Below are 55,771 nucleotides of genomic sequence, written 5' to 3'. Positions count from 1 at the left end.
TTAAACTTTCATTTCATGCAATTGCTACAGGCTGTGATTAGGTGGTAAGGCTTCTGAGAGGTCACTAATTACAACCTGATTACTGTTATAGCTGTTTCGAGTAGAGTCAACAACCTCCACTACTTTTAATCTAGTAGATAAACCCATTTCCTTGAGCAGACGATTGATGTGACGAACACCTACTTCAATACCCAATTCTTTTGCTAGATGCTTGCTTAACCATTGTGCTGTCCAACGCCGAAATGAATAGCCAAAAGCTCTTGGACTGTGGCTCATTAGTTCCTTCAATCGCTCTCGATACTGGTCATCAACTATCTTTGGTCTACCAAGAGGAAAGGCGTTCCAATTGTGAGCCTCACCTGATTTAACTACCAAAATCCAGTGTCGGACTGTCACCCGTGAACAGTTTAGTAATTGACAGATTTGATTCTGCGTTTTACGTTCGTCTGCCAACAGCATAATTTGAATACGCTGACGGTATTTTTTAGTTAAGTCTTCTTGCTCTAAAATTTTTTGTAGCCCTTTTCGTTCAAAGGGAGTTAGATACTGTTGCTTAATAGAGAAATTTTCAGAGTTGAACCGATTGCTTTGATCCATATCTCTACTATGTTTTATATTCTAATATTTTATTTGGGGACAAAATGATAGCAATATGAGAGTAGTATCAATTATTTTAAAATAATTTTGATAATATTTTGCGATCGCCTACCACAGACATCGTGAAGGAAGATCGCAACTACTGTTCCGATCTCCAAGTCCGTAGTTTTGTTAGTGTAGGTTTAGCAGGTGTGGACAAAGTTAGTCGATATTCGATCATTCGTACATAAGAACCATTACCTTCACGAGTAACGATCAGAAACGCTGTTTTATTACGTGGATCTTTGGTGATTTTTTCAATGAAATGAAACTGTATTGGTTTTAACTCACTTAAAGGTCGTGGTTGCTTGAATCCTGGTTGAGAAATACAAAAAATTGCAGATCCATCTTGATACTTACCTGAGTAAAACCAATAAGTTTGTCCTTTAGTTTGAAACTTTGATTTGTGGAAAACAGCAAATAACTCGGATTGACTTAACTGCTGATTTTGTTTGCAGTTATCATCAACGTATATTTCTTGAGCATTACCGGGAATAGTGGAGAATAAACTCAGTATTAAACTGAGAGTAAGTCCAGTTGTGAGAGTTGTTTTAGAAGTGAAGTTATAAATCATAAGTATCCAAAAATAATGTTAAGCAATTTATTTGCATCTATTACGCCTGTAAAATTCTTCAGTAAACATATCTTTTGTATTGGTATAAATTTCATCATATTTTACATCTCCTTAAAGATAGGAATACATAATTGCTTATAATACTCTGTTGGAAGTCCAAATTTAGAATAAAAAGTCTCCTCACTACCTTGACATATGTGTTTATGATTAATATTTTCCTTGAAATTTTTATATTCCCAGGAATAATAATTTTCTGCTGATGGATTGGTTATCGCCATTAGTAAAACAGCCGGAAAGATTATAGTTAACCATTGCCGCTTAAATGTTTTCATCATTGATTTTATTAGTTATTCTATTTAGCAAATATCAGCGTTGTCGAAGTGGATAAGGAAAATAATTTTACATGGACTAATATTTCAGTTGCTTTAGTTCAATACCATCTTCAGTCATAACTTTTAATGGCAATGAAGTACCGTGTTCTTGTCGGTGCATTTGAATGAACTGTATACCAGCACCAGTAGACTTAACTAACACAATATAGTGATTATTTACCCACTTTATATTTTTTATTTGATAAGAAAACAACCATATTCCTGCCATTCTTTTAGACATTAAATTTTTTGAATAAGTTTTACATCTTGTTGATAACAACTTAAGTTTAGGAAGACTCCAAAGCCCAGATAAATTATTAATATCGTATGTACCACTACCTCCAGGATATTCAGCAAATACAAAAACATCACGTTTCCAATGGTCTCCTCCTAGCTGCTTCCTAGTTTCTAAATCGTATCTAGTATTGTTTTGAATATATTTTCTTTGTTCTGCTTCACTAGGACGCTTCCAAGTTTTTGATTCAGCACATTTATCAAATGAAACTGGAATTCCTGGCATTGAAGATCGTGCAAAAGATGAAACAGAATTAGTGACGAGTAGCCCTAATATTAAGCTGAGACTAAATAGAGATTGTGTTTTCATTATTATTACTCATTTACTAAAGTATTACCGATTAAATAAATCATACTTGTAATAATTAAGGTATGATTTTGAACTAAGGGCGTAATTCAAAAGCTTTATTGTTTTTGTTAAATAAAGCTCGTCCAGTCATATTTGATACTTTAGTCATTTTAACTCCATCTTCAGGATTTTCTGGGTAGCTTTTACCGTTAAATTTCAATACATAGTAGCCATGATTATTGACACTTAAACTATTAGCAAATTGAGGAATAATTAAATCTGACCAACCTTTAGTTTTATAATTGCTAATAATAATTGGTGGGTGATTAAGTCCTATTGTAGTTATCAATTTATAATTTTTGCCAGACTGTTTATAAATTAATGTAGTGCATCCACCTGAACCACAGAAAAATTGTCCAACTAAATGAACTATTAATTCCGGCTTTTTATCACCATCTAAATTGATACGATTGTAGCTATATGAAGCTGGTGAAGATAGCTGTGGGTAGACTTCAGTATATCCAGAATTATCTCTAAAAATTGCCTTCTCAAGTTGGCGATCGCGTACATTTTCTGAAGTAATTTCTTGAGTTTTATCTATTTGTTTCAAACTGCCGACTAAACTGATTTCTCCCATTTTCCCATTTTGAGCTTGAACCGAGAAAGTCAATAGGCTTAAAGCAGCAATAGTACTGCTAAAAATAATCGGCGATCGCCTAAAAAGATTACATGAGTATTGCGTCTTTTTTAACTTATAATTTTGCATTTTAGTTTACTCTCTTTTAAGTTATGCTTAATTTAAATTATCGATTTTAGGAGTTCTTCTGATTTCCATAAACTATTTATTTCACAGGCACAAATTTCCAAGCTGTAAAAGCATTTCCTACATCTAAGTCATTGGTTAAAGAAGTAATACCACCACATTGTCTACATTTAGCTGTATCTGAATGGGGAATGATGAATTTGTTGCCAATTTTGATAGAAATTCCGATTTCAGTTCCTTCCTCGTATGCTTTTTCTATTTGAAAGTAGGTACTTAAACGTTCATCCAAATTTGTTTCCCCAGGATGAGCAGAATTTTGATATTCTTGGACAGCATCACTACAGTTTTTCACAACAAAGCTATCGTATCCATTACCACCATCGCTAGTTAGACATACATTAGAATTATTCGCTGGATGAATGCGAACACCTTTGCCTCTGACCAATTCCAGTTTCCATTGTGTACTAACATCTTTTTTCGTATCTCTTTCCATTAAAACTTTACCGATGTAGCCATATTCATTTTTTCTAATTGGATTATGGGTAAGACAATGATGTTCTGAGACAACACAGATTTTTATTGCACCAGTTGTCTTTGCATCTGTGATTGAAGCTGTTATTGCAAGAATTGCTATAGCCGAAGCTACACTATTCTTAATTATTGATAGTTTCATCTCAATCTATCCACCTAACTATAGTTTTAACCTATTAATTAAACCTAACTTGACTCTTATGAATAACACCACTACGACCGCAAGCAGATGTAAAAAGCCAACCATCTGGTGTAGTTCCCCCATAGAGTTCAATAGCTCTGAGTTTTTTAATAGTGCAGAGAATTTCGCCATTTGGAGACTTTCTTATATATGATGGAGGGTCAAATACAACCCCAATCGCAATTCCTGGATTAAAGCTGGGTGAAGTGCAAACAATTTGCACCATATCTTGTGTGGCTCTAGAAAGTGGACTGTGAACTGTGCGATCGCTTAAACTAGTCCACGTTCGAGATTCACAGTTTGCCTGAGATTCTATGCGTTGTTTAGCGAGATAGTAGCCAAAATTGACAGTGCGATCGCTTACCCTAGAAATAGAACACATATCTATATAAATCCTCTCTCCATTTACTGCGTTCCCTGCATAATAATTACATACAGTACCTTCAGGAGAAGGGTTACTCATAGCAATTGAAGATGTCATTGTTATAAGGCTTGTAGCTGTAAGTGTTGAGATAATTTGTTTTTTCATCGTTCTAATCCTCATTCCGAAGTACCATAATAAATACATGATTCATACAGGAAATTAGCTAAAATCTCAATCTTTAGTTGCGGTTCAAATCAACATAGCCAGCAGGACATTGCATATCGTCTCCTGATAGCTGTGGTTGCGGCGGCATTTCACGAGTTGGCTGAATACTTTCACAGAGCTTGGCGAGGGTATTAGTCTCAGTTCTAGCAGATTTTACAAAAACTATACCTGTGTAACTCTTAAGCCCTTCTTTTTTTGCTAATCCTACATTCTGGATAACACGCTTTTCATCAATTGCAACGATGCTGTAAGCGTAGTTTTCTGTATTGGATTTGATGCCTAATCCCAACTTCTCTAAGTCTGAGGTGAACTGGTTGTTTTCCAAAAAGAATGCTTGCTGTGCGCGATTCATTGAACCGACATATGTTTTTGCCTCTGACTGTTTCGGTCTGTTTAATACCTCTTGCTCATCCGCAATGGTAATCCCTAAAGGCAGTGAAGCGACATCAGATACCTTCTGATACAATTCTTCTGAATTCGATACCTTTGGAGATATTCGTAACTGATTATCTGATGTAAATTCAAAAGTTCCGTTAAAAACCTGATTACCACGAATTGAGGTAGTTAATTGATTTGGTTGCGTCTGATCATTTACTTGATAGTGGAACTCAACGGCTTGATTAGAATTGGACGCTATAACAAACGACTTTCCTTCAGGGGTAAAAATGAGTACGTTTGATTCTTTATCTCGCCACTGACCAACTAGGCGTTTGATAGTGGGATTGTCTGAACCAGTATTTGAGGCACTCAACGTAGAAGAATTACTAGGAGATTTTGATGCAACTAAATTCCAAAGTCCAAAACCTGCAAGTACAAGTATTAGTGTAGAACCAGAACCAATCAAAGCCCATTGCCAAGGCACAAGGTTAATCTTTGTTTGTGGGGAAGTCATAATGGTATCCCAAGGAATTTATTTCAAGTTTGAGAGGGTGCATTTTTTGTAACTTATTAGTCAATAATTTTGATTGACTCTTAATTAATCTGGAAGATAGTCAGTTTTTTTGCCCCAACAAATAGTTTTTTTCCGTTATCTATAAATGCTAGAAAAGGCGAACTTAATTCTTGATAAAATATTTCCTTTCCAGAACGTATATCAACAACGCCCATACCGTTAGTAGAAAGATAACCATTCATGTCATCAACTACCAAGTTACCAAAAGCAACTAAGTTATTATCTGGGCTGATAGCAAGAGAGACAACGCCGCCATGATCAATGGAGATATTTCTACGTATCCGGGAATCGTAATATTGTTCTTTACGAATTTTCGCTTGTTTAAGTAGCTTTGCTGATGCTAAATCCCACAAAAAAATTGTTCTTCCACTTTCCGCCGTCACTCCGTTTCTATAATAATTAGAAGTCACGATTTTTGTACTATCTGAACTCAGCGCAAAAATATCTGCTTTAATTGCATAAAGAAGACGTTCTGATTCAACATCCCAAACATACACCAGATCTGAATGAGAAAATGCGTGATCACGTGAGCCTATTCTTCCTACTAAAAATCTTCCATTTTGACTTATTGAAAGTTTTTTAATATAAATTTCCTTTCTATCGTCATTACGAATATTAGATAAAGGTATAAAACTATTAGGCACACCAGTAGTTAAGTTTTCTGGTGCATAAACCTCAATCCCTTTATCATTTATAGAGTAAATTTTCTTGCTACTTGGATGTATAGCATCTATACGCCTAACCTTACTTGTATTAGATTTTAATAAACCGGCAGAAGGTATCCATAGAGAATATTCAGCATTCTGATTATAGTACCCAGGTGTTAATGAAATCCACTCATTTTTCGGCTCAAATTTGATACCTCCGTAAGAAGATGAGATTGCAATGCTACTAATTATTTTCAATTCTGATGCATCAATAAGATTTGCAAAATTCTCAGGAGTAGAACCTTCGGTGCTACCTCCACAAGCTACTAATGTTTTATCAAGGCTAACATCTCCAAATTCACATGGAATATCTAGAGTCTTAGCACGGAAAATTTTCACTGCTTCTGCTGGCTTTTGCAAAGTCATCACTCCAAAACCAACAAACAAACAACCTGCAACTAATCTTACAATTCTTCTCATTTGTTCCTCGCAAATAGACTAAGTATCATGAATATAAGTTATTAATTTTTACTAAAATAGGAAGGCATTAATAAAATTAACAGAAGCACAACTACTACCTCCTCTTGCACAAGAAACTTCTATTGCAAGATTTTTTTTACCAGTTAAATCTAGATTTTGTACAGTTATTTGTCCAGACTTTAAAGTTTGAGAAGCAACTTGTTCACCATCTAGATAAAAATTAACTTTTGTCTGGGAGCCTTTTGCTATAAGTGAATAAGCATTATCAGCGTCATCTTTAATACCAAACATTGTGCTAAATTTTGAGAAGCTTGGTAAATCCTTAGACTGTATTCTACAGATAACAAGTAATCTATCAGAAGAATAGCCTACTGCTAAAGAAAAAATAGAATCCAAAAGTTGTCTACCAATAGTAACTTCTTCAGTATGAATAGATAGCTTATTTTCTGACATTAAAGCTGGTTCCTTAATACAATGTGCAGTTGGTAAAGGAACCTTATATTCAACTTTAGCAAAAGCAGTAAATGGAATTAAAGTTAGGATTGTACTAAAAAGAGTGAACATTAGATAATAATATCTACTCCTGCTAGATTTAGATTGGTATGTTGACTCAAAATTCATAGGTATTTCTCCTTGACTATTTTTCTAATGATTGTTTGAAGATGTAGCTGTATGAATTCACAGATAATATTTCAACTGTTTAGTTGTCATAACTGAGAATCATAAAAATGATGCTTCCACAAATTCAACTGCTGGACAGTAATCAAAATTGTAGAGTTGTTGTGTACAGGTAACTTCTATTGAAAGATTATTATTGTTAGTCACATTCAGCTTTTGAGTAGCAAGTTGTCCAATTTCTAATACCTGAGACTCAATAGCTTGACCATCTAAAAAGAAGGTTACTTTAGTTCTTTTAGCTGCCTCATAATTAGCATCATCTTTAATACCAAATTTGACCCTAAATTCTGTAGAGTGTGATTGTTTTTTGACTGGTATTTTACAAACAATATAGGCTTTATATTCGCTGAAGTTTTTTACACCTAATGAGAATATAGAGTCAAATAGTTGATTGCCAATAGTTACTTCTCTGATTTCGGGGGAAAATTCGTGAGCCGGCCCGTATCCAGATTTTTGTAGACACCGCGTTTCTGATAAAGGTATCTGCTCTTCTGCTTGGACGGATGTAACGAAAATTATAGGTGAAAGCACTGCCATGAAAACAGAAAGTGTTTTGTGAAAAAATTTATTTTTTGTTGAATGTTGCATATTAATCCTCTATTTATAGATTTCAAGTTGATGTTATTAACTGAAATGAACAAAAACTCTATTGCTGATAGCAGCTAATAAATTCTCTAATTACCCAGCCCCACACTCTATATTTACCGTTGTAATAGCCGCCTATTCTAGCCCAAGCACGATTTTGGCTATCATGGGCTATTTCGAGAATATCAACTTGTCTGCCATTTTTGAGAGTATTTATTACCTGACCATTTGGTTGATCGCGCACATTTAGTGGAGTTCCAGTTGGATCTGTTACTTGACAACCTGTTTCCGCCTTCACGGGTGATAATGTGACAATTCCAAGTAATCCTGTAGTAAATAGCAGGAAGAATATTTTTCGGAAAAGGGAGATTTTCATATTTTAGTTAAATTGGTGAATTATGTAAAAGTAGTAAACTAACGCCTATTTGGTAGAGAAGTAGTACAACCAGCTTGCTGTAATTTTTCTTTCGTTTCTGCACTAAAATACCAATTGTTGGGTGGCGCTATAGATGCCAAGTCTAACTCTCTTTTTTGAGAGGTAATCGTGTCGTAAACTCCAGATAACCCTTTCACAAAAGAAAGTTTGTCATTCTCTGTATTAATAATTTTCCCAAAAACTCTACCAATCTCTACATATTGAGAATTTTCTGTAATTCCGACAACGCAAACTTTGTTAGGTGTATAAGAAGGTAAAATTGAAACGGTTAATACAGAAATAGAATTTTCTGTTGAGAAAGCACCATTTTCCCAATATCCCAAGAAAGGTATTGCACTACTATGGATTTTAGACCAGGCTTGTTGAAAAGATTTTAACTCGTTACTTTGCCTTCGGGAATAATCTCCCAATCTAGTAAGAAGTTGGTTAGCAATTTGGCGAGGAACTCCCTTTTTGACTAAGCAACTAACTTCACCACAATAATCAAATTTACGAGGATTACCGTCAATAATTTTCCAGCGACCATTTTGACGCTTTAAAGTTACTCTTCCACTATTTTGTCCCAGAAGATACTGTAGGGTGGCATAGTTATCAATAACTACAACACTGTTAACTGGCCCATAACCACGTCGTACCAAGTTGAGAATAGCAGAAGTATCGTCACGTTGAGATTGTGTAAAAGCTTGTGAGAAGTTAGTAAGTAGAAGTGCTAAACTCAAACCCAAGCAAGATATAAATCTTATTCTCATAATTTATTGCCTAATTTATAAATACTTTCCAGTTTCCTATTTAACAGTCTTATTTTGGACGTGAAAAAACGCAACCCTGTGATTTAAAACTCTGAGCAATTGTATATCTCTGGTTCGCATCTATTACACGGTCTTTTATCCACTCTACAGGTGTTTTAAGTGGTTCTGGATTAGCTAGCGGGGAATTGATGTTTAGCTGAGGTTTATTATCTATAACAACAGCTATGCCTAAATAATTGCCTTCTTTAATATATATAGCATCACCGCGAGTATGTATTTGTCTGTTAGATACAGTACCTACAGTAAAATTAAAACTTTCTAGTCCTTCTCCTGTGGAAATAATGCATACTCGATCTTTCACATTTGATGGATAAATACTCTCAATCTGTTCGTATCCTATCCAACTACCGAGGAAAGGTGTAATGTTTGGATTTACTTTTAACCATGCTTTTACAAATGATTGAATTTCCTGTTTTTGTGCAGAAGTCCGACGGTCTTGAATATATCCACGACGAACCTTGTCCTGCTGAAATTGGTTAATTAATTGAATAAAGTCGCTTTTGAGTTTCTGCATTTCTCCATTGCTAGGATATCGATCAAAAGATGCCAAAGTAGGTAAATATCCAGCGATTATAACTACTAGGCTTGTACCAACGCTAAGTATGACTTTATTTTTATGTAATAGTCTTATGTGTTTCATGATTTCTCAATTTTTCAACCCAATTGTTCTTTAGTCTTTCTTCTCAATAACTGGCAATAAAGGCTAGGGCTGTATTATCTGGATTTTTAAGTCAAATACCTATCCAGTCAGCTAATTTTTTTAACCAACTCTTCTTACCCTGCTATTTCTTCCGACATATTTCCTCACAATAAAAATGATTAAAATGCTTATATTGAGATGATATTGGCTTGACTATATATCATCTATAAGTTTTAACCTTCTTTGTCTTTTGTATCTCCAGTCTGTCTATTAAGACGGTGCTGTAAATATCGTTTTTTTAAACTAAGTCCAGCAATTATAATCCCAAAAAAGGACGAGGCTAGCTTTAAAAAACAAATACTCATGCATTTATAAAAAAGTATTATGATAAAAGCTAAACAGAATACAAATGGAGTTGCAAATTGTCTGACTAATTGTTCAAATCCTAAAACAATAGCATTAATAATACCAAAAGTCCCATCAATTAAGATTTCTTCTAGTTTTGACATACTTTGACGATAACCTAGCATCATCATTGGTGTCTTTGCCGTTATTGCTAAAGCATTGATTAGTTGTCGCAATATTAAAAAGAAGGTGTTAGCAGGTACAATTATGCATTTTGCAAAAATATCAACTATTCGTTGGTTTACTTGGACTTGAGTTATAAAAATTTCTGCAATTAATGTCTCCAGTTGCTGTTGCTTATTTACTAGAGTAACAATTTGTTGATTAATTTTTTCAATTGATGATGTCATCAGCATAATTAATATTTGGATATTTCTTGAAGATCATTCTGATTTTTATCGAAATTTTATTGGATATACATCCTCAAATCTCTTATACAATTGAGATATGTAATACTCTTTCAGGTCTTAGCTATACCAAGACCTGGCAGAGTATTTAAAGTTCACCAGATAATCCTGGTAAGCTTAAGGGTCAAAATGCTTGTCTCGACTTGATCCACAAATATTTACTATGCTGCTTGATGCATAAATTCAGATTTATAAAAATCAGTCGTAAGTTCCATTACTACTAATTTTTCCTTTATATATACATTCTCCATCAACATAAATCTCTCCACTGAATTCGGGACCATAATCGTCAAAGTCAATATATGCATTGCCACTGGAGTCTGAGTGAGTTGATCTGACTCCACCTGTGCCAAAGAATCCTGTACTGGCGCTGATATAAGTCTTGACACCCGATTCACCAACACGAATTTTAATCATGAACTAATTACTCCTACTCAAGGATTTGATTGGTTTCTACTTATTTAATTGGGACTAACCCTAAGCAAGTATGAGGGTCGTATGATTTTTTCTCAAAGAATTTTAGAATCCTCGCTAAATCAAGCTTCATAACCTGTTTTTTGGATAAATCTAATATATCTATTGGGAATACTCTCAAGCCAATATGAGGGTAGTATGAATTTCTCAAAAATTATTTTGGTAAGAGTTTGCGATCGCTCATCACACACAAAGCTTGTAACTACTAGAAAAAATCACTATAAATGCCCTCCATACATGGAGCCATAATTGAGAATTAGCCCCCTAATTATCTAATTGGGAATAACCTCAATAAAATATGAGGGTAGTGAGATTTTTTGGAGAAATCTTTTTTTATCTTTTATAAATCCCGTACAAACTCATAAATTGATTTTAATTTATATCTTTTTAATTTATACTTCATGATTTTATGATTGTTCAATTTTTATTTATTGTTAAGTGTTTATTCTGTTTCAAAATTTTGGATTTAGAAACTACTGTTAGTTTATGAGTAAAAGACATTCATTTTCTCACCGTTTTAACTCAATAAATTGCAGTTTCTTACTTAAATTTCAAATCATTGATTGGAGATATTTTGTTATGTTTTCCAACAGACCGAAGATTAAGCCAGTTCCATTGATAAAGGCGCTCTGTTTTCTACTACCTTTGTCCTTTATACTGACTGCAAATAAAGCAACCCTTGCAGCTGATTGGATGTATGCTCGTGATGCTGCGGGTGATGCGCTGGATACAAGTGATGGAAGTGCTTTTGATATTTTTGGTATTGGTATTAAAGATGATGGTAATGATGTTTGGATTGGCATCAACGCAAATATGAGTCGAGATGGCTACAATATGTCCAGAGTCTGCAATGGTAAACAATGTTACAATATATCTAACGGCAACATTGGTTGGGGTGACTTATTTTTCGATTTCTCTGGTAATAGTCAATTCGGTACTTCTAATGATAACCGGCAATTGTTCGGTATTCGATTTGCACCTGGCAATGATTCCAAAGTGGGACTCGGTGTTTACAAGAATGTTTTTGGTGTTGGGGTTGAAACCCAGAATGCAGGTTATCGAAATTTCGGTCGTTATTACAACACCTTATCAGCGAAGCAAAAGCGAACAGCTAATGTTGGAGATTTAGCTTGGAATGATACCTATTGGGGTGGCGATCCGCGCTATTCAGGAGGACGCTATACCTATTCTTTGAATACAGAATCAGTACCCAATGTAATTGCTTCTGGCGATCGCTTGGGTGATGTAGCTTTGTTAGATAGTAATTCATTATATGCAGCAGGGTTTGGCCAAGGTCTTTTCCAAGGTTCTCAATTATTTGGCTTTAAGTTTTCTCGATCTCTTTTACCAAGTGGTAATTTTATCGCCAGTTTATTTGAAGAATGCTTAAACGATTCGATCGCACTTCGCGGTCATTTGGACGCGCCACCACCACCAAAAATCATACAACCACCAGTAACACCACCAGTAATACTGCCACCACAACCACCTACATCACCTATTAGAGATGTACCGGAACCATCTGGCGTAATTGGCTTGCTAATATTTGCCTTGCTTGGAAAAAAGCGTACTTTACAAGTAAAACGAGATTTATAAGTAAGTAAATCAATCAAAACTATTGTGGGGTAGGCAATAAGCCTACCTTATTATTTTTAGCTTCCATTCAAAATAATATTACTCATTGATGAATTGAAACACTTACAGCATCAACAAATTGTTCTGGTGCTACCCACTCTTTGTCTAATTGTTTGAGTAAATTTATCCAGGCTCCTTGAATTTCAGCATCACCTGGATATTTAAAATGCAATTGTGCCAAATCATTGACTGCATCGTACCAAAGATTATTTTTAGTATAAAAAATATATTTATATAACTTATCTACTTGATGATGCAAAAGATTACTATTAATAACTTTGTATTGTATCCATCCATCAACAACCGCATCAGGTTCATCGCTATTACTCCCCTGACAATTTAACATCAAGTACCAACGGTAATTCTGATTTGGTTGCAGCAAATTTTTTGACGCTGAAGGCAGAGTAATTTTTATCAGTCCTGTTGTGGTAGCTAATTTAACTGTAGTTTGATAAATAGTTGTGTGTTCCTGCGCGTCAAGTAGTATAAATTCGGCGTGTCGTATATCGTTCTGGCTGTAAGGTACATAAAACCAAAAGCTGGGATACGGAGAGGCTGTAAAATCATTGCCATTGTTGGCGTTAAGTGCTGTCAGTGGTTTATTAGTTTGCTTACACGTTGCTTCTGGGCGCGTTGTACCGGGTGTGGAATTTCCTTTCGGCGTACCTGTCGTAGGTGGTGGTGGTGGTGGTGAAGTTGCGGATAAATTTGGTTGTTCGAGTGCTTGTGTACCCAACATCAAAATCCCACTACAGATAACCCTGACAAAAATCCCAACCTCTTTCATGTCTGTTGTTTGTTGTAAACGGCATTACCTAACCAAATAACACCCCAAGGGGCGACCAAGGCGATGATTCCTGGAATCAGTGGTATCCACCCACCCAAAGAGAAAATACTCCAGCAGATTCCGTATAAGATAGCACTGCATATACCAAGTGCCAAGCCTCGGTGAAGTGAGATTTTGACACGCCAAACCACAATACTTCCCGTCAATGACCAGCAAAATATCCATAGGGTTTCACTCCATTTTGGTAGCCACCATAATAGTGGTCTGTGGTCTTCGACGGTACTGAGTAATTGACTCACGACATGGGCGTGGATTTGAAGCGATCGCATTTCACCGTAGGGTGTCTGATGGGGGTCTTTGATGCTTGCTGCAACTACACCAATCAGAATGACTCTATTTTTCACCCAAGCGGGGTTAAAGCGATCGCGATCGCCATTTAAAATATCTCTCAGGGTGACTTGTTGAGCAATATGAAGGGGATCTAGAGTATGGCGATAATTAATTAGCAGTTGGTTTCCTCGTGCATCTAAGTTTTGATACCCCCCACTAGATTTTTCCAGCCGCTTAATGACAAATGCGCCGAATTTCCAATCATCTTTGAAAGTTGCTATTGGAATTTTTTTAGCATTGAGATATTGATATGCTAATTGCCAGCCAAAGGAATATTTTGCAGTACAGGGAGAAGCTTCAGATATAGGATTTTCACTGCGAGATAAAAGATAGCGACGGACTATTTTATCTTGGTTGTTAGTTTGCTGTTGGTCGTCGTATAAGTTCACAAAACCTACTGAAATTTCTGGACTTTGAGATGGAGGTGCAATGCTTTGTTCAGGACTGTTATTCAACGCACACACAGCCATCAAATTGTGATTTTTATAGAAATTATTAATAAGTGTTTGGTGACTAACTGCATCATTAATTGGTACAGGTGAATCACGGACAATGCTTAAGCCAATAGCTGCGGGTTGATACTGCTGCAATTTGTCCAAAAGCCGATTTATTACAGCATCTGGGAGAGGATAACCATAGGTGCGGATATCCTTCTCATCTGCGCCAACTATTAATAGACGACTGTCTTCTGGTTCTGGCGATCGCATCTGCATTAGATGGTCAAATGCTTTCATTTCCCAAGATTGTAATATCCCAAAACCTCGAATTATTGTCACCAAGCTAGTGATAATAAAACTAACAATTAAAGTGGTTTTATAATTAGTTTTAAACTTATTTAATGAAGGTACATATTTATTTAATTCCTGATTATCACCTCTTAAGTTTTCCCATAGAGGTGAGATTTCTGCTGGATTTTGACAAATTACTGGCAACCAACTAGCAGCCGGAAACTCACTTTCTAAACCCTGCAACTTTTCCCTAGCCTGTCGCACTGATAAATAAAATGATTGACCTTGAGCAAAGTTTATTAAAAAGTGCTTCAAAAACTCCTGTGCTACTTTATCCGGCACTTTTTCGCGCATGACAATAATTTGGGGAATATGTAAATCATCTAGTTTTTGTGCTAATCTTAAGCCATCGCAAGAGTTAAAAATTGCTATTTGCAACCCATTATCTAAAGCTTTTTTGAGAGCATTATTCAAATAATTAATATTTAAATTTTCATTTTTATTTATATGTATATAACCCGTGTTATTTTCATGGTTACTGTAACTATGTCCGGCAAAATATAGAATATTCCATCCTTGAACATCCCAAAGTAGTGTATCTAATTCTGAATGTTTTGGTTCAACCAAAAATACTGTTTTAGCAGAGGGTAAACTCTCTAATATCCTTCTATCTGTGTCAATATCAATTCCTTGACTATCACCTAAAATCGCTAATATTTTTACTTTTCGCGTATGATTTTTTAGCCGAGTTTTTGTTTCAAATTCGATGGAACTTAAACCAACTTCTGCTTTGGAATAATCACTAAAAAAACGCCAAAGATGCCAAGGCAGTTTCCTGAGCAATATGTCTTCACTTTGAATAATGAAGCGGATTTCATCATCAATGCTCAACTGCATCCGTAATTGCCGATCAATGTGGCGAAACTCTTCAGCATCTAACCAAATATCGATTTGTTTTTGTAACTCATAAGATACTTTATAAAAGTCTACATCAGAAAAGTGAGTCACATCAGCATCATCAATTTTGATATCTTCATCCCTTGGCTGAGATTGGCGTAAACCTACATTTATATAGCGAGATTCGTAGATTAATTCATATAATAATTGCCAACGACGATATAGGTCAATAAGAGTTGGATTAGCTGGTAAATTACCTTGAAATTGCTTCCATTGTGAATTACCTCCTTTTTGTATACGTTCTGAAACTGATTTCTCGGAGAATAGCTGAACAGTCACAAAAGGAAAACCTGAGTCTAAGTTCCCTTTTCCCAGGTTTAAGATAACTAACTTACTCATTGCTGTGTAAATGCAATTGGTTCAATTAGAAATTCTTCAGTCAGACTGAACTCATCAATAGCCACCTGAATTTTAAAGATTTTTCCTGGTGAGCAAATAAATCGTTTCAATTGAATAAAGTTATCTTGAATCCGCGATTGAATTTCCTGAAGAATTGATTCTGATTGAGAAATTAAAGCTAGTTTGATATTAGGCGGTAAGTAAGTTTGTCCTTTAGCTGGATGCAGTTGTACGCGCACAGCTACTTTTCCATCAGCTTCTGGTGTCAAACCAACCAAAAGTGCCACTGATCGATGACTCAATTGCATTCCCAAATCAATTAGTTTGATGCCGTCTACAGATATCCCTTTAGCTGCTACTTCATAGTGTCTAAAAGTATAAACTAATTTTCCAGATTCTTGATTAAATAATGTGTTTAGAGATTGCCAACCATTATCAAAGGTGTTTTGTAACCATTGACTCAAGTTGTTTCCTTTGGCTATATTTTTAGTCACAAATCTGCCTATCCGTCTGTGATATAATTGTTGTCGCCATTCATCATTCTCCAGCAGTGCTGCCCACTGTGCAAATGGTATATCAACTCGCAAACGCGGAGAATAAATAGATGCATCTCCTAATAGTTCTAATAAATTTTCAGCCTCAATATTAGATAAAAATGGCAATTCTGGGACTTCTGCACGCATTTGTATTCCCAGTGTCACCTGCATTACTGTGAGATTTGTGATTAAATGGTCTGTTGGTAATATATAAGTGCGATCGCATGGTTCGTACTTGCTCAACTGTTTGACTTGACGGTGTGTTGTAAATCCCTGTACTGTCAATGTACATTCGTCTGCATTTGCTTCTAAATCAACCTGTACGGCTAAGTAATAGTCACCTACAAAGGCGGGGATATCTATCCACTCTTGAGGAACTCGCAGTGATTCTGAATCTATGTTTTCGTAGGGAATAAGTATAATTCGCCGCGAACCAATCTCGATTGCAGCACCATTTACTACTTCTAAAATGCTGCGTAAGCCATCTTCACTAGGATAGATTGAAGGTTTGGATAAGGCTTCATCAGAGAGTTGGTCATTTAGCCAGCCTAAAAATGTATACAAACAAACACGATTCAAATAAGCACTATATTGCGCGATTTTATGGGAATGCCGTTGTGCGTCTTTCCAGGCTTGCTGTTGTATGGAGGTAGGTATTTGGAAAAATAATTGGTTATTCAAAGCTAATCTAGTTTGTTTATTATTGTATTTATCGTACAACAAAGGCATATATTTTTTTTACAATTCTTATGTTAATATCAAATCTTTAAAATGTAGTTTAAAGTTACATTTTTCGAGATGTTTATATTGTTTATTTAGCCAGATACTTAAAACTTTTTTAATCATTATATCAAGCTCTTTGAGTAATGCAGTTTCTAATTCATAATTTGTTTGATAGAGTAATTCGTTGACTATATCTACAGGAAGATCAAGTTGGTTGCTAATAGTATTAATGTCTAGTTTTTCTGCGTAGTGAAGTCGCAATAAATTCTGAGATTGAGTTTTCAGTAATTTGACGGCTGTAACCAAGGCTGCATGGATTAAATCAGAATAATCAGGAGTTTCGTAACTATACTTCAACCACCTTGTCACATACCCTGTGACCCATTGCGACGGTTGCTTTAATGAATATACCCCATTAATTAGCCTGCGCTCAATAGTTTGTAGGCGACGTGCGATCGCTCCTTGGGTGACTGCAAACTTTGCAGCGATTTGTTTTTGATTCCATCCCAATCCATAGTAAAGATATAAAATTTCTTTTTGCTCCTCATTAAGCGCCAGTAATTCGTGTTGTAACACTGCCTCCATTTGCTGACAAAGCCTTTCTTGCTCAGGTGGAGAATCTTCTATTTCCAGGTGAAAACCCCCATCCGACTCAATTGTATAACTAACTGCACCCATTACTTCCAGGGAAATACTTGGGACAATTGACTGGGGGTAATTTCGCAAGGCGGTAATGCAAGTTTCCATCCACCTTTGTAGTTGTTCTCCAGTCACATCTTTACCAACTGCAACTTGATGCGGTGCTATGGCTAGAAGTTTTTCGGCGTTGTAATATAGTTGTGATTCTTGAAAGTCATTACTGTCTGGTTCTATCCAACGTCGTCCGCTACGAGTTTCAGGGTTTTGGATTTTATTGAATTGATAAACTTGTTTAAAATATTTACGCGCAAACAAAAATCTGGAAACCTCCGGTTCACGTATACCATATCGAATTAATGCTTCTTTGAGTTCTTTATTACTTTTTTTGCACAACAACCGCCATTGAGAAAATTTGGCAAGTGCAGCTTCGTCTTTAATAGTTTTTCGCAAAACTTCAGTTATGTAAGCATAAAGTGGCGAAATGCTGGGGTCATACTTCGCTAAAATTTTCGGAAATTTTACGGGATCGTAAATTAAGCACCTTGCGGAAAAAATATATTCTTCCCAACATTTAGATTGCTTCTCTTTCCATACTTGTGAAGCAGCGCGATAGCAACTCTCTTCACAATACAGACTTAAATGCTCCCATGCTTTTTGGGTACGGTTTTCTGGTTCCCAATTATATTTTGAAGGCAAGTTACTTAGCGCCATATCGAGCCAGAATTGAACTAAGCCTTGCTCACTTTGTTGATTCAATAATGCTGCAAATTGGTCGTGTTGAGTTTTATATAAATCAATATTTCGCTGTAAATGTAGTTCAGGTTTCCATTGAATTGCTCTTGTACTAATTGAATTATCCACAGTCATGTACATATAGAATCGATGAACTAAGTGCTTAAGGCTAGACAATATGGGTAATCGATTTAACATTCTGACCTGATGGGCGCACGCTTCCAAGTTGATTTTTATGGATTTTTAATTAATAAACCATATAAAAACTAGCCTTTTTATGGTGTGATCCAAAACCTTGCCAATATGTGTCAAATCGAATAGCAGGTGTAGGTAGTGTGGGGTTATATCATGTTTGTCTCGTGCTAAGTGTCATAATTTCGTTATCTAAGTCAGGTCATAGTAATTTGTAAGCATTGGGACTGCGGCTTATTAACCATGATGTTCAGACAAAGAGTTAAGTTTCTTATTTCAATATTGGGGCGATCTCAAACCATTTATGCAGTATCATCCCAAAAAGCTACCAATTTCGCTATGACGCAAAAAATTTCAGACTCTCCGTATTTACGACGAGAGCGACAATTTCTAATACATTTGTTGCTAATATAAATCTCCCTGCTTTAACTTTTTCAGCTTCTATTACTGCTTCTGAAGTTTCTATCTGACCTTTAACTTGATATTTTATTTGATTCGGCTGGGTCAATTTATTTGGTCTACCTGCTGTTTTATATTCTGGTTTCTCTATGTATTCAATTTCTTTTATTTGGTGATATTTCCAGGATTTTGATAGCTTTTCTATTGCTGTTTTAGCATCTGGCTGACAAGCAAACTCTTGCCTTGATAGTTTAATGAAAGAATTCACAATAATTCAGGCTGTAGCACCCATATAACCTTTAGCGTCTGGAAGATCCCAGATATGAACTGCGTAGTTAGATGTATTACTACTTTCATTTAATGCGCTCGCAGTTTTGATGTCGGAAAAATTCTATATAATTCTACCGTAAAGGGTGATTATACGGAAACTTTCTGTATAATAAAGATTTGGGCAGGGGAAAGGCAGTATATGATGGCGGCGTATGGTTCTTGTATAAGCGGTACTCGAACGTACTTTGTTGTTAAAACGGGATTCTTTCGCTCTCTTCAATGGAAGGGAGCTTCGTAACATGTGCATTTCAGCAGGGAGGTTCGGATGAAAAACTTTGTTCCAACAAGTATTGCATTGGCAGGTCTTGTGCTGCTTGCTGCGTCCGCAACGCCCATACACGCGCAATGTGCCGCGCCGAAGTATGTTAGCGGAGTTTGGAAGGCGAATGATGGGGGCACATACCACCTTCATGCCATCGGCAGTACCATTTGGTGGGTCGGAATGAGCGGTGACGACGGTCGTTCCTGGACGAACGTGTTCAAAGGTACGCGAAACGGCAATATCATTGATGGGGAGTGGGCCGACGTTCGCGGACAAGCGTGGGGACATGGAACGCTCAAGCTACGGATATCGGGTACAACTTTTATGGAGAAAATCGACGGCACTGGCAGCGGATTCGGCGGGATTCGTTGGGGCCGTGGCGGATGTAACGACACACAAGGCAACCCGGGGTAGTGTGAAGGTAGCTGCAACCAGGGGCAAACTGAACAGTTTAGTTTATATAAATTGATAAATATGTTTTCCGCCCAAGCAGCGATCGCAGTTAAGATTATGGGAGTTCTCCACAATGGCTTCATGTTGGTACATCTGTTATTGCAATATTAAGAAACCACAATTCTTTTCCGCAGTGAACATTTATTAGCGATTGTTTTCTCAAGTTATCTAAACAGAGTTCAATACTGGTTCTCTCTAAAGATTAGAGCGCTGCGTAGCTTGCCGCCGTAGGCATCGCTGTTATTCAGCCAACTCCAGGGTAACGGTAGTAATGCAACGAGAGTATTAAATTGCAGATGTTACAGATAGCGATGTCTACTTTTTGGGGCTGTGACGCTCCTGCGTCGCTCTAAGCGAAGCTATGCCGCAGGCTTTACGCTACGCTATCCGTGTCGCTGGCACTACCAAAAAAATGCGTTAGTGTAGCTCACCATAGGTATCGCTTTAGCGTTTTTGGCAATTTAGAGCGGTAAGTGCAGAAGCTTGACGCTGGGTATACTTAACTTCCCATCCAGGTAAATTCCACCAGACAACACGCTTTTTTGGCTCTAACCAAAAGTCTAGTTGTTTGATTAAGCCATTCTCAAAAACTAGTTTCGGGAAGGTAGGATAGTCACGATCATCACTCTCGCTATAGTTACGTCCAAGATAGTTAAAACAAGCCTTTAATCCTTGAGCAACTCCCAACTCTTCAACTCCAATGCCTTTTAAGGTCGAATTATCGTAGCTGAAGCTGCCATTGAAGGATTTGCCTGCTAACGAGCCTTTAGTGACATTAATTGTAAAGTCATAGCTAACAGTAGAATTTTGGGCAAGACTTGTTGCAATTACGCCACTGCTGAGAGCAGCTGCTGCAATCCCAATTGCAAATTTAGGCAATAGTTTGAGCATGGTAGTATTGATGTTTGAAGTTTAGTGCTTTCGGATAATTTGTGCGTAGACGTGCAACGGCTTGTCGATAGACATCGCCTATTGGAGAGATCGTCATTACCTAACTTATGCTTGGCAATGATAAAAAGCATATCACCTACTTTGATTTTTTCTAAAGGGTAATGCAGGCAAGGTCAACCGTGAGACCATCGTGAACGTCGGCAGCTGACCAGTGTTGTCAAACAGCCCGACGCTGTAGCTACTTCCATACGGCACGGCTAATGAAGTGCCACAAGTTACTCAAGCAGGCGCACAATTAGAGCTAGAAAACTGGACTACTGGAATATACTTTTTACCTAATGTTTTTAGAATTGCAATAGTAGCTATTAACCAACTACCAGTTACTTCAGAGACGCTATGGTTGAGGTAGCTACTTTCAGCAACAGCATCAGCCTAGAAATCAGCATTCCCCGGCAAGGGCTAGGGAACAAAAAGGTATTAAGTCGCGGCTAAATTGCCCCAACCCACATAAGGTAATTTTGCAGATGTTGCCCGAACTTGGTCAGAGTTAGCTACTAACTGACCGCAAGCGTCCCAAGTTCCAGAAATGAATGTGCTTCTAGTACCTTCACCGATCGCAACTGGGGCGGTGTAATCACCAATTTGAACTTGCAAAGTTTCCAAATTCACTGTCACATCTACTTGAGGATTGGCAGCAACTAAATCTTGCAGTTGTTTAACAGTAACAGCATCAGCTGTCAGACAAGGTATGCCCATTGCCACACAGTTACCGAAAAAGATTTCTGCGAAGCTTTCACCGATTAAAGCTTGGATTCCCCATTTTGCGATCGCTTGGGGTGCGTGTTCTCGTGATGAGCCACAGCCAAAATTTCTATTTACTATTAAAATATTCGCCCCTTGATATTGGGGTTGGTCAAAGGGATGTTCACCTTTAAGTGCTGTCCGGTCATCAATAAACACGCCTTCACCTAAACCATCAAAGGTAACGGCTTTCAAATATCGCGCGGGAATGATGCGATCGGTATCTATATCATTGCCCACTAAGGGTATACCGCGCCCTGAAACTGTTTTAACTTCACTCACCATAATTTTTATATAGAAAACGAACCGCAAAGAACGCAAAGGAAAGAAAGAAAAGTTTAAGAGATTTCTCTCTGCCGCGAAGTGGGGTTACAGCAATTCACGTACATCAGAGACTTCGCCTTTAATTGCAGCAGTGGCGACCATTGCCGGACTCATTAACAATGTTCGGCCGGAGGATGAACCCTGTCTTCCCTTAAAGTTGCGGTTAGAGGAGGACGCACTGATTTGTCTTCCTTGTAGTTTATCGGGGTTCATGGCTAGGCACATGGAACATCCGGGTTCACGCCATTCAAATCCGGCTTCCTGAAAGATTTTATCTAGTCCTTCAGCTTCTGCCTCTTGCTTCACCCTTTCAGAACCGGGGACAACGAAAGCTTTGATTCCCTCTGCAACATGGCGACCTTTGGCGATTTTTGCAGCTTCCCGTAAATCACTAATTCTGCCGTTGGTGCAACTACCAATAAAGCAGACATCTATTTTGGTACCTTTGATGGGTTGACCGGGATACAAATCCATGTATCGGTAAGCTTCTTCGGCAATAAATCGGTCTTCTTCTGGTAGTTCTTCCGGCTGAGGCACTGACTGGTTGATACCGATACCTTGACCGGGAGTAATCCCCCAGGTAACAGTAGGAGAAATTTCCGCAGCATCGAATACGACGACATCATCATATTGGGCATCAGCATCACTCTTGATGGAATCCCACCAAGCCACTGCTTTATCCCAATCTGCACCAATGGGTGCAAAATCTCTACCTTTGAGGTAATCGTAGGTGACTCCATCGGGATTAATATAGCCGCATCTAGCACCGCCTTCGATCGCCATATTGCAGACAGTCATCCTCTCTTCCATATTCATTTGCTCAAATGTCGTACCTGCAAATTCGTAACCATAGCCCACACCGCCTTTTACGCCAAGTGTGCGGATGATATGCAAGATGACATCTTTGGCATAAACTCCTGGGTTCAGACTGCCGTTAACTTCAATTTTTTTTACTTTCAGTTTGGAGAGGGCGAGAGTTTGAGCAGCGAGAACATCCCTAACTTGACTAGTACCAATCCCAAATGCGATCGCACCAAATGCCCCATGACTCGAAGTGTGGCTATCTCCACAAGCGATCGTCATTCCTGGTTGAGTCAGCCCAAGTTCTGGAGCAATCACATGAACGATACCCTGACTACCAGAACCAATATTATAAAAGGTAATGTTATTTTCTCGACAATTCTGCTCAAGCGCTTGAATCATTTCCTCTGCCAAACCATCAGCAAAGGGACGCGCTTGATTTTCAGTTGGCACAATATGATCGACTGTAGCAACGGTACGCTCTGGAAATAGTACTTTTAGTCCCCTCTCGCGTAACATAGCAAAAGCCTGGGGACTAGTGACTTCATGAACTAAGTGAAGCCCAATAAATAGTTGCGTCAGCCCGGAGGGAAGTGTACCAACGGTGTGTAAGTCCCAAACTTTATCAAACAGGGTACCTTTGCTCATACGTCAATCAATATTTCAAGAGTCCGATCTTAAATAGTATCAAAAAAGAGTCTAAGTTTTTCTACACCGTTGATATTAGTTACATGTTTAGCACTCTTATTTCTCTGTGCCCTTAGTGCTTCTGCGGTTTTAGTCTTCCTTAAAAAACCGCCTACAGTGTACACACAAGTCATCAAATTACCCAAAACAAAAGAAAAACCTCACCGAAAAACGCAAAAATAAAAAGTAAAAAGTAAAAAGAAAGAGGAATAAAATCGGTTTGAAGCCCCTGAATTTATTTATGGAAAAGGAAATAAAGATTTGTTTCGTTAGCGTAGCGGCACGAAGTGCGACACGACATGCTGTGAAACAAGGCATCCGTACAAGGCAAAAGTAAAAAGTAAAAAGGCAAAAGAAATATTGAATTTATCTTTCTTTTTACTTTTTACTTTTATCTTTTTACTTGTTTATGCATCCTTTTTAAATCCCCTAGATTTATTTATGGGGATTATCTTTTTACTTTTTAACCTGTCCTCTCCTTAATCCCTCTCCGATACTTTGGAGAGGGACAGGTTTTGCACAGCAAAACCAGGGTGAGGTTTCTCAGTGGCTCTGAGACTTAACCGTAAATTGCCTCACCAAAGACTTGTGTCTACACGTAGCAACAAACCGCAGAGGCATTGAGAAATTCCCACTATATCCCAAGTAGTTGCCAATGCTACTAGCAAAAACTTTTCCTGACTTGACACAATAAAAACGTTAATAACTTTTCATTGCCCGTTGAATATCACGCTGATCTTGCCGTCGTTTCAAGTCTTCTCGCTTATCGTGGAGCTTTTTACCTTTGCCAAGGGCTATACTCACTTTTACCCAGCCGCGTTTGAGATACATTTTCAAAGGGATTAAAGTTAAACCCTGCTGTTCTACTTTGCCAATTAGCTTGCGGAGTTCTTGACGATGCAACAATAGCTTGCGTGTCCGCCGTGGTTCGTGATTAAAATATTGTCCACTAGCGTTGTAAGGCGAGATATGAATATTGATCAACCATGCTTCGCCATTGCGAAGTAAAGCATAGCCATCTTGGAGATTGACTTTGCCCGCACGAATTGACTTCACCTCGGTTCCTGTCAACTCAATTCCGGCTTCGTAAGTTTCCAGAATTTCATACAAATAGCGGGCTTGACGGTTGTCAGCAATAACTTTGTAACCTTCGTTCTTGTCGCTCATTGATAATTTTGTGCGCTTTAAATGTACCTAAAAAATTATTTGGATTGGCTTATGAATTATAGGGTGTATCTTAGAACCGCTATAAATGCTGAACTTGTATATCACTAATTTAGCTTTTTTAATTTCACAATTAAGAGTTTCTGTCAATTTTAAGTTACCTGATACCGATTACATCTGAATTTAGATAGAAAGCTCTAAGTTTGGCCAAGCCTGATTTTGTATAGTCTTACAAATAATTGGTATGATGCTAATCATCATTAGTGATTGACTAAGGATTCATTACAAACAAAAAAACAAAGAGTATTTATACTTACTTGTATTTTGGTTAATTTATTGATTAACTTAATATTAATTTATACTATCTATAGGAAGAATTTACTCTGCCTGATTAATGAGTTATTACAAATTAAAAAGCTCTCTATGCCTCCCAAGCACAGGGTGTCAAAGCTAAGTTACATTCCGTTAGCCTTCCGAAAGATTTAAGATTTTCTTTATAAATCAACCCTAAAGTCAGTTATTAACTGGTAATCCTGTCATAGTATGAAACATAAGAACACTATTATTACCAGTGTTCACAGATGAAGCGCGTAGAAGCAAATTTCTGAGTAAAAAAATGCTAGGGGTGTATTGTCCATGCCCTTGACGATTCTTGTAGTGGATGATGATTTGGGCACTCGTCTGTCTGTTAGCGACTATCTTGAACTGTCTGGCTACTGTGTGATCACGGCTAATGACGGTCAAGAGGCTTTGTTTATGGTGGATGAGTGTCATCCTGATTTGATTGTCACGGATATAATCATGCCACAGATGAATGGCTACGAACTGGTGCGTCGGGTGCGTCAACAACCAATATTTCGATTATTGCCTGTAATTTTATTAACAGCCCGAACTAAGACCCAGGAAAGAATTCTGGGCTACCAGTCAGGGTGCGATTTATATTTACCCAAACCTTTTGAATTAGAAGAGTTAGCAGCAGCAATCCGCAATCTTTTGGAGCGATCGCAAATCATTCAATCGGAGTATCGTTTCTCTCATAAAGATAATTTGGGCATTTCCGCCTCGACAAAAGCGGCAGATGCCCATAATTCTATGTCTACTCAAATTCAGAAACCCCATCTGCACTCATCCCTAACTCATAGAGAACAAGAAGTCTTAGAGTTATTGACTCATGGTCTGTCTAATGCCGATATGGGTCATCAGTTACACCTGAGTCCTCGTACAGTGGAAAAGTACGTTAGCAGTTTATTAAGAAAAACCTCAACCAGCAACCGAGCCGAATTGGTACGTTTTGCCATGAAGCATGGTTTAGTCGAATGAAAAAGTTATGAGTTATGAGTTAGGAGTTAGGAGTGAGGAATTAAAACAGACGCGATTAATCGCGTCTCTACTCCTAACCCTTGTCCAGACCCGATTAATCGTGTCTCTCCTCACTCCTAACTTTTGTAAGCAGACCTTCACAAGCATCAATCAGTAAATCAATAACTTGATTAAATCCATCTTGACCACCGTAATAAGGATCTGGAACTTCCTTTAAGGTGTGTCGAGAGCAAAACTCGCACATCAAACGAACTTTATGCCGATATTGCTTGGTTTGATCAAGAGCGACGATATTCTCATAATTTTCTTGATCCATTGCCAAAATCAAATCAAAGTCTTGAAAGTCTGACTTTTGAAACTGGCGTGCATGACCACGCAGTTTAATTCCCAACTTTGTAGCAGCCGCAGCACTCATACGTCTGTCAGGTGGGCTACCAACGTGATAACTAGATGTACCAGCAGAATCACAGATGATGCTTTCACTCAAGCCAGCCTGCTCAATCAGATGATTCATGATATTTTCTGCCGATGGCGATCGGCAGATGTTACCTAAGCAGACAAATAGCAACTTGTAAGGCATAGATATTTTTTGTCCTTTGTCAATAGTCATTTGTCCTTTGTCTAACGACCAATGACCAATGACTAATGACCAATGACTAAAATCCAGGTAACTCCAACCCACTGGTTAATTCTTCCATGCGTTCCCGCATTGTTGCTGTGGACTTGTTGTAGGCTTCTTTCATTGCCACAGTTACGAGATCGGAAAGTACTTCTGCACCTTCCCCTAGAGCATCTGGGGAAATTTCTACCCGCTTGGGTTCTTGGTTTCCACTGACAATTACCTTCACCAGACCACCGCCAGATTCTCCTAGAATCTCCATTTGCTCCAATTCTTCTTGGAGTCGTTTTGCGCCCTCTTGAACTTGCTGTGCTTTCTTAAAAGCTTCGGCCAGTTCCTTCATTTTTCCTAAGCCAAAGCCGAATCCTTGTCCTTTACCTGTCATAATTATTTATACGCGTGTGCGTTGAATAACAAATCAAATTCAATTATAGATGCGGTAAGTAATTTGCCCCTTTTTTTACCAATAATTAATGCATTCTGGAATTGGGCATTGGGCATTGGGCATTGGGCATTGGTTATTAATTTTTCTTCCTCATCTCCCTCATCTCCCCCATTCCCCATTCCCCATTCCCCATTCCCTATCCACAAGCACCTTGAAACTCTCCGAGCATTTTGACTTCTGGCTCTAAATTAATAGACCAACGTTCTTGTACCTGATGTTGAATGTGGCGAATGAGACAGAAGATGTCACTAGCTTTTGCTCCACCTCGATTAACGATAAAATTAGCATGGAGTAGTGCTACTTGCGCTCCGCCAATCTGGTAGCCTTTGAGTCCAGTTTCTTCAATTAACCAGCCAGCGCTATAAGGTTTGGGATTGCGAAACACACTTCCACAACTGGGAAAGTTGTATGGTTGGGTGTTTAACCTATGTTTCTTGTGTTCTTTGGTGATTGCCACAACTTTTGCCGGATCTGCACCTGGCGCGAGTTGTAAGGTAGCTTGGGTGACTATGCGTTGGCGAAGCCTCTCCGAAGGAGACTCGCCACCTTGCAATAATGAAGTCCGATAGCTATAACCTAATTGTTCCGGGGTAAGAGTCTCTAGTGTCCCATCAGGTGAAAGTACCTCGGCACTAACTAACATATCTGCGATACAGCTATTATGTGCCCCTGCATTCATCACCACAGCACCACCGGCTGTTCCAGGGATGCCAACAGCCCACTCCAATCCTTCCCATCCTAATTCTGCTGCCGCCAATGCCAAGCTAGGAATTGATTCTCCGGCAGCAACGGTTAATTGACCGGTTTGGGGGTCAAAGTTGCTGAAGCGGAGATGACGAGTCGCAATGACTAAGCCTGATATCCCGCGATCGCTGACTAGGAGGTTAGAACCTGCTCCCAGTGTTGTCACCTTTAAATCGCGTTCTTTTGCGTATTTAAGACTGGCTTGCAGTGCTTCTAAATTTCGGGGAGCAACGTATAAATCAGCTGCTCCCCCAACTCTATAGGAAGTAAACGCTGACAAGCAAGCCTGGGGCTTGATCACACAATCTGTATTTGGTAAATAAATTACTTCACTATCCACCGAATTAGTTGTTTGATGTTTCTTTGTATTCAAATCAGAAACTGTGCAGACGTTTCCAACTGCCTGGGAAATGGTCATCTTTACTTTGTATTGGGTAAAATTTTACATTAATTTACCGCAAAGATACGGTAATAGAATTCACAGATGGAACCGTTGCTAGACGGACGCTTTGCTCAGAAATAAAACCTTTGCAAAGTCTCCACTTAAGATGTGGCTTTAGCTGGTTCGCAAAGTGCGGTAATTACTTCAGGAATTACTTGATTCAAATTCCCAGCCCCTAAAAACAGCGCCAAGTCTCCTGGGCGTAATGTTTTTAATAAGTACTCACGCACTGAGGGTAAAGTTGGTTGATAAACTACCTGCGAATGGTGTTTAGCAATTTCTGCCGCTAAATCTTCACCAGTAATTTGCCCTAAATTTGGTTCGCCTGCACTGTAAATATCAGTCAGCACAACCATATCAGCATGGGTAAATGATTCGGCAAATTCTTCTAAAAAGGTCAGTGTCCGGCTATAGCGATGGGGTTGGAAGATGGCAACAACTTTTTGCCCTGGTCTTGCTTGTAAACGGGCGGCGGCGAGAGTAACCCGAATCTCGCTAGGATGATGAGCATAGTCATCAATGAAGGTAATACCATCAACTTCACCCCGGAGTTCAAAGCGTCGTCTTGCTCCTTCAAAGGTGGCAATACCTTTAGCGATCGCTCCAAATTCTAAGCCCAAGACGCGACCAACAGCAACTGCTGCTAAGGCATTGCTGAGATTGTGCCGACTCAGCAGCCGCAACTTCAACACGCCCAAGGCTTTGCCTCTTTCCCAAACTAGAGCTGTGGTGCCATCAGCCCGATAATCAATATTAGTAACGGTGTAGTCAGCGTTGGTATCTGAGTGTAAGCTGTAGCTGATTGTGGGTTGCAAGCGATCGCGCACTGTCGCACAGTCAATACTACCGATTAAAGTTTTACAACCTTTAGCAAATGTCTGGAAGGTGTCAATGACTTCTTCTAATGTATCGTAATGGTCAGGATGATCGAGTTCAATATTGGTGATAATGCCAATTTCTGGAGCGTGTTTTACCAAAGAACCATCAGATTCATCTGCTTCAGCTACTAAATATTGGCTTTGTCCCAATCGAGCATTACCAGACCAAGCATTGACTTCGCCACCTACTAAAATAGTTGGGTCTAGGCCTGCTTCCAGCAGCATATAGCCAATCATGCTACTAGTTGTAGTTTTGCCGTGTGTTCCAGCTACGGCAATACTGTGGTAATCGGCAATTAAGGCTGCTAGTACATCTGAACGATGCAAAACTGGACAACCTAATTCCAGGGCTGCTTTGTATTCTAAATTATTAGTGTTAATTGCTGTTGAACAAATGACTTGAGGTAGTTTTGACTTAGTATCAGCAGTTAATTGTTCTTGTGAATTTAATACTTGAGGGCGAAAGAATTCGAGATTGCTTGCCTCTTGTCTACCAAAAATATGAGCGCCGATAGATTCCAATTTGTGCGTAATATGATTTGGACGAAGATCCGAACCTGATACTGGAAATTGACGCTTGGCAAGAACGTATGCCAGAGCAGACATACCTATGCCGCCGATGCCAATAAAATGAAATGGTCTACCACTAAAATCTACAGAATTAGTCATTTATTGCTCCTCTTACACCACACCACACCATAATCACAAATGACACGCGTATCATAACAGGAATTTGATTTTTACCGTAACTACTCCTATATCGTGTTTATGTTTAATGCCCAGATGTTGTTTCTGGTCTGGTTTTGCGTGTTCAGAATGATTTTACCTTGGTTGGAGGTTTTTACTATTTCTGAACTGTTGTTAAGATTATTCTGAAAATTTTGGCTACATCGGGAAAGAAATTCTTGTAATGTCAAATACATATTTTGTCTACCTTACTGGAATTGGCTACATAATACATTGTTTAGTGAAACTGATTTTAAATTGCATCAAGTATAGGCATGAATTGACTACAATAGTACATTGGCAATGAAACTATTTTTCAATTGCATAAAACCCAGGCATAACTGGATGCAGCAACTAGTAATTTTTGGTGGCACATTTGATCCAATTCATTGGGGACACCTGCTCGTAGCCGAGACAGCAATGCAAGAAGTATCCCTTGAAAAGGTAATTTGGGTGCCATCCCTAAATCCGCCTCACAAAGAAGCAGCTTTGTTTGAGCATCGCGTCAAAATGCTGCAATTAGCCATAAAAGATAACCCAGCGTTTACTGTCTCACTAGTGGAGGCAAATCGCTCTGGGACTTCTTATGCCATTAACACCCTGATTGACTTATCTGCTTGTTACCCAAATACTCACTGGTACTGGATTGTGGGCTTGGATACTTTCCAAACCTTACCTCATTGGTACCGTGGACACGAACTAGCACAAATGTGTGATTGGTTAATCGCACCCCGACTGCTAGGTGGTGAGACTATAACTCAAAGCAAATTAATCTGCAAGCAAGTGGAGCAACAACTGAAGGAGCAGTCGTGTACCATTCACTGGCAACTCTTGAATATACCAATAGTCGGAGTTTCGTCAAGTCTAATTCGCAAATTGTGCCGCGAACGGCAGTCAATTCGTTATTTAGTCCCGGAAACGGTCAGATCATATATCACTAACAACAATTTCTACTCGAACAAATCTGAATAAATTATGTGTTTTTTTATTGATCTAACACTTTATCGTTATAAGTGCCCCCCCCCTTTGCGATATGATTGGGGTCAACGATATCAAAATATAAGCATAAATACAGAGGGCAAGACACTGTGATTAGAGTTGCAATCAACGGTTTCGGGCGGATTGGACGTAACTTTGCACGTTGCTGGGTGGGTAGAGAGAATAGCCAAATCGAACTTGTCGCTATTAATGACACGTCAGACCCTAGAACTAATGCTCACCTGCTAAAGTATGACTCGATGCTAGGCAAGATCAAAGGTGCTGAGATTAGTGCCGATGATAACTCTATAATCATTAACGGTAAGACCATTAAGTGCGTATCCGATCGCAACCCAGAAAAGTTGCCCTGGAGAGATTGGGGAATTGACCTAATTATCGAAGCAACAGGCGTGTTTACTAGCAAAGAAGGAGCGCTGAAGCATGTGAATGCTGGAGCTAAGAAAGTTCTGATTACCGCTCCTGGTAAAAACGAGGATGGGACTTTTGTGATTGGTGTGAATCATCATGATTATGACCACAACATACACAATATTATCAGTAACGCTAGTTGTACTACCAATTGCTTGGCACCTATTGCCAAGGTGTTGAACGATAAGTTCGGCATCATTAAAGGTACGATGACCACCACCCACAGCTATACAGGCGATCAGCGCTTGCTAGACGCTTCTCACCGGGATTTGCGACGGGCGAGAGCAGCAGCGATAAACATTGTACCCACCTCCACTGGTGCAGCAAAAGCAGTAGCGCTGGTTATCCCAGAGCTTAAAGGCAAGCTTAATGGCGTTGCCTTGCGCGTACCAACCCCGAACGTCTCAATGGTAGATTTCGTAGTTCAGGTTGAGAAGCGTACTATTACTGAAGAAGTTAACCAAGCTCTCAAAGATGCTTCTGAAGGCCCACTTAAAGGCATTCTAGACTATAGCGAATTAGAATTGGTGTCTTCCGATTATCAAGGTTGTGATGCTTCTTCGATTGTTGATGCTAACTTGACTTTTGTGTTGGGTAATGACTTAGTGAAAGTTATGGCGTGGTATGACAATGAGTGGGGTTACAGCCAACGAGTTTTGGATCTGGCAGAATTGGTAGCCGAGAAGTGGCAATAATTTGTCATTAGTTATTGGTCACTCAATACTGTTCGGTTAAGGCAAGAGACGCGATGAATCGCCGTCTCTACAATAATCATTTTTTCGTAGAGACGGCGATTTATCGCGTCTTTGTGATGATTTATCGCATCTTTACGCTCTAGAATTTCCATCAAAAAACCTTAACCGAACCGTATTGACTGGTCATTGGTTATTGGAAAAATGACAAAGGACTATTGACTAAAATGTTGAAATCCCTGGCTGAGACTCAGAATTTGGTCAGGGAATTTTTTTTGTTCATCGTGCAATAGTACTGTTGATCCGGGTGTAATGTTGCCTACGATCGCAGCACCTTTACCAAGATATTGTACTAATGCTAATGCTGACTCTTGTGGCAAGCAAAGCACTAATTCAAAGTCTTCACCACCATATAGAGCATAAGCTAGCGCTTGCTCTTCTGTCAGCCAATTGTCAAAAGTTGCTGGCATGGAAATTTCTCTGCGTTCTAGGACAGCGCCAACGCCACTGGCACGGCAGATTTGAATGATTGCATCTGCTAAACCATCGCTGCTATCTATACCAGCAATGGGCATGGGGTATGGGGATGCTAAAATTTTCCAGAGGATTGGTAAGACATCTAATCGTGGCTGTGGGCGCTGGTGGGCGCGGATTAGAGCCGTGCGTTCTGTATCTTTTAGGTCTTGTCCTAATTCGGGGTGTAAGAGCAGTTCTAAGCCCGCTTTTGAGGCTCCATGAACGCCTGTAACGACGATCGCATTTCCCACTACAGCAGCAGAACGGCGGATAATTTGATTAGGGTGAACTTGACCAAAAGCGGTAATTGCTAAAGTCGTCACAGGCGATCGCACCACATCACCGCCGACAATTGAGGTATTGTATTTTTGCAGGCATTCTGTCATTCCTTGGTACAAACGCTCAACCCAACTCACCCTAACTTCACCGGGGAGTCCCAACCCGACAGTAATTCCTAATGGGGAAGCACCCATTGCGGCTAAATCTGATAAATTGGCAGCAGCAGCCCGCCAACCAGCATCTTCTGGGGAAGTGGTGAGGTTGCTAAAATGTATACCGTCAATCAGCACATCTGTAGTCACCACCAAGGATTTTTCTGGTGCAGTCTCAAGGACTGCTGCATCATCGCCGATAATTTCTGGTGGACAGAAACGCTGCAATTTTTCTAAAAGACCTTGTTCACCAATATCTTTTACTTGTTGAGAAGATAAGTCACTATTCACAATCGGTTTTCCGTGTTGCAAAATTACTAAGAAAACTGATGATTTGCTTTACTGTTTAATACAAGGGTTTCGTCTAGGAGTCAGTTGGAATGGTAACAACACCAGTAACCAGCATCACGTTTGAGGAGTACTTAACTTATGATGATGGTAACGGTTCCCATTATGAACTGGTGGATGGAAAGCTAGAACTAAGGAACCCACCAACTATTGAACATTTTCTGATTGTCAGTTTTTTGGATACTGCCTTGGAAGCAGAAATTAAACGTTGTAGCTCACCTTGGCTATGTTTTCGAGAAAGTGGGGTGAGAACGGGAAGAAATAAATCTAGGCTGACTGATTTGTGTGTAGTGACACTGGAGCAAGCCAGAGAATTGTTGAATGCCTCAGCAGTATTTCAGTCACCGCCGTTACTAATTGTCGAGGTGGTTAGTCCAGAGTCGGTAAAACGGGACTATCGTCATAAGCGTTCTGAATATGCGGCCTTAGAGGTTCTTGAATATTGGATTGTAGATCCACTCAAAGCAAAAGTTTCGGTGTTACTACTAGAAGATGGATTTTACGAAGAAACAGTTTTTACCGCTACTCAGGAGATTGTATCACGGACTTTTCCAGAATTAGCGATCGCAGTTGATCAAGTGTTCGCTGCCGGAAATCTAAATCAGGGGAGTTAGGAGAGACGCGATTTATCGCGTCTGTACAAGATTTAGTAATTATTCTCCCTCATCTCCCCCACTCCCTTCTTATGCAGCTTGCGGCTCAACCAGATTTTCTATTCCCTGGACGACTTTTGCCGATTCAATTTTGTCCCCAGCTTTCAGTTTATCCAAAACTTCTCTGCCTTCGGTGAGATAGCCAAAAACGGCATAACGACCATCCAATAGATTGCGTCCGGCGGGGGTGAGTTCTGGGTCAAACAAAAAGAAGAAGAATTGCGAAGAACCACCATTTACTTCACTTTCAGGACGAGCCATCACGACTGCACCAAAGGCAGAAAAAGGTAGAACTGGCATATCAATGTAACGACCAGCTTCTTCTAAAGTAATGCCATAAGTAGGTGCTTTATCACCCTCAACTAAGACTTCTAAGGGAATAGCGCGATATTCGCCCGTTTTAGGATCGATGTAACCCACATCTTTCCCCGCAGGATCTCCAGTTTGCAGAAAGTAAGATTCTTCAGAACGGGTAAATTCTAAGCCATTGTAAAAACCCTTCTGTACTAAATCGACAAAATTACCAGCAGTGACAGGGGCGCTATAACCATCCACGACAACGGTCAAATCGCCTTTGTTAGTTTTAAATTCTACAGTGGCATGACCTTTAAGTTGTGGCAGGTTGCTGTACTCAGTAGGCACTTCAAAAGGGAATTCTTTCACCATTGACTCTTCTATCTGAGTCACGAGATTCAGAAGTTTGCCTCTATCTTGCAGAATTTTTTCTTTATCTTTGCTGTTCGCCAATTCTTGCAATTTACCCACCCCAGATTTCAATTCGGTAATCCAAGCTTCGGCTTGGGGTTGGCGTTCTGTGGGAACGCTTGTTAAGATTTGGGAGGGTTTATCGAGAATACGGGATGCTTGGCTGATGTCTTTGGAAATAGCACCCCACCGCCGATTCGCCCGCAGTTGGGCTGAGATGTCTTCTAAACTGGCTTGTAGTTGCCGTACAGGTTTGTTGTCTATCGGGAGTGCATACCGCAACAAAGCCTTGCCATCGGTGATTGCGTTGCCGGCTGGCAGCGCGGCGCTACTGGAGGGAGTCCACCCAGCTGTAGTTATGCCTAAAAATATTGTTACCAGCAGTATTGCCATTAGGCTGTTCTTCAGCCAGGATTTTAATAAGTTAAGCATGGGATAACTCAAATGCAGCATTAATTTGTTGACTGGACGTAACCCATAAATAATCTTCCCACGTTAAGGGCTGAGTAGGATCAGAGGTCTAGGGCAGGGGAACAAATGACAACTAACTAATGACAAATGCCCAATGACGACTCTAGAAGGGTACAATAAATGCCGATTGTCTTCCAAAATTTGAAAGTTTCATGATCTCCAGTAACGACTTTCGACCCGGTGTTTCGATTGTATTAGATGGGTCTGTATGGCGAGTGCTTGAATTCCTACACGTCAAGCCAGGTAAAGGCTCTGCCTTTGTCCGAACTAAGTTAAAAAATGTCCAGACTGGGAACGTGATGGAAAAAACATTCCGAGCCGGGGAAAGTCTGCCCCAAGCCACCCTAGAAAAAAGTACGATGCAGCATACCTATAAAGAGGGCGATGACTTCGTATTTATGGATATGGAAACCTACGAAGAAGGCAGATTAACCAAGGCACAAATTGGCGATCGCGTCAAATACCTGAAGGAAGGTATGGAGGCTGAAGTTATTAAATGGGGTGAACAGGTGCTAGGTGTAGAATTGCCTAAATCTGTGGTTCTGGAAATTATCCAAACAGATCCAGGTTTAAAAGGTGACACTGCCACTGGTGGCTCAAAACCCGCAACTCTAGAAACTGGTGCAATTGTGATGGTTCCCTTGTTTATTTCTCAAGGAGAACGCATCAAAGTTGATACCCAAGAAGATAAGTATATCAGCAGGGAATAACTTTCATCTCTACGGAGATGCTTGTTCCCGATTGAAATCCCTACATAAGGATTAAATCCCTGCCACACTTAAGATGCTAATTTACGGATAGGTCGAGGTAATAAAAACTGTGCCATTGGACTTTAATGAAATCCGCCAACTATTGGCAACTATCGCACAAACAGATATTGCAGAAGTCACGCTTAAAAGCGATGATTTTGAACTAACAGTCCGTAAGGCTGTGAGCTTCAGCAATCAGATGTTGTCGGTAGGTCAACCGACCTTCGGCGGTGTGGTAGGTTCGGGCTTGACATCGGGTTCATCTGGGGTAAACCAGATGAACACGAGTCAGGTAACGGAGGTGTCCACATCTCGTATGTTTGAGAATACTGGTAGTAGCACACAATTGCAGGTATCAGTAAATCCTCCCTCAACCATCGATCAGAGACTAGTAGAAGTGCCTTCCCCAATGGTGGGAACGTTTTATCGCGCTCCTGCACCTGGGGAAGCGGCATTTGTGGAAGTTGGCGATCGCATCCGCAAGGGTCAAACAGTCTGTATCATTGAGGCCATGAAGCTGATGAATGAAATCGAAGCCGAAGTCTCTGGACAGGTAATGGAAATTCTTCTCCAAAATGGCGACGCTGTAGAATATGGTCAACCTTTGATGCGAATTAACCCCGATTAAGTATTAATCTATATATGAAGTGAGTAATTGTTAAAACTTCAGTCCTTGCGGGTTAATCCTGATGAAACAAACGTTGCCTTTACCGCCAGAAGTGGTGCAACAAATAGCTGAATACTTCAGCCTGTTAAGTGAGCCGATGCGCTTGCGGCTGCTCCACTTATTACGGGATGAAGAAAAATGCGTGCAAGAGTTGGTAGAGGCAACAAAGACTTCTCAGGCAAATGTGTCAAAACACCTGAAGGTAATGTGGCAAGCAGGTATCCTTAGCCGCCGCAGTGAAGGAACTTGCGCCTATTACCGGGTGGAAGATGAAATGATTTTTGATTTGTGTAATCGGGTTTGCGATCGCCTTGCCACAAGGTTAGAGGAGCAAGCCCGTAATTTTCGTGTGTTAAATATCAAACGTTAGGTCAGTTGTCATTTGTCCTTTGTCATTTGTAAAAAACTAATGATCAGTGACTAATGACTAATGACCAATGATTAAAGCTGATAATTTTTGTCAAAGCTTTCACGAGTTAGCGGTTGTTGTAACTCTACACCCTCACCGCCTAAAACATCTAAGGGTTTGCCGTTCACGTCAATATACACCTTCGCTTTGGAATTTAAAGTTGTCGCAGTATAAACAACTTGTCCCACGCGACCCATCATTGAGGTGCTACCACCACCTCTGGTAAAATCTTCAGATAAATTAACGTGAACCTCGTCATTTTCTGACTTTAGTCCCAACAGCTTAGTGCCTTTGGGGATAGTTGTCGAACCTGCTGCTTCTGCTGGTGGCCCTGCTAACAAACTTTGGAAAGCTGCTTCTAAAGGCTGGTTGGGTAGTATAGAAGCGACTTTAACAGGTTGGGGAACCAAAGCAACATTTTTGTCATTCGATTTTAGCCAATAAACATTAGCAGTTTGCTCATTAGCAACTGGCTGCCTAGTTGATGGCTGTGCTGGTTGTTCGATGCGCCCAGAGGGGTTTGTCGGTGTAGGAGTATTGTTGGAGTGGGAGGTAAACCAAGCCACACCGCCACCCACCGCTACAACCACTGCTGAGACGGCGGCAATTGCGCCTGAAGAAATACGATTAGATCCTTGTTGGTCTTTCATGTTCAAAACCTTTCTGACTGAGGGCTGATATGGTAGTTATGTGAGGAGCAGCCTGGTTAACGACGATACTTATAAGTTTAGAGTTTCCACAACCCAAAGGAGACTTACTTTATGCCTCTTAATTTTGCAAGTCCCTAACTCAATTTTAGAATTTTTATTTCTAATCCGTCACCTACCAAATTATGTAAATTTTGGGGAGTGGGGAGTGGGGAGTGGGGAGATGAGGGAGCAGGGGAAGAAGAATTAATAACCAATGCCCAATGCCCTATTCCCAATGCCCTATTCCCTATTCCCTATTCCCTATTCCCTATTCCCTATTCCCTATTGCTTCCGTAATCCACTGTTTGAGTGTAGTTGTAACTTCATCAATGACTATTTCTTGAGATTTGCGGGTTGCTCTTTCTACAACTTCGACTTTGCCGTTAGCGATCGCCCGCCCGGTTACAATTCTATAAGGTATACCAATCAAGTCAGCATCTTTAAATTTTACTCCCGCTCGTTCGTCGCGGTCATCTAGTAGGGTTTCAATTCCCGCTTGATTGAGTTCTGTGTAAAGTTTTTGGGCGATTTCGACTTGTTGAGCATCCTTAATGTTAGGAATTGTGACGATCGCGTGATAGGGTGCGATCGCAACTGGCCAAATAATCCCATCTTTATCGTAAGATTGCTCTACGGCAGCTTGTGCTAACCGCGACACACCCACACCAAAACAACCCATAAATAGCGGCTTTTCTTCGCCCTGTTCATTGGTATAAGTTGCACCCATCGCTTGGGAATATTTAGTGCCTAATTGGAAGATGTGACCGGCTTCAATTCCACGAGCGCTTTGTAAGGTTTGTTCTGGGTTATGGATGGCGCGATCGCCTGGTCTTGACTTACGAATATCTACTACTCGGTCTGGTAACTTAAATTGCTCGCCCCAATTAGCACCAACTACGTGATAACCAGCTTCATTCGCGCCTGTAACAAAGTTTTTTAAATCAACGGCTGTTTGATCCACCAAGCGCAAAAATTTAGGATGAATCTGTTTATTAGCGGTAATATACTCGTCTGCGATATCTGGCGCAATGTAGCCTAAAGGTAGAGATTTCGCTGTCCATGCTTGTTGGGCTTCTACATTTGGTACATTCAAACTAATAATAGTTTTAGCGCCATACTCAGAAGCTAATTTAGTCAATTCATTTTGCAATTTGACTTCATTAACTTCCTGATCGCCTCGGATGTTCACCAGAACTAACACTGTTATACCATTATCATAAACTGTCTGATAAAGGACATTTTTCACCAATTGAGTTGAAGAACAGTTGAGAAGTTGACAGACCTTTTCAATAGTTTCTGTTCCAGGTGTATCGCGTTTTTCGTAGGTTGTAAACCGTGAGGTTTCGGCATCAATTGGTAAAGAAACAGCCTTTTCTACGTTGGCGGCGTATTTACCATCCTCAGTGTAGAGAACTTCGTCTTCACCAGCTTCCGCCAAAATCATAAATTCTGTGGAACCAGAACCACCAATTGCACCAGAATCAGCTTCTACTGCCCGAAAAGCTAAACCAGAACGCCGCAACATATTGCTATACGCTTTATACATATCCTGGTAAGTTTCTTTGAGGCTGGCTTCATCGGTATGGAATGAGTAGCCATCCTTCATGATAAACTCGCGTCCGCGCATTAAACCAAAGCGGGGGCGAATTTCATCGCGGAACTTGGTTTGAATTTGGTAGAGATGTAGTGGTAACTGCCGATAAGAGCGAATCATATCACGAGCGATCGCTGTGATGACTTCCTCATGAGTTGGGCCTAATCCTAATTGTTGCTCACGGCGGTCAATTAGGGAAAACATAATCCCCTCAGCTTTGGTGTAAGTGTCCCAGCGTCCCGATTCCTTCCATAAATCAGCAGGTTGCAATTGTGGTAGAAGACATTCTTGTGCGCCTGTAGCGTTCATTTCTTCCCGCACAATTTGGGAAACTTTTTGCAGTACCCGCCACATTAGCGGTAGATAAGCATAGATACCACTACCGATGCGACGAATGTAACCTGCACGGAGTAATAATTTATGACTGGGAATCTCAGCATCAGCTGGATCATCCCGGAGTGTAACGAATAACATTTGTGACAGTCGCATCGTTTATTCCCTTATTCCCTTTCCAGAATCTCTAATTTGTTTATAAACCAATACGGTTCAGTTAAGGTCTACTGGCAACAATTTTGGGTTTTCGAGACGCGATGAATCGCCGTCTCTACAAGTGTTTTGGGCTTATCTGAACTGGATTGTTATATAATTTGTGCAACTATTTAATCTAGGTCTAGGTTATGAGTCCTTTGACATTAAAACTAGACACCGTTAACCTGAGTGACGAACAATTTTATCACTTATGTCAAAATAACCGCGAATTGAAATTTGAACGCACTGCCAAGGGAGAATTAATCATCATGTCCCCCGTTGGAGGAGAAAGCGGCAATCGAGAAGCAGATTTAATTATTGATCTGGGAATCTGGAATCGGCAAACTGGACTGGGTTTTACCTTCAGTTCTTCTACTATATTTAAGTTACCCAATGGTGCTGATCGTTCCCCAGATGCCGCTTGGATTCAACGAGAACGTTGGGAAGTACTTACACCTGAACAAAAACGCAAATTTCCCCCTATTGCACCTGATTTTGTCATTGAATTAAGGTCAGCAACAGATGATTTGGAAATGCTACGTTCCAAAATGCAAGAATATATGGATGCAGGGGTGCAACTGGCATGGTTAATTAACCCCCAACAGCAGCAAGTGGAAATTTATCGCCAAAAACAAGATGTAGAAGTGCGAAATCTACCCATACAATTATCGGGTGAAAATGTATTACCAGGATTTAGCTTGAGTTTTTGCTGTTATTAAGATTTGCAAGTGCTGCTAAACCGTTACCTCTGCGTAAGGGACTTCCAGGGAATAAATTATTCAAATGGGCGAACCACAGAGGCGCAGAGAACACAGAGAGAAGAGAAATAGAAAAGATTTTTATGTCAGTTTTGGGATGTTTTTTATTTGGAAGTCCCTAAGTCCTAGTGTTTAACCGAACCTGATATTAGTAGCGAAAAAAATTACTTTAATTAAACCTTTGCGTTCCTCTACGCTAACCTTTGCGATCCTTTGCGTTTAAATTCCAACCCTAAATTCGCCATGAATTTACCCAAAACTGTACTAAGAAGGTATCCTATTTTTCTAACCTAAGTTATATAAGGGCATATTACAGCCATTAGGATATCTTAAAAGAAATAATCCCAGGCGATTAGAATCAGGGCATCTTTAGGAGAAACTACCTTGGCAGATGTAATTTATCAAGCACAAGCACCCTTAGAATTTATTCCTCCGGCGTTTAACCCCTTATTGCTGCGAGTCGTCCATCTGTTGCTACCCAGTTTGATAAAATGGCAAACACCCATTACCCAAATTGAAGCAGACAACGTAGAGGTTCTAGTGGATCTCTATCGCCAATTTCAGGAGGGTAAGATCCGTTTTATGCTGGCATTTCGCCATCCGAAAACAGACGATCCATTTTGTTTAGGTTACTTGTTATCTCAACTTGTACCAAAGATAGCGCGATCGCAGGACACAACACTACAACTTCCAATTCACGCCCATTTTATCTACGATCGCGGCATTCCACTATGGGCAGGTTCCCACGTTGGCTGGATTATGTCTCATTTAGGTGGAACTCCGATTCAGCGAGGTAAAGCTGACTGGACGGGTTTACGTTCGGCGCGTGACTTGTTTGCCAATGGGAAATTCCCGATGGCTGCTGCGCCAGAGGGTGCAACCAATGGTTTATCTGAGAATATCAGCCCTCTAGAACCCGGTATCGCCCAATTAGGCTTTTGGTGTGCTGAAGACTTGCACAAAGCTGAACGCCCCGAACAGGTTCTAATTGTACCAGTTGGGATTAAATATAGTTACGTTGATGCTCCTTGGGGTGCGATCGCAAATCTTTTAAGTGAAATGGAAGCGGCTAGTGGTTTACCTGTGAATTCACCAGAAAATGCTTCTATAGAGTCGCTTTATCCCCGGTTGTTAGCCTTGGCAGAACATTTACTTTTGGAAATGGAAGAATTTTATACCCGATTTTATCATCAAAAACTGCCAGATCCCAAGATTGTTGCTGGGCAAATTCCAGATAGAAATGAAGCGTTAGCAGTTCGTTTACAAGCTTTATTAAATGCAGCCCTGTTAATCTCAGAACAGTATTTTAATTTACAGTCAAAAGGTACTTTAAGTGACCGTTGTCGGCGAGTAGAACAAGCAGGTTGGAATTATATATTTAGAGAAGAATTTAAGGATGTAAAAGGAGTATCTGCTGTCGAAAGAGCATTAGGCGATCGCATTGCTGAAGAAGCAAATGCCCGGATGTGGCACATGCGTTTAGTAGAAAGTTTTGTAGCCGTTTCTGGTAATTATATTCGTGAAAATCCAACGGTAGAAAGGTTTGCTGAAACGACTTTAATTTTGTGGCGAATGATTGCTAAAATCAAAGCCGATAAAGGTTTGCAGCGTCCACAATTTGGCAAGCAAAAGGTAAAAATAACTGTGGGTGAACCCATATCTATTTCTGAGCATTATCCAGCATATAAGGAAAATCGTTTGTCCGCTAGACAAGCTGTTGCTGATGTAACGAACGATTTGCAACACGCGTTGGAAGGATTGATTTGACTATGATGGTGAGGCTATTCATTTCCCTCACCATTGTAATCTATAAAATCTCTTCAACTGTTAATTGCCATCTGACTAGGTAGTTCTTTATAATCTATAAATCTGAAACGTTGCTACTAAAAGTTTATACAACTTAATTGACTACTATTGGCTCCTATAAGGTAAAAGTCCGAATTAAATCGGCAGTCGAGGAAATTGCTATGCTTTCTCCAGCTACAAACAATGATATGCCTACTAATTGGTCTTTTAACTGGTTGAATTTGTGGCAAAACACCGATTTTGACTGTCAAAACATCGTCAAACTTGTCTATGAGGGTAAAGTTTGGGGATTAGTGCGATATGGTCTTTATCCCTATCCCGGCTCTCCAAAGTTTTTAGAGATAGAACAGATAGAAGCTCATCCTACAAGTCGAGGAGAAGGGGCTGAACGCTTTATGGAACCAATCGGCAAATGGTTAATTTGGTATGCAACCAAGGTTGCCTTGGAGTTATGTCAAACAGAAACAGATGAACCTCTCGTTGTCTTGGTTGCTCTAGATACAGCTTTGTCCTATTATAGTAATAAGATAGAGATGGAATATCTGGGGCCTGTCACAATCGCTCCAGAAGAGGATGGATATGCTTTCAGATTCTTGCGAAAAGCAGCCCTATCGTTCTGTAATCAACAAGAAAGCTTAAGAGGAGTGCCAAAGTTATATGGCCAGTAATACAATAAAAGCCGGGTCAAAAGTTGTTATGACTCACGCCCAAAGGCAAGCTTTCCTGAAAACGTCTCCTTTGGGACAACTATTCGGAGTAGCACATTTGCTACCTGAAGTGGAAGATTTAAAAAGCCACAACCACGCTTTAAGTAATCAAGCAAAATTTGTAGATGTAGATATATTATCCTCTAGCAAACATAAGTTTCAGTATGAGATGTTAGAGCCTTACAGAAAAGGTCGTGGTAAATGCTTCAGAACTGTATCTTGGATGCATCTTTATCACTCAAACCTTGAAAAAATGTCATCCCCAAGCAAAACAATGGTAACAATGTAAGCAGTAGTAAGGAAAAGACTTTATATAAATCTAGAAACGAATGATGTAATAAATAAAGACGCGATTAATCACGTCTTTATTTATTCTTATGAATTTAATTTTTTTATTCAGACAAAGGAATTAATCAGGTAATTCACCAAAACGTTCCCGGTAACGCTGCAAAAGTTGTTCAGCTAATTCTCGTTGCTGTCGTTCCTGTTCAGCACGAATACTTGCTTGTTCTGCAAGTTCTTCTGGAGTGGGAAATCTATTACCTTGTTCATCAAACCAGTATAGCCAATCACGCTGCCATCCTTCATGGATACCTAAACCTCTACCAATTCCTAAGCCTATTTCCGGCATCCATGTTGGTTCACCACGCTGGCGCATATATTCGCCATTTTCTAGCCGATAAACTTCAAAAGGTTCATGTTTATCACGCTGATAATAATCAGGGTTGTAAATAACATAATACAAGACACCTAATTGAGTATAAGCAGCCATTTTTTTATCGTATTCTCCCCCATAGGTTTGAGAAACAACTTCCAATACAAATGTAGGAGAAACGTTATTTTCTTCTAACAAAACATAACTTAAACGTCCCTTGGGATCATTTTTGCGCCGTGGTACTCCTATGCTTAGAAAAGCATCGGGAATTATCGGAGTTCGGCGAATTTGACCTGTGCGGTCATAAATGCCCATATCAACACCAAAAAACCAGTCCCATCGGTCTTGCCAAATTAAGGCTAAAATTGCTTTTAATAAGTTAGGAATTAGGTTTTGTAGTTCATTATCCACAGGGGTATCGTCGGAGCAAGGTAACTCTTCTGAGGAAGGAAGATACTCAGGTGTCTTGTAGTCTAGCATGACAATTTATAGTCAAAATCTATGAATTAACGTCCTGATGAGTTCACATTAAGAGAATACCAGGATCAGAGGAAAAGAGCAATCATAACCGATTATAGCGTGTACACTCGCTATAATGGGAATTGACATAAATATGCTATCAATTAATTTTGAACAATATTACTATATCTAATATTGATGATGACATCAAATCTCGTTTACAAAAACGAGCCGAAAAACATAGTCGTTCTCTCGAAGAAGAAGCTAGAGAAATTCTTCGTCTGGCTGTAGCAGAAAATCAGGAACATCCCTTAAACTTAGCTACTATGCTTGAGCAGCGTTTTGCGGATTTGGGAGACTTTGAATTACCGTAAATTCCTAGAGAACCTATTCGCAGGCTATCAATATTGGAAGAATGATTATTCTTGATACAAACGTTTTATCAGAATTAATGAAGCCTAAAAAGTCTGAAATAGTTCGTAGTTGGGCTGCTCAACAATCCTTAATGACTCTGTTTACCACAACAATCACTCAAGCAGAAATTCTGTATGGTATAGCCTTACTCCCTGCGGTAAAACGGCGAGAATAGCTTAGTCAAGCAGCACAATTTATGTTCTCAGAAGATTTCGCTGGGCGTGTTCTTCCTTTTGATCAAGCTGCTGCTGTAGCTTTTGCTAATATTCCATCTCAAAGACGACACAATGGTACTCCTATTTCCCAAGCCGATGCTCAAATTGCAGCTATTTGTTATACCCATGCAGCAACCATAGCAACACGCAACTTCTCTGACTTTGAATGGTAAGGCTCATAACAACTACGACAATGCAGAGTTATTTTTATTTAACTTTTGTCCAACGTTGGGCTAATTCTGCAATCCGTTGTCCGAACCGAAAAGCTGTTAGTCGATCACCTGGATCAAGTATTGCTTCGCCTTCACTTGTATCTTGGGTTTGTCCCATTACTCCTAGAAAAGAGCCTAAACGATTTATACCATTATCTTTTTCTTTATCTTTTTCTAAAAAATGACTAGGTAAATCTCCAACACTAACCCAAATCATCCCATTGAGGGCAGCATTAATTGCTAAATAAAGTAATGTTCCTTGTTTTTCACCACTTAGGAAGCTGGAATAGGTAAAACCACCCGCAAGCTTATCTTTCCAGCTTTGATTAGCCCAAACATCTCTAGCAGCATCAATAAACATTTTAAATTGACCGGCTACACCTCCCATATAAGTAGGTGAACCAAACACAATAGCATCAGCCTGATTAAGCTTTTCCATGATTTCTATGTCTTGCCACGATCCATTCACAAACTGCTCTTCTGCAATCCGCAATAACTCCACCTTTACTCCTGCTATTTTACTGGCTCCTTCGGCGATCGCTTCAGCCATCAAGTGCGTATGACCAAAAACAGAAAAATAGACAATAGCTATATTGGACATTGGTAATTCCATCCCATCATCAATTTTTATTCATATAAAATATTTTAAGTATACATTCCTTCATAAATCAAATAAGATTTCTATACTAACTACAAGTATTTATTTAAAATATGCTGATCTAAAGGTTGAGTTAGAATATGATTTATGCCAATCATCTGACTGAGGACTAAAAGAGCTGCTTGATGAAATTTATCGCCTCCAGTTGATGCTGAATAATGTTCTAAAATATAAGGAAGAATATTGTTTTCAAAAAAATCAATGGCTGTTTTTAAAACACAAGAATCAGTATCCAATCCACAAATAAATACTTTTTGGATATTATGTTTATTTAGAAAATTAAGTGTATCTTCATTACAACCAGTATATATAGTTTTATCAAAAATTACCTGAGCAAATGGTTCAATTTCATCCACAATTTTTAGTTCAATTGGTGATTTGAGTTCATGCCAATTCAGATATTTTACATAAGGACTGTTAGGAGTATTTATAAATCTTGTGAAGATGACGTATTCAAAGAGATTTTGCTCTAATAAAGATTTAACTCTCTGTGGAATATGGCTTGTATTTTGAGTTATAAATCCATTTTGGATATCAATGATAAATAGGCAGCAATTCATACAGTAATTCTATGCTTGATTAGTTTGTTCTGAAGAAATTTTTTCTAATTTCGCAGATTGCGTTTCAATTCTTACCTCACTAGTTAGAGCTAGACAAATGCCCAGTATGATAATAGCAAAGGCTACCAAGTTCAACCAACCCAAAGTCTCTGCAAAAATCAGCCAAGCTAAAAAAGCAGTCACAATCGGATCTAACAAATTAATCATTGCAACCAGGCTAGAAGATAAGTGTTTGAGACTATATGCAAGTAGCCCACTACCGAGAATAAGAGTTAAAGCCAAAGCAATAACAGCTAACCAGCTGTTCCCAGAGTGGGGAAACCATTCGTCGTGAGTAATAAATATAACCACTCCAAACAAAAGCGTCGCAATCCTGCAAACCCAAGTCAGGATAGTTGAAACTGTTAATTGCGTCCGCAATTTTTCAATAGCCAGAAGATAAGCACTCCAGAAAACTGCGGAGAGCAAAGCAAGCGAGTCACCTTGAAGTTTAACAGAGGCAAGTTGTAGATCATCAAACCCCAAGACGATTGTTCCTATAGTTGCGATCGCCAGACCAATTAAAAATTTATAATTAAAACGTTGATTAAAAAGTAACCATCCCCCCAGTGTGGTGAAAAATGGAGTTAAGCTATGTAGTAATGCTGAGTTAGCAATACTAGTTTGAGTCAGTGATAAAGCCCAGAAAAGCTGTGTACTGAAGAAAAATACTGCTGTCACCACTAATAGTAAAATTTGTTTGTTGTCGAGTGACTGCTTGATGATGGTTTCCTCTTTAAACCAACGCTGATGCACAAGTGTAACCTCTTGCCATAGTCCAAAAATTACGGCCGCTATCCAACAACGGCTGAACATTGTAACACTGGGGCTGATTTCGTTTTCACTCCATCGGATCAATATGGGCATAACTCCAAAAATCGCTATAGCAATTAAAGTAGCAATCATTGCTTTTGTTACTTTGTCATCAGATTTATAATTAGCGATCGCTAGCTGTTTGCTCATAATTTGAATATCATAATAGGATTCTTATTTGATTTTTGTTGGCGTAGCCTGCGCTTAAAAAACTCAGTACATTTCCTGTTAAGAGTTCCCTATTCCGTGTTTCCTATTTTTACGAGTAAATTCAGAAATAAAGCTGCATTCGTATATGATAATAAGCTTCAGTTAAGCAGAGGTAAATAAAATAAATTTACCCCGATATATATACTAGTTTTGTACTTAACTGAGCAGTATGATATTTGGGTTAATTAGAATGACGAAGTGTAGTTCGCACTTCCATCAAAATTTGTCCTAATCGATTTTTACCACTACCATCTTCACCACAACCCCAATAGTAATCATGCGATGTAGTTTCTACTAATAATCTATTGCCAGTTGAAAGTAGAATCTCTTCAATATCTATATGTTTTTGGAATTTAGTTAAAACAGCTTTATACATGAATTCATCTTTAACTTGTCTCCAGTCTGGACGCAGAGGTAGGGAGCGATCGCCACCAATATTTGCTGCATCTAAAGGAGTTTCGGCTTTCTGCACTTTTTCAAAATAAGGTGTACCGACAAATTTTTGGGCTTGAAAATAATGTTCACTGGTTTGCCAATACGAATTATCTAATATAAAATCATGTGCTGAAAAGTTGCAAAAGCAACCATAGGGAATTTCGTCAGCAAAGCAAAAGTAAATTGCTGTTTCTGGAAAATTCAGAAATTTTACCTGGAATTCTAAAGGTGAAGAATCTAAACTTTCTAGCCTTGTTTGCTCTTTCATTACTCTGATAAATATTGAAGATTTTGGCTGAATAACTACCGATTTATCGATATTAATATTAACACTAACCATAACATGATGATTATCTATTCAATTTTATGCTCAGAATGAAAGGGCATTTAAAACATTGAATAGGGTTAATTTTTTTAATAAAGATTAACATAATTCTTTTCTGTTGGCAAGGATATCCAAAAACGAGTCTCGTTTTTAGAAGCTTTGTTACCACCCTCCACCAACGTATGCACCTACCACTCCAATGAGGTTTGGCGATAATCAGAACGATAATGTCCTCCTCGACTTTCAGTTCAATAAAAATAGGGGTAAAATTTTTACCCCTACAAAATTGTGTATTATTTTAAGAATAGCTAGAAAAGCTTAGTACTATTGGGTTAAATGACTTTCTAACAAAGATGCGATCGCGTCAGGATGAATATTCTTGTATTTCTTTTTACCAAGGTGTAAAACACAGTTGGGAGCGCTGCCACAGCATTTTTGGCAACCAGTATATTCAATAGTAACTTTGTCTGACAAACCGCGATCGCACAAAGTTTTTTCTAACTCTGATAATAACCCTTTACCACCACGTTTCAGACAACCGCCTTTTTGACATACCATAATCCTCGCTTTGGGTTGAGGTGGTAAATCTTGCTTTGGACAGCCATTAACTGGTGTTACCTGATAGGCTTTGATTTTAATTTCACTTGTACGCGAATCTATCTTACTATAACCACAAACGCGAATTTGCTGGCCAGGAACTAAGGATGAACTTAGAGAACGGCGCAACTCTTTAGACAGCTTAATTTCCATATTTCCAGATGGAACTGCTAATTGCAAGTATTTATATTTTCCTGATTCACCACCAATAAAACCTAGTAACTGTCCCTCAAGGTTCAATTCTGATAACGTCAAATGTTTGTCACCCATGATTGATAAAAAGTTATTGGGAATTGGGAATTGGGAATTGGGCATTGGGAATTGGGAATTGGGCATTGGGCATTGGGCATTGGGAATTGGGAATTGGGAATTGGGAATTGGGAATTGGGGAAGAAACTTGTTAAATAATTCGCCCTCATCTCCCTCATCTCCCTCATCTCCCTACTCCCCACCCCACTCCCCACTCCCCATTTTTTAAGAGAGGCGTTTAGCTTCTACTGTTTGGGGTAAATTTGCTGCATCTGGGAAATCACGAAATTCTAATTCCCAACCATTTGCTAGGGTGAGAATTTTGCCATCACTTCCATCGGTTTGTTTGACGACTTCTTCTTCAAGGTCTTTTTTAGCAACGTAGACTACTAAAGTACCGGCATCATTCATCCGTAGCATTACTTTCATGAGATTCCTCAACAGATTCTAGTTCTTTTTTCATACAGCCGACGACGAATCCTGTTTCCAAGAAATGCACAGCATAAATATAGGAACTCTGCAAATATGTCCCTATACTCGCTATGTAGCCGATATCTCCTTTATTCACTAAAACTTGCCCGACTTCTTTACCAGGGAAGGTACCATCATTTTTGAGCAGTTTCCGAACTCTGACTTTTTCACCAATTTCAAAAGCAGGTGGCAAGTTTAGCTCTAATTCATCGCGTTGCATGAGAATACCTCTGTTCTCTGACCAAATTCAATAGTTCTTCTGTCGTCAAACTACGTTTTTTCTGTACCGATTGATGGCGCACTGCGTCTAAAACAGATTGGGTTTCTTGGGGGTTCAAGAAAATTCCATGCTGTTCTAGCAAGTTAGCAACCAAATGCCGTCCAGAATGTTTACCTAATACTAAACGCCGTTCCCAACCCACCTCTTCAGGTGCAAATGGTTCGTAGGTAATGGGGTTTTGTAATACCCCGTGAGCATGGATACCAGATTCGTGAGCAAAGGTATTTTCGCCAACGATCGCTTTCCAAGGTGGTACGCTAGCTCCTGATGCGGCTGCAACCAGTTGAGAAAGTTCCAGCAAACTGGGTGTGTGGATGCCCAAATCAACGCCGTAGATGCGTTTGATAGCCATCACAACCTCTTCTAAAGCTGCATTTCCCGCCCTTTCGCCTAATCCGTTAACTGTGGTATTCACTGATAAGGCTCCGGCTTTGATACCCGCAAGAGCGTTGGCTGTTGCCAGACCAAAATCATTGTGGGTATGGATTTCTAGGGGAATCATCAAAGCTGAAACCAGCCGTTTAACCTTGTTGTAGGTGGTGAAAGGATCGAGAACTCCTACGGTGTCGCAGAAGCGGAACCTGGATGCACCCCATTCTTGGGCATAAAGCGCTACATCTAAGAGGAAGTTTTCATCAGCCCTGGAAGAATCTTCGCCGCCGACTGCTACCCAAAGACCTTGATCGAGGGCGAAGTTGATTGAGTCTTTGAGTTTTTGCAAACTTACTCGCCATTGACCATGAAATTTAGTAGCGATTTGGATACCAGAGACGGGAATTGCGATATGCACCCGGTTCAGTCCGCAAGCAATAGAAGCCTTAATATCTGAGATGACGGCGCGGTTCCAGCCCAGGAGTTTTGCTTGTAAACCCAAGTCAGAAATTGCTGCGATCGCACGGGTTTCTTCGTCACCCATTGCCGGTATACCGACCTCTAATTCAGGTATACCAATGGCATCGAGAAATTTAGCGATCGCAACTTTTTCTTCTAGGGTAAAAGCAACACCTGCTGCCTGTTCGCCATCACGTAATGTAGTGTCATTAATTATGATTTGATTCATTGCAAATATCCCTCTCTTGGAAGTATTCTTAATATCTTTTCTCTCTACAATCCCCAGCGATGGCAAATGCTAAAAATATCACAATTCATAATGTAGGATACATGATCCTTTATTATTGACCTATTAGCAGCATCACATCTGTATGGCAGGGATCTAAAACCATGTATAATTTACTAATCGTTTTTACCGATGTCAGTTGTAATTTGTTCGAGTAGCAACGAACTAATGTAACTATTAGCAAATCCTGAACAAAGTAAAACACAGAAGCCAGCAATTAAGGATGTAATCATCTTCGTAACCTCAGATTTTGTAGAGCATTGGTGTGTAATTTCGGCAGGGAATGGGACTCAGAGGTACAGGGGATAAATTAGTTAACTGTGTTCTGCTAGCCAATCAAAAATCTTTCCTAGCTGCTCTAAATCAACTAAACCATATTGCCAGAGAAGCATAGGTAACGGGCCATTTTCTAATTCACGGTGTCTCAGAGCTACAGCAATATCAGCATTTGAAAGTTCAAGTTCGTTTTGCAAAAAATTGAGGAGTTTTATATCTCTGTTCCGAGTCGCCATAAATGATTGAACTTTCAATTTCTTAATTTGGGAAAAACTTAAAAATCAGAAATTCCGATTTTTAATTGTTGCTATATGTCAGGGTAATTTCAGATTTAGGAGAATAAACAAAATCTAAACTCCATCTAATCCATCTCAGTCTGCAACAAATTCTGCAAGTATACAGTAGCTTCAAACTCTAAACCTATTTGAGCTTTGTGCATCTATGAGCAAAAAGGATAAAGTGCAGTGATTTAGTCATGAATTCAAGATTAATAGTCTCTGAATTAGAAGATTCAAGGCTAATCGCTGTAAATCCAGCAACGCTCTAGCCACTCTAATAATTCGTGACGAGAACCGAGAAATTGCATAACTATACTGCGAATTAGAATCCCTTCTAGCAAATTATTCACCTGCACTCGTAACGAACCATCGGGGGGACAAGAGCTATTAATTTTTAACTCTTGCAATCGGTGATAGATTCGCCAGCGATCGCTCAAAGGTATCTGCAAAACTTGATCGCATAAAGTATTATTTGTCATTTGTCATTTGTCCTTTGTTCTACCCTGCGGGAAGCCACTGGCGTGTCTATGTCATTTGCTAATGACAAATGATCAGTGACTAATGACTCTTCTCTTAAAATTTGCAGTTGTTTTTCGAGTTGTTCAACGCGCGAGAGCAAAGAACGAATCACAGTTGCTTCCATATCGGGTAGCTTTCCATGTTCTAAAGGAGAAAGGCTAGCGTTTTGATTTCGGGAAATAATTCGACCGGGAACGCCCACAACTGTGCAATCATTGGGAATATCTCGCAAGACAACAGAACCTGCACCAATACGGACGCGATCGCCAATTTGCAGATTACCCAAAACTTTTGCACCCGCCCCAATCACTACATTTTTCCCCACTGTGGGATGACGCTTACCTGTTTCTTTACCAGTTCCGCCAAGGGTAACGCCCTGATAAATCAGTGTAAAGTCACCAACGATCGCAGTTTCGCCAATGACAACACCCATTCCGTGGTCGATAAACACGCCCTGGCCAATCTCTGCACCTGGGTGAATCTCAATTCCCGTCAAAAATCGCCCCAAATGAGAAATGAAACGGGGGATAAAACCCACTCCTCGATTATGTAACCAGTGAGCAAGACGATGCAAACAGAGTGCGTGCAATCCTGGATAGCAAAACACCACCTCTAGCCAATTCCGTGCTGCGGGATCGCGCTCAAAAATAATGCGAAAATCACTCAATAATGGCTCAAAAAAATTGCCTGTGAGGAAATTTTTCAGCATGGATGTATGTGCAGAATCCTGCGTTTTGGTAGTTGGTGGATCGCTAATACTGTCTAAAGACTGTTGCATCGGTAATGTCTATCTGGTAGAAAGAGTCATCTGCTATTTTTATGCTTATATCAGGTGACATCCAACTCGATATCAAACTCAATGCTGATTGGATTTATTGGATTAATTAAGGTTGTACTCAAACGCCAAAACCCAGACTTAACATAAAGTTAAAATTTGTCTGGGGTTAGGGGCGCTAGTATTTAACGGTAGGGGTGCTAGTATTTTTGGGGCAGGGTTTAAGAATTTATGTTCACGCTACAAGAAACTTTACCCGTAAGCCTTTGCTAAGATTTAGTCAAGATATTTTGCAATATATTAAGTTGTACTCAGATGCACTCAATCATGGGTTAGATGAGGCTACAAATCGATTTTCTGTATATCCCACTACTATTATTATCCTATTATTGAGTTGAGCGAAAGACAGATTTCTTTATTTTCTTTTAGGATTTGCTGTCTGTATGCAGATATACCTTTCAAAATATAGTTATCGCTCGTCGTGACTGTTTTCTTATTATATAGATATATAGCGTTTCTCAACCAGATGAGTTACATCATAGCCCCCTCCCCGCTTGCGGGGAGGGGTTATTGTACTTCACTCAACCGATAAACGCTATATTGAATGAAAGTAGTTCAATGAGTGCAAATATACCTACTTGCCAAATTGATAATTACTAGACATCTCCGAAAATTAAATATGCATTACCTAGAACCCTTTGTAGGGACAATTCATGAATTGTCCCTACGCCTTTTCTGGAGATGTCTACTACATAATGACTGATTAATAACTTTGACTACTTTTATGATTTTTTCAATTGTTCTAAATAGACAGCAACCTCTATCATAATGCTGTTACACCTTTATTAAGAATAGTTACAACTTCTTAAGACAAGGCAATATTTCTTATGGTAGTTTCACTAGAGAAGAATGCACCACATCACGTTGTTATCGTTGGTGGTGGTTTTGGTGGACTGTATGCAGCCAAGGCTTTGAATGCAGCGAATCTAAACGTTACTCTCATTGATAAACGGAACTTTCACCTATTTCAGCCGCTTTTATATCAAGTTGCGACAGGTGCGCTATCACCTTCTGATATTTCCGCACCATTGCGATCTGTATTTAGCAAACGCAAGAATACAAAGGTGTTGTTAGGAGAAGTAAATGAGATTGATCCAAAAGCGCAACAAGTTATTTTGGGTGACGAAATAGTACCTTATGATACATTAATTATCGCCACAGGTGCTAACCATTCCTATTTTGGTAAAGATAACTGGAAAGAAGTTGCTCCCGGCTTGAAAACCGTGGAAGATGCGCTAGAAATGCGTCGCCGGATATTTGGCGCATTTGAAGCAGCAGAAAAAGAAACCGATCCAGAAATTCGCCGTGCTTTATTGACTTTTGTGATTGTGGGTGGTGGCCCGACTGGTGTAGAATTAGCAGGTGCGATCGCAGAATTGGCATACAAAACTCTCAAAGAAGATTTCCGCAGCATCGACACTTCAGAAACAAAAATTTTACTATTACAAGGTGGCCCTCGCATCCTCCCACACATGGCACCAGAGTTATCGAAATCAGCAGCAGTATCTTTGCAACAGTTGGGTGTGGAACTCCACACTCACACCAGAGTGATAAATCTTGAAGATGATATCGTTACTTTCAAGCAAGGCGATCAATTGACAAAAATTGCCTCAAAAACTATATTGTGGGCAGCAGGTGTCCAAGGTTCCCCAATGGGGAAAGTCTTAGCAGAGAGTACAGGTGTAGAGTGCGATTTCTCTGGACGTGTAATTGTAGAACCTGACTTGTCTATCGAGGGTTATAACAATATTTTCGTAATTGGAGATTTAGCCAACTTCTCCCATCAAGATAGTAAAGTCTTACCTGGTGTTGCACCCGTAGCTAAACAAGAAGGAGAATATGTAGGTAAACTAATTCGACGACGGCTTAAAGGTCAGACTTTGCCACAATTTCATTACAACGATGTCGGTAGTTTGGCGATGATTGGGCAAAATTTAGCTGTTGTAGATTTAGGCTTAATCAAACTTACAGGTTTCCTTGCTTGGGTATTTTGGCTAGTAGTCCACATCTACTTCTTAATCGAGTTTGACACTAAATTCCTAGTAGTATTTCAGTGGGCGTGGAATTATATCACTCGTAATCGTCGTTCTAGATTGATTACAGGTAAAGAACCTGTTGTAGAATCACAAACCGTTAAAAAAAATAGAGCGCAAGAGGCTTCTGTGACACCTCTTTAACTTCAGGTAACAGGAGATATTAGAGTGATGAGTGCAGTATGGTGGCAAATCTTGGGCAAAGATTAGCTGTTCAACGAAAAGAATATGGGGATGAAATACCGCCCTCAGCAATTTTGGCAATTTGGCATCTCATGACTTCGAGTTGAAGTTTTAATGGAGATATCAACGCAACGGGACAGCAATGAAGTTGTACGAGGGATAGAGCAAAACTTCCCGCTTCTGATGTCCCGGCTATGCCAGTTGTCAAATTGAGTGCTGTAGAAAAGCTCTACATAATTGATACAGCACTCTGCAACTGGCTAGAAATCCACAAAATCAAATATAACTGCGATCGCAAGATCCTTGTCAGTGGTAGTCTTGACAATACCATCAAAATTTAGCGGCTACCGTAGGGACTACACTATTACAGCTATTTTCAGGGAAATGAACCACAAATAGACCTCACTTCCATTCCTCTCTCCTTTTAGGAGAGAGGCTTTGATTTTCTCTTAAATCTTGCTCCCCTTCCCTTGTAGGGAAGGGGCTGGGGGTTAGGTCTGTATTGCACTTAACAGAGAAGCGCTATAATTGCTTCCGAGTCAATTAATGGAGTTCAAAGGCTCATTAATGAAGTTCAAAGGCTCATTAATGGAGTTCAAAGACTCTTTAAGGAGGTTCAAAGACTCTTTAATGAGTATCAAAGACTCTTTAATGAGGTTCAAAGACTCTTTAATGAGGTTCAAAGACTCTTTAATGAGGTTCAAAGACTCTTTAATGAGGTTCAAAGACTCTTTAATGAGGTTCAAAGACTCTTTAATGAGGTTCAAAGGCTCTTTAATGAGTATCAAAGAGTCTTTAATGAGTATCAAAGACTCTTTAATGAGTATTAATTTATTAAGAACCAGATGCAGCTTTTGTCGGTCTACCTTTGATAGCCTTAAACCGTTCGCCTAACTGTTCAGCGACAGTTTTTAAGCCTGGAGTCTTTTTCGATGCTGTCTTAACGTAATTATAAACCGTCAAACTGCTAGTCATCGCTTCACTACCGACTGCCATTAGGGTATCATCGACTTGTTCGGCGAGTTGTTGCACCGAGATTAAAAGTTCCGTAAGCGCAGTGGCTAATTGATAATCCCGGACAAGTTCTTCAACGTCAAAAGTGGCTGGAAGAATTTCGCGGTTA

64 protein-coding genes and 2 pseudogenes (1 of these 66 running past the window's edge) are annotated in these 55,771 nt (G+C 39.6%); 18 read left to right on the top strand and 48 right to left on the bottom strand.

Annotated features, from left to right (window positions below; all coding sequences use genetic code 11):
- Positions 1 to 24: 24 nt before the first annotated feature.
- From V7K98_RS22835 to V7K98_RS22765, 15 genes are all read right to left on the bottom strand, one after another.
- Positions 25 to 597, bottom strand: coding sequence for a helix-turn-helix domain-containing protein (locus tag V7K98_RS22835; RefSeq protein ID WP_335025960.1), 573 nt, complete (start codon positions 595 to 597; stop codon positions 25 to 27).
- Positions 598 to 736: 139 nt separating this feature from the next.
- Positions 737 to 1,210: a hypothetical protein gene (locus V7K98_RS22830; RefSeq protein WP_335025958.1), complete on the bottom strand. Its 474-nt coding sequence runs from the start codon at positions 1,208 to 1,210 to the stop codon at positions 737 to 739.
- 408 nt (positions 1,211 to 1,618) lie between these two features.
- A complete protein-coding gene (locus tag V7K98_RS22825) occupies positions 1,619 to 2,185 on the bottom strand; it encodes a hypothetical protein (protein WP_335025956.1) in 567 nt (188 codons plus the stop codon).
- Positions 2,186 to 2,258: 73 nt separating this feature from the next.
- A complete protein-coding gene (locus V7K98_RS22820; RefSeq protein ID WP_335025954.1) occupies positions 2,259 to 2,930 on the bottom strand; it encodes a hypothetical protein in 672 nt (223 codons plus the stop codon).
- A gap of 76 nt (positions 2,931 to 3,006) precedes the next feature.
- A complete protein-coding gene (locus V7K98_RS22815; RefSeq protein ID WP_335025952.1) occupies positions 3,007 to 3,600 on the bottom strand; it encodes a hypothetical protein in 594 nt (197 codons plus the stop codon).
- Between the two features lie 34 nt (positions 3,601 to 3,634).
- Positions 3,635 to 4,120, bottom strand: a complete 486-nt coding sequence (locus tag V7K98_RS22810; protein ID WP_335025950.1) for a hypothetical protein — start codon at positions 4,118 to 4,120, stop codon at positions 3,635 to 3,637.
- A gap of 121 nt (positions 4,121 to 4,241) precedes the next feature.
- Positions 4,242 to 5,120: a type IV pilin-like G/H family protein gene (locus V7K98_RS22805; protein WP_335025948.1), complete on the bottom strand. Its 879-nt coding sequence runs from the start codon at positions 5,118 to 5,120 to the stop codon at positions 4,242 to 4,244.
- An 80-nt stretch (positions 5,121 to 5,200) separates the two neighbouring features.
- A complete protein-coding gene (locus V7K98_RS22800; protein ID WP_335025946.1) occupies positions 5,201 to 6,307 on the bottom strand; it encodes a WD40 repeat domain-containing protein in 1,107 nt (368 codons plus the stop codon).
- Positions 6,308 to 6,358: 51 nt separating this feature from the next.
- The gene (locus V7K98_RS22795; protein WP_335025944.1) at positions 6,359 to 6,928 is read right to left on the bottom strand and encodes an NPCBM/NEW2 domain-containing protein; all 570 of its coding nucleotides are present in this window, start codon (positions 6,926 to 6,928) and stop codon (positions 6,359 to 6,361) included.
- A gap of 99 nt (positions 6,929 to 7,027) precedes the next feature.
- Positions 7,028 to 7,573, bottom strand: coding sequence for a hypothetical protein (locus V7K98_RS22790; protein WP_335025942.1), 546 nt, complete (start codon positions 7,571 to 7,573; stop codon positions 7,028 to 7,030).
- 58 nt (positions 7,574 to 7,631) lie between these two features.
- Positions 7,632 to 7,946 (bottom strand): SH3 domain-containing protein, encoded by a 315-nt coding sequence (locus V7K98_RS22785; RefSeq protein WP_335025940.1) that lies wholly within the window; start codon positions 7,944 to 7,946, stop codon positions 7,632 to 7,634.
- A 38-nt stretch (positions 7,947 to 7,984) separates the two neighbouring features.
- Complete coding sequence (locus tag V7K98_RS22780) at positions 7,985 to 8,755, bottom strand: hypothetical protein (RefSeq protein WP_335025938.1); 771 nt, start codon at positions 8,753 to 8,755, stop codon at positions 7,985 to 7,987.
- A 49-nt stretch (positions 8,756 to 8,804) separates the two neighbouring features.
- Complete coding sequence (locus V7K98_RS22775) at positions 8,805 to 9,455, bottom strand: hypothetical protein (protein WP_335025936.1); 651 nt, start codon at positions 9,453 to 9,455, stop codon at positions 8,805 to 8,807.
- Between the two features lie 233 nt (positions 9,456 to 9,688).
- Positions 9,689 to 10,210: a hypothetical protein gene (locus tag V7K98_RS22770; RefSeq protein ID WP_335025934.1), complete on the bottom strand. Its 522-nt coding sequence runs from the start codon at positions 10,208 to 10,210 to the stop codon at positions 9,689 to 9,691.
- 255 nt (positions 10,211 to 10,465) lie between these two features.
- Complete coding sequence (locus V7K98_RS22765; protein WP_335025932.1) at positions 10,466 to 10,684, bottom strand: hypothetical protein; 219 nt, start codon at positions 10,682 to 10,684, stop codon at positions 10,466 to 10,468.
- A 636-nt stretch (positions 10,685 to 11,320) separates the two neighbouring features.
- Between V7K98_RS22765 and V7K98_RS22760 the strand changes: the two genes are divergently transcribed.
- The gene (locus V7K98_RS22760; protein ID WP_335025930.1) at positions 11,321 to 12,337 is read left to right on the top strand and encodes an XDD3 family exosortase-dependent surface protein; all 1,017 of its coding nucleotides are present in this window, start codon (positions 11,321 to 11,323) and stop codon (positions 12,335 to 12,337) included.
- Between the two features lie 82 nt (positions 12,338 to 12,419).
- Here the strand turns inward: V7K98_RS22760 and V7K98_RS22755 are convergent, their stop codons facing one another.
- The 5 genes and pseudogenes from V7K98_RS22755 to V7K98_RS22735 form a co-directional block, all read right to left on the bottom strand.
- Complete coding sequence (locus V7K98_RS22755; protein ID WP_335025928.1) at positions 12,420 to 13,163, bottom strand: DUF928 domain-containing protein; 744 nt, start codon at positions 13,161 to 13,163, stop codon at positions 12,420 to 12,422.
- Positions 13,160 to 15,577 carry a CHASE2 domain-containing protein gene (locus V7K98_RS22750; protein ID WP_335025926.1) on the bottom strand — a complete coding sequence of 806 codons (2,418 nt, stop codon included), beginning with the start codon at positions 15,575 to 15,577 and terminating at the stop codon, positions 13,160 to 13,162. The genes V7K98_RS22755 and V7K98_RS22750 overlap by 4 nt, the downstream gene beginning before the upstream one ends.
- A complete protein-coding gene (locus V7K98_RS22745; RefSeq protein ID WP_335025924.1) occupies positions 15,574 to 16,842 on the bottom strand; it encodes a DUF1822 family protein in 1,269 nt (422 codons plus the stop codon). The genes V7K98_RS22750 and V7K98_RS22745 overlap by 4 nt, the downstream gene beginning before the upstream one ends.
- Before the next feature lie 18 nt (positions 16,843 to 16,860).
- Positions 16,861 to 18,405 (bottom strand): sigma-70 family RNA polymerase sigma factor, encoded by a 1,545-nt coding sequence (locus tag V7K98_RS22740; RefSeq protein WP_335025923.1) that lies wholly within the window; start codon positions 18,403 to 18,405, stop codon positions 16,861 to 16,863.
- 382 nt (positions 18,406 to 18,787) lie between these two features.
- Positions 18,788 to 19,051: pseudogene (locus V7K98_RS22735) on the bottom strand (IS1634 family transposase); the annotation flags it as partial.
- A 342-nt stretch (positions 19,052 to 19,393) separates the two neighbouring features.
- Between V7K98_RS22735 and V7K98_RS22730 the strand changes: the two are divergent.
- The gene (locus V7K98_RS22730; RefSeq protein ID WP_335025919.1) at positions 19,394 to 19,804 is read left to right on the top strand and encodes a hypothetical protein; all 411 of its coding nucleotides are present in this window, start codon (positions 19,394 to 19,396) and stop codon (positions 19,802 to 19,804) included.
- Between the two features lie 483 nt (positions 19,805 to 20,287).
- On the opposite strand, the gene V7K98_RS22725 is transcribed toward V7K98_RS22730, so the two are convergent.
- The 4 genes from V7K98_RS22725 to smpB all read right to left on the bottom strand — a co-directional run bounded on the left by V7K98_RS22725 (position 20,288) and on the right by smpB (position 24,514).
- On the bottom strand, positions 20,288 to 20,734 hold the full coding sequence (locus V7K98_RS22725) for a hypothetical protein (RefSeq protein ID WP_335025917.1): 447 nt from the start codon (positions 20,732 to 20,734) through the stop codon (positions 20,288 to 20,290).
- A gap of 477 nt (positions 20,735 to 21,211) precedes the next feature.
- Positions 21,212 to 21,820, bottom strand: a complete 609-nt coding sequence (gene leuD / locus V7K98_RS22720) for a 3-isopropylmalate dehydratase small subunit (protein ID WP_335025915.1) — start codon at positions 21,818 to 21,820, stop codon at positions 21,212 to 21,214.
- An 84-nt stretch (positions 21,821 to 21,904) separates the two neighbouring features.
- Complete coding sequence (gene leuC, locus V7K98_RS22715) at positions 21,905 to 23,308, bottom strand: 3-isopropylmalate dehydratase large subunit (protein WP_335025913.1); 1,404 nt, start codon at positions 23,306 to 23,308, stop codon at positions 21,905 to 21,907.
- Positions 23,309 to 24,046: 738 nt separating this feature from the next.
- The gene (smpB, locus tag V7K98_RS22710; protein WP_012407256.1) at positions 24,047 to 24,514 is read right to left on the bottom strand and encodes an SsrA-binding protein SmpB; all 468 of its coding nucleotides are present in this window, start codon (positions 24,512 to 24,514) and stop codon (positions 24,047 to 24,049) included.
- Positions 24,515 to 25,147: 633 nt separating this feature from the next.
- Here smpB and V7K98_RS22705 point away from each other — a divergent pair.
- Positions 25,148 to 25,831: a response regulator transcription factor gene (locus V7K98_RS22705; RefSeq protein ID WP_335025911.1), complete on the top strand. Its 684-nt coding sequence runs from the start codon at positions 25,148 to 25,150 to the stop codon at positions 25,829 to 25,831.
- 94 nt (positions 25,832 to 25,925) lie between these two features.
- Here V7K98_RS22705 and V7K98_RS22700 read toward each other — a convergent pair whose 3' ends face one another.
- The 5 genes from V7K98_RS22700 to murC form a co-directional block, all read right to left on the bottom strand.
- The gene (locus tag V7K98_RS22700) at positions 25,926 to 26,411 is read right to left on the bottom strand and encodes a low molecular weight protein-tyrosine-phosphatase (protein WP_335026075.1); all 486 of its coding nucleotides are present in this window, start codon (positions 26,409 to 26,411) and stop codon (positions 25,926 to 25,928) included.
- A 76-nt stretch (positions 26,412 to 26,487) separates the two neighbouring features.
- Entirely contained in the window at positions 26,488 to 26,835 is a 348-nt protein-coding gene (locus V7K98_RS22695; protein ID WP_069070420.1) for a YbaB/EbfC family nucleoid-associated protein, read from the bottom strand.
- Between the two features lie 2 nt (positions 26,836 to 26,837).
- Positions 26,838 to 27,014 carry a hypothetical protein gene (locus tag V7K98_RS22690; protein ID WP_335025909.1) on the bottom strand — a complete coding sequence of 59 codons (177 nt, stop codon included), beginning with the start codon at positions 27,012 to 27,014 and terminating at the stop codon, positions 26,838 to 26,840.
- A gap of 17 nt (positions 27,015 to 27,031) precedes the next feature.
- Positions 27,032 to 28,057: a UDP-N-acetylmuramate dehydrogenase gene (gene murB, locus V7K98_RS22685; RefSeq protein WP_335025907.1), complete on the bottom strand. Its 1,026-nt coding sequence runs from the start codon at positions 28,055 to 28,057 to the stop codon at positions 27,032 to 27,034.
- A gap of 125 nt (positions 28,058 to 28,182) precedes the next feature.
- The gene (murC, locus tag V7K98_RS22680; protein ID WP_335025905.1) at positions 28,183 to 29,628 is read right to left on the bottom strand and encodes a UDP-N-acetylmuramate--L-alanine ligase; all 1,446 of its coding nucleotides are present in this window, start codon (positions 29,626 to 29,628) and stop codon (positions 28,183 to 28,185) included.
- A 402-nt stretch (positions 29,629 to 30,030) separates the two neighbouring features.
- Between murC and nadD the strand changes: the two genes are divergently transcribed.
- Both nadD and V7K98_RS22670 read left to right on the top strand, forming a co-directional pair.
- Positions 30,031 to 30,657: a nicotinate (nicotinamide) nucleotide adenylyltransferase gene (nadD, locus tag V7K98_RS22675; protein WP_335025903.1), complete on the top strand. Its 627-nt coding sequence runs from the start codon at positions 30,031 to 30,033 to the stop codon at positions 30,655 to 30,657.
- A gap of 116 nt (positions 30,658 to 30,773) precedes the next feature.
- Positions 30,774 to 31,787: a type I glyceraldehyde-3-phosphate dehydrogenase gene (locus V7K98_RS22670; protein ID WP_335025901.1), complete on the top strand. Its 1,014-nt coding sequence runs from the start codon at positions 30,774 to 30,776 to the stop codon at positions 31,785 to 31,787.
- Positions 31,788 to 31,798: 11 nt separating this feature from the next.
- Here V7K98_RS22670 and V7K98_RS22665 read toward each other — a convergent pair whose 3' ends face one another.
- Positions 31,799 to 31,939 (bottom strand): hypothetical protein, encoded by a 141-nt coding sequence (locus V7K98_RS22665; RefSeq protein ID WP_335025899.1) that lies wholly within the window; start codon positions 31,937 to 31,939, stop codon positions 31,799 to 31,801.
- Between the two features lie 60 nt (positions 31,940 to 31,999).
- Positions 32,000 to 33,022 (bottom strand): thiamine-phosphate kinase, encoded by a 1,023-nt coding sequence (gene thiL / locus V7K98_RS22660; protein WP_335025897.1) that lies wholly within the window; start codon positions 33,020 to 33,022, stop codon positions 32,000 to 32,002.
- Between the two features lie 89 nt (positions 33,023 to 33,111).
- Here thiL and V7K98_RS22655 point away from each other — a divergent pair, with 89 nt between their 5' ends.
- Entirely contained in the window at positions 33,112 to 33,693 is a 582-nt protein-coding gene (locus V7K98_RS22655) for a Uma2 family endonuclease (RefSeq protein ID WP_335025895.1), read from the top strand.
- A gap of 69 nt (positions 33,694 to 33,762) precedes the next feature.
- Here the strand turns inward: V7K98_RS22655 and V7K98_RS22650 are convergent, their stop codons facing one another.
- Complete coding sequence (locus V7K98_RS22650; protein ID WP_335025893.1) at positions 33,763 to 34,869, bottom strand: peptidylprolyl isomerase; 1,107 nt, start codon at positions 34,867 to 34,869, stop codon at positions 33,763 to 33,765.
- Between the two features lie 191 nt (positions 34,870 to 35,060).
- Here V7K98_RS22650 and efp point away from each other — a divergent pair, with 191 nt between their 5' ends.
- The 3 genes from efp to V7K98_RS22635 all read left to right on the top strand — a co-directional run bounded on the left by efp (position 35,061) and on the right by V7K98_RS22635 (position 36,694).
- Positions 35,061 to 35,618: an elongation factor P gene (efp, locus tag V7K98_RS22645; protein ID WP_335025891.1), complete on the top strand. Its 558-nt coding sequence runs from the start codon at positions 35,061 to 35,063 to the stop codon at positions 35,616 to 35,618.
- Positions 35,619 to 35,727: 109 nt separating this feature from the next.
- A complete protein-coding gene (accB, locus tag V7K98_RS22640; RefSeq protein ID WP_335025889.1) occupies positions 35,728 to 36,285 on the top strand; it encodes an acetyl-CoA carboxylase biotin carboxyl carrier protein in 558 nt (185 codons plus the stop codon).
- 61 nt (positions 36,286 to 36,346) lie between these two features.
- Positions 36,347 to 36,694, top strand: coding sequence for an ArsR/SmtB family transcription factor (locus tag V7K98_RS22635; RefSeq protein ID WP_335025887.1), 348 nt, complete (start codon positions 36,347 to 36,349; stop codon positions 36,692 to 36,694).
- Positions 36,695 to 36,765: 71 nt separating this feature from the next.
- Here V7K98_RS22635 and V7K98_RS22630 read toward each other — a convergent pair whose 3' ends face one another.
- Positions 36,766 to 37,383, bottom strand: coding sequence for a GerMN domain-containing protein (locus tag V7K98_RS22630; RefSeq protein ID WP_335025885.1), 618 nt, complete (start codon positions 37,381 to 37,383; stop codon positions 36,766 to 36,768).
- A gap of 198 nt (positions 37,384 to 37,581) precedes the next feature.
- On the opposite strand from V7K98_RS22630, the gene V7K98_RS22625 reads away from it, so the two are divergent.
- Complete coding sequence (locus tag V7K98_RS22625; RefSeq protein ID WP_335025883.1) at positions 37,582 to 37,719, top strand: histidine kinase; 138 nt, start codon at positions 37,582 to 37,584, stop codon at positions 37,717 to 37,719.
- On the opposite strand, the gene V7K98_RS22620 is transcribed toward V7K98_RS22625, so the two are convergent.
- The gene (locus V7K98_RS22620; RefSeq protein ID WP_335025881.1) at positions 37,691 to 39,505 is read right to left on the bottom strand and encodes a proline--tRNA ligase; all 1,815 of its coding nucleotides are present in this window, start codon (positions 39,503 to 39,505) and stop codon (positions 37,691 to 37,693) included. The two genes, V7K98_RS22625 and V7K98_RS22620, sit on opposite strands and share 29 nt — an antisense overlap.
- Positions 39,506 to 39,693: 188 nt before the next feature.
- Between V7K98_RS22620 and V7K98_RS22615 the strand changes: the two genes are divergently transcribed.
- The 4 genes from V7K98_RS22615 to V7K98_RS22600 all read left to right on the top strand — a co-directional run bounded on the left by V7K98_RS22615 (position 39,694) and on the right by V7K98_RS22600 (position 43,104).
- Positions 39,694 to 40,263 carry a Uma2 family endonuclease gene (locus tag V7K98_RS22615; RefSeq protein WP_335025879.1) on the top strand — a complete coding sequence of 190 codons (570 nt, stop codon included), beginning with the start codon at positions 39,694 to 39,696 and terminating at the stop codon, positions 40,261 to 40,263.
- A gap of 423 nt (positions 40,264 to 40,686) precedes the next feature.
- Positions 40,687 to 42,069, top strand: a complete 1,383-nt coding sequence (locus V7K98_RS22610; RefSeq protein ID WP_335025877.1) for a 1-acyl-sn-glycerol-3-phosphate acyltransferase — start codon at positions 40,687 to 40,689, stop codon at positions 42,067 to 42,069.
- A gap of 200 nt (positions 42,070 to 42,269) precedes the next feature.
- Entirely contained in the window at positions 42,270 to 42,776 is a 507-nt protein-coding gene (locus V7K98_RS22605) for a hypothetical protein (protein WP_335025875.1), read from the top strand.
- Positions 42,766 to 43,104: a protochlorophyllide oxidoreductase gene (locus V7K98_RS22600; RefSeq protein WP_335025873.1), complete on the top strand. Its 339-nt coding sequence runs from the start codon at positions 42,766 to 42,768 to the stop codon at positions 43,102 to 43,104. The genes V7K98_RS22605 and V7K98_RS22600 overlap by 11 nt, the downstream gene beginning before the upstream one ends.
- Before the next feature lie 120 nt (positions 43,105 to 43,224).
- Here V7K98_RS22600 and V7K98_RS22595 read toward each other — a convergent pair whose 3' ends face one another.
- Positions 43,225 to 43,950: a Uma2 family endonuclease gene (locus tag V7K98_RS22595; RefSeq protein WP_335025871.1), complete on the bottom strand. Its 726-nt coding sequence runs from the start codon at positions 43,948 to 43,950 to the stop codon at positions 43,225 to 43,227.
- Positions 43,951 to 44,099: 149 nt separating this feature from the next.
- Here V7K98_RS22595 and V7K98_RS22590 point away from each other — a divergent pair, with 149 nt between their 5' ends.
- Both V7K98_RS22590 and V7K98_RS22585 read left to right on the top strand, forming a co-directional pair.
- Positions 44,100 to 44,303 (top strand): FitA-like ribbon-helix-helix domain-containing protein, encoded by a 204-nt coding sequence (locus V7K98_RS22590; protein WP_335025869.1) that lies wholly within the window; start codon positions 44,100 to 44,102, stop codon positions 44,301 to 44,303.
- Between the two features lie 41 nt (positions 44,304 to 44,344).
- Positions 44,345 to 44,731, top strand: a pseudogene (locus V7K98_RS22585) (type II toxin-antitoxin system VapC family toxin).
- Positions 44,732 to 44,765: 34 nt separating this feature from the next.
- Here the strand turns inward: V7K98_RS22585 and V7K98_RS22580 are convergent.
- The 12 genes from V7K98_RS22580 to cysE all read right to left on the bottom strand — a co-directional run bounded on the left by V7K98_RS22580 (position 44,766) and on the right by cysE (position 52,375).
- Positions 44,766 to 45,371, bottom strand: coding sequence for a flavodoxin family protein (locus V7K98_RS22580; protein ID WP_335025867.1), 606 nt, complete (start codon positions 45,369 to 45,371; stop codon positions 44,766 to 44,768).
- A gap of 89 nt (positions 45,372 to 45,460) precedes the next feature.
- On the bottom strand, positions 45,461 to 45,988 hold the full coding sequence (locus V7K98_RS22575) for an isochorismatase family cysteine hydrolase (RefSeq protein ID WP_335025865.1): 528 nt from the start codon (positions 45,986 to 45,988) through the stop codon (positions 45,461 to 45,463).
- Between the two features lie 9 nt (positions 45,989 to 45,997).
- Positions 45,998 to 46,990, bottom strand: coding sequence for a DMT family transporter (locus tag V7K98_RS22570; protein WP_335025863.1), 993 nt, complete (start codon positions 46,988 to 46,990; stop codon positions 45,998 to 46,000).
- A 241-nt stretch (positions 46,991 to 47,231) separates the two neighbouring features.
- Positions 47,232 to 47,825, bottom strand: a complete 594-nt coding sequence (locus V7K98_RS22565; RefSeq protein WP_335025861.1) for an NADAR family protein — start codon at positions 47,823 to 47,825, stop codon at positions 47,232 to 47,234.
- A 309-nt stretch (positions 47,826 to 48,134) separates the two neighbouring features.
- A complete protein-coding gene (locus tag V7K98_RS22560) occupies positions 48,135 to 48,677 on the bottom strand; it encodes a (2Fe-2S) ferredoxin domain-containing protein (protein ID WP_335026073.1) in 543 nt (180 codons plus the stop codon).
- Complete coding sequence (locus tag V7K98_RS22555; RefSeq protein WP_335025859.1) at positions 48,659 to 48,826, bottom strand: hypothetical protein; 168 nt, start codon at positions 48,824 to 48,826, stop codon at positions 48,659 to 48,661. Before V7K98_RS22555 ends, V7K98_RS22560 begins: the two co-directional genes overlap by 19 nt.
- Before the next feature lie 55 nt (positions 48,827 to 48,881).
- Complete coding sequence (gene nifT / locus V7K98_RS22550; RefSeq protein WP_335025856.1) at positions 48,882 to 49,085, bottom strand: putative nitrogen fixation protein NifT; 204 nt, start codon at positions 49,083 to 49,085, stop codon at positions 48,882 to 48,884.
- Positions 49,060 to 49,347, bottom strand: coding sequence for a nitrogen fixation protein NifZ (locus tag V7K98_RS22545; RefSeq protein WP_104909028.1), 288 nt, complete (start codon positions 49,345 to 49,347; stop codon positions 49,060 to 49,062). Before V7K98_RS22545 ends, nifT begins: the two co-directional genes overlap by 26 nt.
- Positions 49,334 to 50,467: a homocitrate synthase gene (nifV, locus tag V7K98_RS22540; protein ID WP_335025854.1), complete on the bottom strand. Its 1,134-nt coding sequence runs from the start codon at positions 50,465 to 50,467 to the stop codon at positions 49,334 to 49,336. Before nifV ends, V7K98_RS22545 begins: the two co-directional genes overlap by 14 nt.
- Positions 50,468 to 50,838: 371 nt before the next feature.
- Positions 50,839 to 51,036 (bottom strand): DUF2949 domain-containing protein, encoded by a 198-nt coding sequence (locus V7K98_RS22535; protein ID WP_094340663.1) that lies wholly within the window; start codon positions 51,034 to 51,036, stop codon positions 50,839 to 50,841.
- Between the two features lie 281 nt (positions 51,037 to 51,317).
- A complete protein-coding gene (locus V7K98_RS22530; protein WP_335025852.1) occupies positions 51,318 to 51,557 on the bottom strand; it encodes an Asr1405/Asl0597 family protein in 240 nt (79 codons plus the stop codon).
- Positions 51,554 to 52,375 carry a serine O-acetyltransferase gene (cysE, locus tag V7K98_RS22525; RefSeq protein ID WP_335025850.1) on the bottom strand — a complete coding sequence of 274 codons (822 nt, stop codon included), beginning with the start codon at positions 52,373 to 52,375 and terminating at the stop codon, positions 51,554 to 51,556. Before cysE ends, V7K98_RS22530 begins: the two co-directional genes overlap by 4 nt.
- Before the next feature lie 884 nt (positions 52,376 to 53,259).
- Between cysE and V7K98_RS22520 the strand changes: the two genes are divergently transcribed.
- Positions 53,260 to 54,609, top strand: coding sequence for an NAD(P)/FAD-dependent oxidoreductase (locus V7K98_RS22520; protein WP_335025848.1), 1,350 nt, complete (start codon positions 53,260 to 53,262; stop codon positions 54,607 to 54,609).
- Positions 54,610 to 54,842: 233 nt separating this feature from the next.
- A complete protein-coding gene (locus tag V7K98_RS22515) occupies positions 54,843 to 54,989 on the top strand; it encodes a hypothetical protein (protein WP_335025846.1) in 147 nt (48 codons plus the stop codon).
- Between the two features lie 493 nt (positions 54,990 to 55,482).
- Here the strand turns inward: V7K98_RS22515 and V7K98_RS22510 are convergent, their stop codons facing one another.
- Positions 55,483 to 55,771 carry the 3' portion of a hypothetical protein gene (locus V7K98_RS22510; protein WP_335025844.1) on the bottom strand. It continues 188 nt past the right edge of the window, so only the last 289 of its 477 coding nucleotides appear in the window; the start codon falls outside the window, past its right edge — the gene reads right to left on this strand; its stop codon occupies positions 55,483 to 55,485.

The sequence above is a fragment of the Nostoc sp. genome (genome assembly GCF_036917435.1).
GTDB lineage: Bacteria > Cyanobacteriota > Cyanobacteriia > Cyanobacteriales > Nostocaceae > Nostoc.
This window is presented reverse-complemented; position numbering and strand designations above follow the sequence as displayed.

Bases quoted from the DNA above. Each gene is read 5' to 3' on its own strand.
- V7K98_RS22835 (WP_335025960.1), bottom strand. From the start codon at position 597: ATGGATCAAAGCAATCGGTTCAACTCTGAAAATTTCTCTATTAAGCAA.
- V7K98_RS22830 (WP_335025958.1), bottom strand. From the start codon at position 1,210: ATGATTTATAACTTCACTTCTAAAACAACTCTCACAACTGGACTTACT.
- V7K98_RS22825 (WP_335025956.1), bottom strand. From the start codon at position 2,185: ATGAAAACACAATCTCTATTTAGTCTCAGCTTAATATTAGGGCTACTC.
- V7K98_RS22820 (WP_335025954.1), bottom strand. From the start codon at position 2,930: ATGCAAAATTATAAGTTAAAAAAGACGCAATACTCATGTAATCTTTTT.
- V7K98_RS22815 (WP_335025952.1), bottom strand. From the start codon at position 3,600: ATGAAACTATCAATAATTAAGAATAGTGTAGCTTCGGCTATAGCAATT.
- V7K98_RS22810 (WP_335025950.1), bottom strand. From the start codon at position 4,120: ATGACATCTTCAATTGCTATGAGTAACCCTTCTCCTGAAGGTACTGTA.
- V7K98_RS22805 (WP_335025948.1), bottom strand. From the start codon at position 5,120: ATGACTTCCCCACAAACAAAGATTAACCTTGTGCCTTGGCAATGGGCT.
- V7K98_RS22800 (WP_335025946.1), bottom strand. From the start codon at position 6,307: ATGAGAAGAATTGTAAGATTAGTTGCAGGTTGTTTGTTTGTTGGTTTT.
- V7K98_RS22795 (WP_335025944.1), bottom strand. From the start codon at position 6,928: ATGAATTTTGAGTCAACATACCAATCTAAATCTAGCAGGAGTAGATAT.
- V7K98_RS22790 (WP_335025942.1), bottom strand. From the start codon at position 7,573: ATGCAACATTCAACAAAAAATAAATTTTTTCACAAAACACTTTCTGTT.
- V7K98_RS22785 (WP_335025940.1), bottom strand. From the start codon at position 7,946: ATGAAAATCTCCCTTTTCCGAAAAATATTCTTCCTGCTATTTACTACA.
- V7K98_RS22780 (WP_335025938.1), bottom strand. From the start codon at position 8,755: ATGAGAATAAGATTTATATCTTGCTTGGGTTTGAGTTTAGCACTTCTA.
- V7K98_RS22775 (WP_335025936.1), bottom strand. From the start codon at position 9,455: ATGAAACACATAAGACTATTACATAAAAATAAAGTCATACTTAGCGTT.
- V7K98_RS22770 (WP_335025934.1), bottom strand. From the start codon at position 10,210: ATGACATCATCAATTGAAAAAATTAATCAACAAATTGTTACTCTAGTA.
- V7K98_RS22765 (WP_335025932.1), bottom strand. From the start codon at position 10,684: ATGATTAAAATTCGTGTTGGTGAATCGGGTGTCAAGACTTATATCAGC.
- V7K98_RS22760 (WP_335025930.1), top strand. From the start codon at position 11,321: ATGTTTTCCAACAGACCGAAGATTAAGCCAGTTCCATTGATAAAGGCG.
- V7K98_RS22755 (WP_335025928.1), bottom strand. From the start codon at position 13,163: ATGAAAGAGGTTGGGATTTTTGTCAGGGTTATCTGTAGTGGGATTTTG.
- V7K98_RS22750 (WP_335025926.1), bottom strand. From the start codon at position 15,577: ATGAGTAAGTTAGTTATCTTAAACCTGGGAAAAGGGAACTTAGACTCA.
- V7K98_RS22745 (WP_335025924.1), bottom strand. From the start codon at position 16,842: ATGCCTTTGTTGTACGATAAATACAATAATAAACAAACTAGATTAGCT.
- V7K98_RS22740 (WP_335025923.1), bottom strand. From the start codon at position 18,405: ATGTTAAATCGATTACCCATATTGTCTAGCCTTAAGCACTTAGTTCAT.
- V7K98_RS22730 (WP_335025919.1), top strand. From the start codon at position 19,394: ATGAAAAACTTTGTTCCAACAAGTATTGCATTGGCAGGTCTTGTGCTG.
- V7K98_RS22725 (WP_335025917.1), bottom strand. From the start codon at position 20,734: ATGCTCAAACTATTGCCTAAATTTGCAATTGGGATTGCAGCAGCTGCT.
- leuD (WP_335025915.1), bottom strand. From the start codon at position 21,820: ATGGTGAGTGAAGTTAAAACAGTTTCAGGGCGCGGTATACCCTTAGTG.
- leuC (WP_335025913.1), bottom strand. From the start codon at position 23,308: ATGAGCAAAGGTACCCTGTTTGATAAAGTTTGGGACTTACACACCGTT.
- smpB (WP_012407256.1), bottom strand. From the start codon at position 24,514: ATGAGCGACAAGAACGAAGGTTACAAAGTTATTGCTGACAACCGTCAA.
- V7K98_RS22705 (WP_335025911.1), top strand. From the start codon at position 25,148: ATGCCCTTGACGATTCTTGTAGTGGATGATGATTTGGGCACTCGTCTG.
- V7K98_RS22700 (WP_335026075.1), bottom strand. From the start codon at position 26,411: ATGCCTTACAAGTTGCTATTTGTCTGCTTAGGTAACATCTGCCGATCG.
- V7K98_RS22695 (WP_069070420.1), bottom strand. From the start codon at position 26,835: ATGACAGGTAAAGGACAAGGATTCGGCTTTGGCTTAGGAAAAATGAAG.
- V7K98_RS22690 (WP_335025909.1), bottom strand. From the start codon at position 27,014: ATGGGGAATGGGGGAGATGAGGGAGATGAGGAAGAAAAATTAATAACC.
- murB (WP_335025907.1), bottom strand. From the start codon at position 28,057: ATGACCATTTCCCAGGCAGTTGGAAACGTCTGCACAGTTTCTGATTTG.
- murC (WP_335025905.1), bottom strand. From the start codon at position 29,628: ATGACTAATTCTGTAGATTTTAGTGGTAGACCATTTCATTTTATTGGC.
- nadD (WP_335025903.1), top strand. From the start codon at position 30,031: ATGCAGCAACTAGTAATTTTTGGTGGCACATTTGATCCAATTCATTGG.
- V7K98_RS22665 (WP_335025899.1), bottom strand. From the start codon at position 31,939: ATGGAAATTCTAGAGCGTAAAGATGCGATAAATCATCACAAAGACGCG.
- V7K98_RS22655 (WP_335025895.1), top strand. From the start codon at position 33,112: ATGGTAACAACACCAGTAACCAGCATCACGTTTGAGGAGTACTTAACT.
- V7K98_RS22650 (WP_335025893.1), bottom strand. From the start codon at position 34,869: ATGCTTAACTTATTAAAATCCTGGCTGAAGAACAGCCTAATGGCAATA.
- efp (WP_335025891.1), top strand. From the start codon at position 35,061: ATGATCTCCAGTAACGACTTTCGACCCGGTGTTTCGATTGTATTAGAT.
- V7K98_RS22635 (WP_335025887.1), top strand. From the start codon at position 36,347: ATGAAACAAACGTTGCCTTTACCGCCAGAAGTGGTGCAACAAATAGCT.
- V7K98_RS22630 (WP_335025885.1), bottom strand. From the start codon at position 37,383: ATGAAAGACCAACAAGGATCTAATCGTATTTCTTCAGGCGCAATTGCC.
- V7K98_RS22620 (WP_335025881.1), bottom strand. From the start codon at position 39,505: ATGCGACTGTCACAAATGTTATTCGTTACACTCCGGGATGATCCAGCT.
- V7K98_RS22615 (WP_335025879.1), top strand. From the start codon at position 39,694: ATGAGTCCTTTGACATTAAAACTAGACACCGTTAACCTGAGTGACGAA.
- V7K98_RS22605 (WP_335025875.1), top strand. From the start codon at position 42,270: ATGCTTTCTCCAGCTACAAACAATGATATGCCTACTAATTGGTCTTTT.
- V7K98_RS22600 (WP_335025873.1), top strand. From the start codon at position 42,766: ATGGCCAGTAATACAATAAAAGCCGGGTCAAAAGTTGTTATGACTCAC.
- V7K98_RS22595 (WP_335025871.1), bottom strand. From the start codon at position 43,950: ATGCTAGACTACAAGACACCTGAGTATCTTCCTTCCTCAGAAGAGTTA.
- V7K98_RS22580 (WP_335025867.1), bottom strand. From the start codon at position 45,371: ATGTCCAATATAGCTATTGTCTATTTTTCTGTTTTTGGTCATACGCAC.
- V7K98_RS22575 (WP_335025865.1), bottom strand. From the start codon at position 45,988: ATGAATTGCTGCCTATTTATCATTGATATCCAAAATGGATTTATAACT.
- V7K98_RS22570 (WP_335025863.1), bottom strand. From the start codon at position 46,990: ATGAGCAAACAGCTAGCGATCGCTAATTATAAATCTGATGACAAAGTA.
- V7K98_RS22565 (WP_335025861.1), bottom strand. From the start codon at position 47,825: ATGGTTAGTGTTAATATTAATATCGATAAATCGGTAGTTATTCAGCCA.
- V7K98_RS22560 (WP_335026073.1), bottom strand. From the start codon at position 48,677: ATGGGTGACAAACATTTGACGTTATCAGAATTGAACCTTGAGGGACAG.
- V7K98_RS22555 (WP_335025859.1), bottom strand. From the start codon at position 48,826: ATGAGGGCGAATTATTTAACAAGTTTCTTCCCCAATTCCCAATTCCCA.
- nifT (WP_335025856.1), bottom strand. From the start codon at position 49,085: ATGAAAGTAATGCTACGGATGAATGATGCCGGTACTTTAGTAGTCTAC.
- V7K98_RS22545 (WP_104909028.1), bottom strand. From the start codon at position 49,347: ATGCAACGCGATGAATTAGAGCTAAACTTGCCACCTGCTTTTGAAATT.
- nifV (WP_335025854.1), bottom strand. From the start codon at position 50,467: ATGAATCAAATCATAATTAATGACACTACATTACGTGATGGCGAACAG.
- V7K98_RS22535 (WP_094340663.1), bottom strand. From the start codon at position 51,036: ATGGCGACTCGGAACAGAGATATAAAACTCCTCAATTTTTTGCAAAAC.
- V7K98_RS22530 (WP_335025852.1), bottom strand. From the start codon at position 51,557: ATGACAAATAATACTTTATGCGATCAAGTTTTGCAGATACCTTTGAGC.
- cysE (WP_335025850.1), bottom strand. From the start codon at position 52,375: ATGCAACAGTCTTTAGACAGTATTAGCGATCCACCAACTACCAAAACG.
- V7K98_RS22520 (WP_335025848.1), top strand. From the start codon at position 53,260: ATGGTAGTTTCACTAGAGAAGAATGCACCACATCACGTTGTTATCGTT.
- V7K98_RS22515 (WP_335025846.1), top strand. From the start codon at position 54,843: ATGCCAGTTGTCAAATTGAGTGCTGTAGAAAAGCTCTACATAATTGAT.